The organism is Mesorhizobium sp. CNPSo 4670 (assembly GCF_057784235.1).
The window spans coordinates 113,466-168,600 of record NZ_JBWJFQ010000002.1 but is presented as its reverse complement, the minus strand read 5'-3'; the positions used below and the strand labels follow the sequence as shown (position 1 = coordinate 168,600).

Here is a 55,135-nt window from a genome sequence, read left to right as displayed (position 1 = left end):
GGTCGACAACATAGAGACCGATGAACTGACCGACTACCGAGAGCGCCAGGAGCTGTTCACCGATATGAGCCGGCTGGCGCTCGAAATCGCGGTCGACAGCTAGGCGGCTTGCCGCTTCGGCATTGCCTGCTCATCCATGCCTGGCCGATGCCCGCGCAAATAGAGCGCGCAGGTGGTGCGCAGCATGGAGGCAAAGTTTGGAATGGCGCCATTGATCTCGATGGCTTCGTCGTAGAGCTTGGAGATGAACTTCGGCGTCGTCAGGCCCTGGTTTTCGGCGATTTCATCGAGCAACGCCCAAAATGTCGCCTCAAGCTGGATGCTGGTCGAGTGGCCGTCAATGCGAATCGACCGATTGATCTGGCGATAGCCTTCGGGGTCCTGGCCCGCAAATACCCTACACATCCGACAAACCTCCCATGCTTGTTGGTCTTGGGCGGGCAGGCGTACGGTCTGATACTGTTCGACCTGTCCCCATCCGCATTCTCGGGCATATTTGCCGGAACGGCAATCGGACTTTCGTCCCTGTCCCCTAAAGCGCGTCGCCAGTTCACGGTTTTGGGCGTGGTAACCGGCTGCCACCACCTTTTCCCCGCTCTGCCCATAATTGGCTCCACACAAGGGCGGAGACTGATTTGGCCAAAGCAATTCATTCCATGATCCGGGTTCTCGACGAGGCCCGATCCGTCGATTTCTACAGGAATGCCTTCGGGCTCGATGTCGCCGACAGGTTGGACTTCGAGACGTTCACACTCATTTACCTCAGCAACGCCGAAACCGGGTTCGAGCTCGAACTGACCGTGAACAAGGGCAGGGTCGAGCCTTACGGGCTCGGCGATGGTTACGGCCACCTCGCCGTTTCGATCGCCGACCTCGACAGCGAACATGACCGGCTCGGCGCGCTCGGCCTCAACCCGAAGAAGATCGTCGAGTTCAACCATGACGGTTCGCCGATCGCCCGCTTCTTCTTCATCGAGGATCCGGACGGCTACAAGATCGAGGTTCTGCAACGAGGAGGTCGCTTCCAATAGGAGACAATGCGGCCGCACCGGCGCGTGCCGCGCCAGCAACGGCGCTCTCAAGCATTTCACCCAAAAGTGCGCAGCGGTTTTGGGACAACGAGATGCACAAACAACGTCTTGAAGCACGTCAATTGTGATGCGCTTCAAGGGGCGCAAATAGCAAGCAGGGAGGAATATTATGGTCACGATCTATGACGGGAAGCCTGGACTTTCACGTCGTGAGCTTCTCAAACGCGGTGGTATCGGTGCGTTGCTCGTCATTTCCGGCAGCGCGGTCATCAGCCCCGAACATGCCTGGGGGCTCGAGACATCGGCGCTCAAGCCCGAAACCATGGCGACGCTGATCCAGATGGCGCGCGACATCTATCCGCATGATCAGATTCCCGACAAATATTACGCCATCGCCGTGAAAGGCCATGACGACCAGGCCGGCAAGGATGCCGCCTACAAGACGATGATCGAAGACGGTATCGCCGACCTCGACAAGAAGTCTGGGGACGGAGGCTACCGTGGCCTTGGCTGGGAGGAGCAGCGCGTCGCGGTGCTGAAGCAGATCGAGGCGACGCCGTTCTTCCAGGCCATCCGTGGCGGCCTCGTCGTCAGCCTCTACAACCAGAAAGAGGTCTGGCCGATCTTCGGCTACGAGGGCGAGTCCTTTTCCAAGGGCGGCTACATCGCGCGCGGTTTCAACGACATCGAGTGGCTCTGAGCCCCGTCGTTTTGAACCCGCAAACAGAAATCATGGGAGGAAACCGTGGCAACAGCATTTGACCTGAACAACGACGGCGTGGTCGTCATCATCGGCTCGGGCGCCGGCGGCGGTACGCTCGGCAACGAACTTGCCCAGAAGGGTGTCGACGTCGTCATCCTGGAGGCCGGCGCGCGCCACGAATATGAGGATTTTGTCAACGACGAGTGGGATTCGTTCACCCAACTCGCCTGGAAGGACAAGCGCACCACCTCCGGCGACTGGCGCGTGGCCAAGGATTTTCCGAACCTGCCGGCCTGGATCGTCAAGTCGGTCGGCGGTTCGACGACCCATTGGGCCGGAGCGTCGCTGCGTTTCCAGGAGCACGAGTTCAAGGCGCTGTCGACCTACGGCAAAGTGCAGGGCGCTACCCTGCTCGACTGGCCCATCACTCTGGCCGAGATGGAGCCCTACTATGCCAAGGCCGAAGCCAAGATGGGCGTCACCGGCACCAATGACTGGCCGAGATTGCCGGGCAACAACAATTTCAAGGTGTTGAAGGCCGGCGCCGACAAGCTCGGCTACAAGGAATGCCACACCGGCAACATGGCGATCAATTCGGTCGAGCGCGACGACCGTTTGTCCTGCCAGCAGACCGGCTTCTGCTTCCAGGGCTGCAAATGGGGCGCCAAATGGTCGACGCTCTACACCGAGATCCCCAAGGGCGAAGCAACAGGTCATCTCGAAGTCAGGCCGAACGCCATGGCGATCAAGATCAACCATGACGCCTCGGGCAAAGTGACCGGCGTCGTCTACGCCGACAAGGACGGCAAGCTGCAGGAGCAGAAAGCCCGTATCGTCGCCGTCGCCGGCAACTCAATCGAAAGCCCCCGGCTGCTGCTCAATTCGTCGTCGGGCAAATTCCCCGACGGCCTTGCCAACTCATCCGGGCAGGTGGGCAAGAACTACATGCGCCACACCACGGGCTCGGTCTATGCCATCTTCGACAAACCGGTGCACATGTATCGCGGCACCACCATGGCTGGCATCATCCGCGACGAAGCGCGCCATGATCCGTCACGCGGCTTCGTCGGCGGCTACGAGTTCGAAACGCTGTCGCTCGGCCTACCTTTCATGGCGGCCTTCCTCGATCCAGGGGCCTGGGGCCGCTCGTTCACCACGGCGCTCGACCACTACGACCACATGGCCGGGCTGTGGATCGTCGGCGAGGACATGCCGCGCGGGGAGAACCGCATCACGCTGCATGCCGACATGAAGGACGAGCACGGCATGCCGATCGCCGACGTGCATTTCGACGATCACCCGAACGACACCGCGATGCGCAACCATGCCTACAAGCAGGCCTCGGCGCTTTACGCCGCGGTCGGCGCCACGCGCACCTTCCCGACGCCGCCCTATCCGTCGACCCACAATCTCGGCACCAACCGGATGAGCGAGAAGGCGGACGATGGCGTCGTCAACCAGCATGGCCAGACGCACGACATCAAGAACCTGTTCGTGTCGGACGGCAGTCAGTTCACGACGGGCGCCGCCGAAAACCCGACCTTGACGATCGTGTCGCTGGCGATCCGCCAGGCCGATTACATCGCCGCGCAGATGTCGGCCAAGACGATCTGAGCCGGCAAGACATCGCCCCATAACCGGGGCGGTGCCAACTTCAGTGTCCTCCCGGGCAGCATGCGGAACGCGTAACGCGCGTTCCGCCTTTTTGTGGGACCAGACTGACTAGGCGCCGACCGGCTGCCCGTCCTTGCGGCGGATGGCGACCACGGATGGGCGCGGCAACTGGCCGTCCTTGAAGTCGGGCCACAGTGTCTGCACCTTGTCGAGCGTCTCGGCGTCCTCGGCCGGGTGCTGGACCGACAGGAACAAGGTCGTGCCGTCGGGGGTGAAGCAGGGGCCGGTTGCTTCGGCGCCATGCGGGCACGTGAACAGCAGCTTCGGCAGGCCACGCGCCGGGCCTTCGGTGTCGACGCCGTAGACGCCGTCCGGCAGGTCGAAATCATTGGCACCGTCGGTCGCCACCCAGAGCCGGCCGGCCGGATCGAAGGTGATGTTGTCGGGGCAGACGAACCAGCCATTGTCCGATGTGTCCGGGTGGAAGGTGGCGCCGACCGCGGCGTCCTTCGGGTTGCCGCACAGCACGAACAGATCCCAGGCATATTTGTCGGCGGTATGGTCGGCGTCCACGCCGCGGCCGCCTGGCGGGATCAGTTCGACGATGTGACCCCAGAGGTTTTCCGGACGCGTGTTGGCCGGATTGATCTTCGACTGGTCGCGCTTCTTGTTCTTGGTCATCACCGCATAGACGCGGCCTGTCACCGGATTGGTCTCGATGTCCTCGGGGCGGTCCATTGGCGTGGCACCCAGCGCGTCCGCCGCCAGTCTTGTTTTCAGCAGCACTTCGGCCTGATCGGCAAAGCCGTTTTCAGCCGTAAGCTTGCCCTGACCGTGAACCAGCGGCAGCCAGGTCATGGAGCCGTCGGCGTCGTAGCGCGCGACCGAAAGCACGCCATCGTCCAGCAGGTCGTTGCCGGACGCCGGTTTGGCCGGGTCGTAAGCCTTGCTCGAGACGAAGCGGTACATGTATTCGAAATAATCGTCGTCGCCCATGTAGACGACGACGCGGCCGTCCTTGTTGAGGACGACCGTCGACGCCTCATGCGACATGCGGCCAAGTGCCGTGCGCTTCACTGGCTTGGACTGGGGATCATAGGGATCGATCTCGACCACCCAGTCGAAACGGTTGGCCTCGTTCGGCTCCTTGTCGATGTTGAAGCGGTCGTGGAAGCGGCTACGGCCGTAGATGTCGGAACCGTCGAAGCCATAACGATCGAGGATGTCCGCGGTCGGCGCCTTCTTCGGATCGCCGCCGAACAGGTCGGAAACACCCTCCTCGCAGGTCAGCACGGTGCCCCACGGAGTGAAGCCGCCGCTGCAATTGTAGCTGGTGCCGAGCACTTTCGTGCCTGTGGCATCGGCCGAGGTCTGCATCAAGGCGTGGCCGGCAACCGGGCCGGAGACGGTCATTTCGGTGTTGACGGTGATGCGGCGGTTGAGCGGGCTGTCCTCAACCAGCGACCACTTGCCGTCCTTCAACAGCACTTCGACGATCGAGTGACCCATGGCCGCCATGCCGAGATCGACCTGTTCCTTGGTCATCGTCTTGCCGGCGTCATCCTCGGTCATGCCGGGAAACATGACGTTGGGCGAGATGTATTCGTTGTTGACGCAGAGCAGGCCGTGGTCGGAATTGACCGTGCCTTTCGGCAGCGGCAGGAAGGCGATGTAGTCACAGTTGTAACCAAAGCGCTTTTCCTGCGCGTCGGCGGCGACCTTGTTGCCGTCGAAATCCGGCAGACCCGCGACGAGCGGGTCGCCCCAGCGTGCCACGATCGTGGTTTCATAGCCCTCGGCGGCGGCGTGCGTCTTGTCGTAGACGCGCTTCAACTCGGGAAAGCCAAGTGTGGAAAGCGCCGCCGCGGCATGTGTTTCGCCGGCAAACAAGGAACCGACGAAGCTGCCGCCGGCGATCAAGGCACCCGATGCGAGGCTGCCCTTCAGGAGAGTGCGGCGCGAGACGCGCTCGGCTATGACGTCGCGAATGACAGGGGAGGATGAAGACCGGGAGTTGGCCATTGTGTGTGCCTCTCAAGGTGGATGGTGACGGCGCACCGCTGCCTATCCAGTTTCGGCAACATCCAGATGACATGAGAGACAGGCAGGCCCGCCGAGGCGGCTGCTATTGCCAAGGAATATTTACGGGCCGCTTCCTTTGGTGCACGTCGAGGCGGTGAAGGCGCCGTCGGGCTGCTTCATGATGATGTCGAAGGAGGGCGCACTCTGGCCGTCGAGCGTGGCCTGGGTCAGCGACAGCGAGTTGCCGCCAGCGGTATAGCCACCCAGTGGTCCAAGCCACGAGATCACACCGTTTGCATCCATCTGGTAATTGTAGCCCTGCTGGGCGGTCCCGAAGGTGACCGGGCCGCTGTAGACGTTGCCCTTGATGGTGATATCGCCGAGGTTGAGGAACATTCCAAGCAGGTACACTTCACAGTGGTAGGTGCCGTCGGGCATCTTGCCGTCGCTGAAGTCGGCTCGGGCAGTGCCGGTCGCTGCCGCCAGAACCAATATGCCGATAAAAATGCGTGAAATGCCGGATACCATGACGTCGCTCGTTTGAGGTGCGAGCTTGCCCTATTTCTGCGCCGAGCCGCAACCTGTGTCACTTGCGATCCGCCGGCGAAGTTCAAAAACTAGGCAGTTTGCCAATTTGGGCGAAAATTAGGCAAAGTCCTTGTGCGCTGCGCAAATTTCTCTCAATCAATTTTTAACGGATCCTCTTTGTTTTCATAAAGCTAATATACCAAACATCTGATAATATTGATCTATTGTCTATTGTTCGGCATCTCCCCGGCGATTGGCATGGGGGTTGCATTGCATTGTTGCGGTGCAATCAACCAGCCTGGGAGTGTTAGGCATGAGGGGTAATTTCTCGACAATAACAAAAATGTTTTCGGCGAGCGTCGTTGCTGCCGGCCTGTTGATGTCCGTGCCCGCCAGGGCGGCCGACGACACGATCAAGGTCGGCATTCTCCATTCGCTGTCGGGGACCATGGCAATCTCGGAGACGACGCTGAAGGACGCCATGCTGATGCTCATCGACGAGCAGAACGCCAAGGGTGGCCTGCTTGGCAAGAAGCTCGAGGCCGTGGTCGTCGATCCGGCCTCCAACTGGCCGCTGTTCGCCGAAAAGGCGCGCGAGCTGATCTCCAAGGACAAGGTCGCCGCGGTGTTCGGCTGCTGGACCTCGGTGTCGCGCAAATCGGTGCTGCCGGTGTTCAGCGAACTCGACAACATCCTGTTCTATCCCGTCCAGTATGAGGGCGAGGAAAGCGAGCGCAACGTGTTCTACACGGGTGCGGCGCCGAACCAGCAGGCCATTCCGGCCGTCGACTATCTGATGAGCGAGGACGGCGGTTCGGTGAAGCGCTGGGTGCTCGAAGGTACCGATTACGTTTATCCGCGCACCACCAACAAGATCCTCGAGGCCTATCTGAAGGCCAAGGGCGTCGCGGCGGAAGACATCATGGTCAACTACACGCCGTTCGGCTTCTCCGACTGGCAGACCGAAGTTTCAGCAATCAAGAAGTTTGGTTCGGCCGGCAAGAAGACCGCCGTCGTCTCGACCGTCAACGGCGACGCCAATGTGCCGTTCTACAAGGAACTCGGCAACCAGGGCATCAAGGCCGAGGATATTCCGGTCATGGCCTTCTCGGTCGGTGAGGAAGAGCTTGCCGGTCTCGACACGGCGCCGTTGGTTGGCCATCTCGCCGCCTGGAACTACTTTGAAAGCGTCGATACGCCTGAGAACAAGAAGTTCATCGCCGACTGGCACAAGTTCATCAAGAACGACAAGCGCACCACCAACGATCCGATGGAAGCCCATTACATCGGCTTCAACATGTGGGTGAAGGCGGTCGAGAAGGCCGGCACCACCGATCCGGACAAGGTCATCGACGCCATGATCGGCGTTTCCGTGCCCAACCTGACCGGCGGCTATTCGACGATGATGCCGAACCACCACATCACCAAGCCGGTGCTGATCGGCGAAATCCAGGCCGATGGCCAGTTCGAGACGGTTTCGCGCACGCCGGGCCTTGTGATGGGCGACGAATGGTCCGACTACCTGCCTGACTCCAAGGACCTCATCTCCGATTGGCGAGCGCCTCTGTCCTGCGGCAACTTCAATGTCGCCACCGGCAAATGCGGCGGCAAGGGCACAAACTGATCCTCCCGGGCTGACCAGGTCTGGGCCGCAGGTCCATGACCTCAGACCGCAGCGTCCGGACGGTTTCCTCCGCCGTCCGGACGCCCAATTCAAACCTTCAAGGGTTGCCTGAAGCCGATGAACCTGTTGCGCGCGATTGGCCTGACGCTTTTGTTCCTGCTGGCGACGCTGTCGTCGTCGGGTGCTGGCGAAGCCGATTTGCGTGGCATCATCGCCAAATTCGCGACGGCCAAGGGCTTTTCGGAAACAGGTGCTGTCGTCCACGACCTTGCGGCTACAAGTGATCCGGCTGTCGAACGGCCGCTTGCGGCACTCGCCGACGGCAATCTCTATATCCGCAAGGCGGATTCGCTGGTCTTCGTCGGCAAGGAGGCGGGCGACAGCGTTGAGCTGTTCGATCCGCTGAGCGGCGAGAAGTCGGCGGATGCCGCCAAGGACGACATCACCAAGATCAAGGTCAACAACACGCTGCGACGCGTCATCCGCGATGCGCTGGGCACGCTGACGCTCGGTGCCAAGGATCCGGCCGTGCGCATCGCCGCTGCCGACACCATGTTCAAGACACCCGATGCCGCAAACATCGGGCCGCTCGACACCGCGATCGCCAGCGAGGCCGTGGCGAGCGTCAAGGCCCTGCTCGAACAGGCCCGTGCCGCCTCTGTCTTGGTTTCCGACCGGACGGATGCCGACAAGCTCGCTGCAATCGCGCTGATCGGCGCACGGAGCGACCGCGATGCGGTTTCGCTGCTCACCTCGGTCGAGGCGAACGCCTCGGGTGCGGTCCAGGAGGCGGCGACGGCCGCAATCGCCGATATCAATTCTACGCTGGCATTCTGGGATGCTGGCCAGAACATCTGGTACGGGATATCGCTGGGCTCGGTGCTGCTGCTGGCGGCAATCGGGCTTGCCATCACCTTCGGCGTCATGGGCGTCATCAACATGGCACATGGCGAGATGGTCATGCTTGGCGCCTACACGACCTTCGTCGTCCAGCAGGTGATCCGCACATCCTTTCCCGGCCTGTTCGACTGGTCGCTGGTCATCGCGCTACCGCTCGCCTTCCTCGTCGCGGCGCTTGTCGGCTTGGCCATCGAACGCGGCGTCATCCGCTTTCTCTACGGGCGGCCGCTGGAGACACTGCTGGCGACATGGGGCGTCTCGCTGATCCTGCAGCAGGCCGTGCGCAGCATTTTTGGGCCGACCAACCAGGAAGTCGGCAATCCCTCCTGGATGTCGGGCTCGTTCAATGTCGGCCAGCTCGCGATCACCTGGAACCGCCTCTGGATCCTGGTTTTCGCGCTCACCGTCTTTGCCGTGCTGCTCTATGTGATGAGGCGCACGCCCTGGGGCCTGCAGATGCGCGCCGTCACAGCCAACAGGCGCATGGCCGCCTCGATGGGCATCAAGACGCCATGGGTCGACGCGCTGACCTTTGCGCTCGGTTCCGGCATTGCCGGCATTGCTGGTGTCGCGCTCAGCCAGATCGACAATGTCTCGCCCAATCTCGGCCGTGGCTACATCATCGACAGTTTCATGGTCGTGGTCTTCGGCGGCGTCGGCAATCTGTGGGGCACGCTGGTCGGTGCGTTCTCGCTCGGCATCGTCAACAAGTTCCTCGAGCCCTATGCCGGCGCCGTGCTCGGCAAGATCGTCGTCCTGGTGCTGATCATCCTGTTCATCCAGAAGCGCCCGCGCGGCCTGTTCGCGCTCAAGGGCAGGGCGGTGGAAGCATGATCACCGGACGCTTCTTCGCCGCGGGGGCGGACCGCCGCATCGCCATCACGATTCTCATCCTCTTGGCGGTGGCCGTCATCGTGCCGCTGCTTAACCTGGCGGTGTCGCCGACCAGCGCCTTCTACGTGCCGTCCTATATCGTCGCGCTCACCGGCAAATATCTCTGCTATGCGCTGCTCGCTTTGGCGCTCGACCTTGTCTGGGGCTATTGCGGCATTCTCTCGCTCGGCCACGGCGCCTTCTTCGCGCTCGGCGGCTATGCGATGGGCATGTACCTGATGCGCCAGATTGGCGCGCGGGGCGTCTATGGCAATCCCATCCTGCCGGACTTCATGGTGTTCCTCAACTACAAGGAATTGCCCTGGTTCTGGACTGGTTTCGACCATTTCTGGTTCGCCGGCCTCATGGTGCTGGCGGTGCCCGGCCTGCTCGCTTTCGTCTTCGGCTGGTTCGCCTTCCGCAGCCGTGTCACAGGAGTCTACCTCTCCATCATCACCCAGGCGATGACCTACGCGCTGCTGCTCGCCTTCTTCCGCAACGACATGGGTTTCGGCGGCAACAACGGCCTGACTGATTTCAAGGATATTCTCGGCTTTAACGTGCAGGCCGACGCGACGCGTTCGGCGCTGTTCGCCGCCAGCGCGGTGATGCTGGCGCTCGCCGTCTTCGTCACCTGGGCAATCGTCGGTTCCAAATACGGCAAGCTCCTGATGGCGGTACGCGACGCCGAGAGCCGCACGCGCTTCCTCGGCTGGCGGGCGGAGAATGTGAAGCTGTTCGCCTTCACAGTGTCGGCGGTCATGGCCGGCATCGCCGGCGCCCTCTATGTGCCGCAGGTCGGCATCATCAATCCCGGCGAGTTCGAACCGTCCAATTCGATCGAAGTGGTGGTCTGGGCTGCCGTCGGCGGGCGCGGCACCATCGTCGGGCCGATCATCGGCGCGTTGCTGGTCAATGCCGGCAAATCCTGGTTCACCGGCGTGCTGCCGGAATTCTGGCTGTTTGCGCTCGGCGGCCTGTTCGTCGCCGTCACACTTTTGCTGCCCAAAGGCATCGTCGGCATGTGGGATTCCTGGCGCGGCAACGCCAAGGCGCTGCGGGCAGCATCTCTGGCGGAGGAGGCCGGCAGCGACCCCGTCGCCCCGCCACCGCAGAAGATCGTTCGCAGCGCGGCGACAAAGCCGGGCGACTGGTCGTCGACCAGTCCCGAACCGCAGCCGGCGGAGTGAGCGATCATGAGCAAGTCGCACACGATCCTCTATCTCGACGGCGTCTCGGTGTCCTTTGACGGCTTTCGCGCGATCAACAATTTGTCGCTGGTGCTCGACAAAGGTGAGATGCGCGCCATCATCGGCCCTAACGGGGCCGGCAAGACGACGATGATGGACATCGTCACCGGCAAGACGCGGCCCGACGAAGGCGAGGTGTTTTTCGATGGCCAGATCGACCTGACCAGGCATGATGAAGCCGAGATCGCCATGATGGGCATCGGCCGCAAATTCCAGAAGCCGACGGTCTTCGAAAACCACACGATCAAGGAGAATCTGATGTTGGCGCTGAAGGGGCCGCGCTCGATCTTCCCAGCGCTGTTCCATCGCCGCTCGACCGTCGAAGCGCGGCAGATCGACGACATTCTCGGCATCATCCGGCTCGGCGACAAACGCGACCAGCTGGCGGCAAATTTGAGCCATGGACAAAAGCAGTGGCTGGAGATCGGCATGCTGCTCGCTCAGGACCCGAAGCTGCTGCTGGTCGACGAGCCGGTCGCCGGCATGACCGATGCAGAGACCGAGGAAACCGCGCGGCTGCTCAAGGAGATCGCGCGCGACCATTCGGTCATCGTCGTCGAGCATGACATGCATTTCGTGCGCGAGCTGGGCGTCAAGGTCACCTGCCTGCACGAAGGCTCGGTGCTGTCCGAGGGCACGCTCGATTTCGTGTCTGCCGACGAGCGCGTCGTCGAAGTCTATCTGGGGAGATGAGCATGGTCTGGCGGGTTCAATTCCATCGCTTCGATCTGTCCTTCCTGCGGTTCTGGAGAAGGCGCTGACATGCTCGAAGTTTCTGACGCCACGCTCCACTACGGCGCCGCTCAGGCGCTGCGTGGCGTGTCGCTGAAGGCAGGTGCCGGCAAGATCACCTGCGTGCTCGGCCGCAACGGCGTCGGCAAGACCAGTTTGATGAGATCGATCGTCGGCCACCATCGGCTGACGAGCGGAAGCGTTGCCTTCGAGGGGAAGGCGCTCGACCGGAGCGCGGCGTATGACCGCGCCCGGTCGGGCATCGCATTCGTACCGCAGGGCAGGGAGATCTTTCCGCTGCTCACGGTGCGGGAAAACCTGGAATCGGGCTTCGCGCCGCTGAAGCGTGCCGACCGCAACGTGCCCGCCCATGTCTTCGAGCTGTTCCCGGTGCTGAAGCAGATGCTCGGTCGCCGTGGCGGCGACCTTTCCGGTGGCCAGCAGCAGCAGCTCGCCATCGGCAGGGCGCTGGTGATGCGGCCGAAGCTGCTGGTGCTCGACGAACCGACGGAAGGCATCCAGCCGTCGATCATCAAGGATATCGGCCGCGCCATCCGCTATCTGCGTGACCAGGCGGGCATTGCCGTGCTTTTGGTCGAACAATATCTCGATTTCTGCCGCGAGCTCGCAGACGAGGTCAACATCATGGACCGCGGCCTGATCGTCCACACCGGCCCGGCGGAAGATCTCGACAGGGCGGATGTCCGCAAATTCCTGACCGTCTAAAGCGCGTCGCATCCAGACGGATTCAAACGACGCGCTTTAGATCTGTGGTTTTGTCCATGTCGTTGTCCCAAAACCGCTGCGCACTTTTGGGCGACATGCACTAGAATCAGCATTGGACTTCAGGTGACGGTCCGAAGTCTTTCGCAAGTCCAATATTTCGTCGATCCAGACATCCGTGTCTCTGGCGTAGCAGCGGCTGCGTGCTAGTCTTTTCTTGGCTTTTGTGAGTCGGCCGTTTTCCGTATCAGTCTGGCTTTATCGCAGATCGAGGGGCGCGGCGAAGGCCGGGCAAGTTCCACGCAAGCATGCATTCCTAGCTTCCCTCCTGCGATCTGATTGTCGTTCAACGCGTTTGGGCACACAGGCTAAGGGACAGCCATGGAACGTTACGTCGAGGACTACCAGAAGCGGCGGCTAACCGAGCGCGTCGACATCATGACAGCCATCAACATATTGAGGTCCCAGGGGTACGATCGCGACGAGCTGATCGAGGAAATCACCAAGGTCTTCTATGTCGACCTCGATGCTTTCAACGAAATCGTCATGGCGGCATAGGGCTGCCTTCACTCACGATAGTCTTGCCGAAAAACAGGCAAGACTGTCCCGACAATACGGTCGACATATCAGGATCGCAGTTAACCCACGCGCCGAATTGGCGAGGCCGTGACGCGGTTGCGGCCGCCGCGCTTGGCGGCGTAGAGCGCGTTGTCGGCGGCGCTGAGCACCTTGTCGAAGCTGAGGCCCTCCTTGGTGCCGAAAGCAAATCCGGCACTGACCGTGCATGCCAGGGACCCCGTCTCGGTCTCGATGCGACACGCGGCGAAGGCAGCCCGTATGGCCTCGGCGGTGGCCTCCACCGTTTCGGGCAAGGTCCGCTTCAGCACCAGCGCGAATTCCTCGCCGCCCATGCGCGCGGCAACGTCGGTCGGGCGAAGATTGCCGGCGAGTTCCCTGGCAAACACCCTCAGCACCTGGTCGCCCGCGGCGTGGCCGAATTCGTCGTTGATGGCCTTGAAGCCGTCGAGGTCGAACACAACCACAGCGGTGAAGGCGCCAACCGGGGCATTGCCATGCAGGTCGAACAGTGCGCGCCGGTTGAGCAGGCCCGTCAGCGGGTCGGTCAGGGCGTTGTGGCGGTGATGCCTGGCCAGACGCCCCTGATTGAGCGCCAGTGACAGCGCGCCAATGCCGGTCATGCTGGCGATGACGATGATGAGGCTCAACTCCTCGGCCCAATTGCTTGGTGCATGCCCAAGGATCAGCTTTCCGTCCCAGGCGAGAACCATGGCGCAGAGAGCGAAGGACGCGGCCGTGGCCGAATAGAGTGCGGTGATGCCGATTGTCAGGGCAGGGGCTTCATTGCGACCCTTCCAGTATTCGAACGCCGTTGCGAACAGAAGCAAGGCGGCGAACAGGTTCTCGAACATGAAGCCGAGACCGTCATAGCCGAGAGCCATGGCAGGCAGCGCAACGGCCAGCGAAATGCTGCCAAACACCGTTCGCGGGATCGGCGAGCCGCCGGTTCTGAACTGGTAGGCCGCGCCCAGCATGGCTGAAAAACCAAGCAGGAGGAGGGCAAGGGTCGCAATGCCGAGCAGGCGCCCGGGCATGTCGATATAGGCGTCATAGGCAAAAATGTCGGCGACCACCAACAGCAGGCTGACCGCCCATGTCAGCAGGAATTTCTCCGAGCGGGCAGTCAGCCACATGCCAAACAGTGTCAGGCCCAGACAGGTGGCGGAAAAACCAACAGCCAGCAGAAGTGAAGTGTAGTCGAGCGACATGCCCCTCGTTCCTTGCCGGCGGCGATCCCAGCTCTGCGGCTTGGCCAGGCTGGATTCATGCAGCAAGGAGGTATCGATAAGGTTACGAAGGCGCCGAAATTGCCACGATTGGACGCCTTGCAGCGCCAAAACGCATAGGAGAGGCGCTTGGCGTGAAATCCTTATGCCGATATTCTTAGTCGGCCACCCGCTTCAACAGCGCCATGGCGCCGAACGGCGCGCGCACCTTGCCCTCGGTGATGAAGTAGACGAACACGTCGCGCGGTTTGACCGGCGCTTGGGTCGAGGGATCGGCGCGCGGCAGGTCGGCCGGCACCTTGCCTTCCGCCCAGGTCCTGGCGCGCTCGGCCCATTCATCCAGGCCTTTCGGCGTGTAGCAATCGGGATTGTCGTCGCTGCCGGTCTGCAGCCGGGCATAAATGAAATCGTCAGTGACGTCGGCGATCGCCGGATACTTGGCGTGGTCGGCATAGACGATCGCGACCTTGTATTTGCGCGCGAGCGCCGCGAATTCCGGCACGATGAAACTGTCGTTGCGAACCTCGACCGCGTGGCGCAGCGCAACGCCGTCCTGCTTCTCCGGGAGCAGCTTGAGGAAGGCCTCGAAATCGTCCGGATCGAACTTTTTCGTGGGCGCAAACTGCCACAGGATCGGTCCGAGCTTTTCGCCCAGCGCCGTCACGCCCGAGCCGAGGAAGCGCATCATCGATTCACCGGCCTCGCCGAGCACGCGCCGGTTGGTGACGAAGCGGTTGCCCTTGAGCGAATAGACAAAACCGTCTGGTGCTTCGCTCGCCCATTTGACGAAGGTCGGCTCCTTGAAGCTGGAATAATAGGTGCCGTTGACCTCGATGCTCGACACCTGTCGGCTGGCATATTGCAGTTGCTTGGCCTTGGAGAGCTTTTCAGGATAAAAGGACGTATCCCAGGGTTCGAACGTCCAGCCGCCCATGCCGGAGCGGATTGTTCCCGATTTACTCACTGTCATCCTCCCGAATTCAGAAAAATCAGCCCGTCGTGATCTTGTCGACCGGTTTCGCCATGTCGACGAGCACCCATCCTGGCCGGTATGGATTGGGCCGGCGACCCGTTTCGTGAAAACCATAGGCCAGATAGAGCGCAATGTTCCGCTCCATTTTGGCGTTGGTGTACAGCCGCACCGCAGGCAAGCCCCATAGGCGGGTCTGGTCATCCGCGTGTTTGAGCAGGGCGATGCCAAAGCCCTTGCCCTGAAATCCTGGCGCGACGGCGACGGAGAAGATCATCGCGTGGTCGTCATGACGTTCCAAAGTGAGCAGACCGGCAAGCTCGCCGTCACGCTCCAGAAGCCAGACCTCGCCGCGTTCGATCCTCGGCGCGTAGTCCTCGGTAACAGGGATCGGCGGCGCGCCGAGCAGCGCGGAATAGGGCGCGTAGGCGGCCTCCGTCAGCGAGACGACCGTTTCGAGATCACCAGGAAGCGCTTTTCGGATGGTCATTCAAATGCTCTCCAAGCGCCGACTGGTTCGCCATCACTCCGCCGCTTCGCGCTTGCCTCCGGGGCGCCGCTCCAGCAGCTCCTTGAGGAACTGGCCGGTGTAGCTGCGCTTTTCACGCACGATCGCTTCCGGCGTGCCGGACGCCACCAGTTCGCCGCCTCCGTCGCCCCCCTCGGGGCCGAGGTCGAGCACCCAGTCGGCGGTTTTTATCACCTCGAGATTGTGCTCGATGACCACCACCGTGTTGCCCTGGTCGACCAACTCGTGCAGCACTTCCAGGAGCTTGGCGACGTCATGGAAGTGCAGGCCGGTGGTCGGCTCGTCCAGGATATAGAGCGTCTTGCCGGTCGCCTTGCGCGACAGTTCCTTGGCGAGCTTGATGCGCTGCGCCTCGCCGCCGGACAGCGTTGTCGCCTGCTGGCCGATATGGATGTAGCCAAGACCAACCTGCTTCAGCGTGTCGAGCTTGTCGCGCACGCCGGGCACGGCAGCGAAGAAATCGACGCCTTCCTCGACCGTCATGTCGAGCACGTCGGCGATCGACTTGCCCTTGAACAGGACATCGAGCGTCTCGCGGTTGTAGCGCTTGCCGTGGCAGACGTCGCAGGTGACGTAGACGTCGGGCAAAAAGTGCATCTCGATCTTGATGACGCCATCGCCCTGGCAGGCCTCGCAACGGCCGCCCTTGACGTTGAAGGAGAAGCGGCCGGGTTGGTAGCCGCGCGCCTTGGCTTCCGGCAGCCCGGCGAACCAGTCGCGGATCGGCGTGAAGGCGCCGGTGTAGGTGGCGGGGTTTGAACGCGGTGTGCGCCCGATCGGCGACTGGTCGATGTCGATGACCTTGTCGAGGAATTCGAGGCCCTCGATGCGGTCGTGGTCGGCCGGATGCTCGCGTGAGCCCATGATACGGCGCGACGCCGCCTTGAACAGCGTCTCGATCAGGAAGGTCGACTTGCCGCCGCCAGACACGCCGGTGACGGCGGTGAAGGTGCCGAGCGGGATTTCCGCGGTGACGTTCTTCAGATTGTTGCCGCGCGCGCCAACGATCTTCAGTCGCCGGTTCTTCTTGGCCTCGCGCCGTACGCCGGGCGTCGCCACTTCGAGCGCGCCCGACAGATATTTGCCGGTGATCGAATTGGGATTGGCCATCACCTGCTGCGGTGTGCCCTGGGCAATGATCTCGCCGCCATGGATGCCGGCGGCCGGACCCATGTCGACGACATAATCGGCATGCAGGATGGCGTCCTCGTCATGCTCGACGACGATCACCGTGTTGCCGATGTCGCGCAGGTGCTTCAGCGTGTCGAGCAGGCGCGCATTGTCGCGCTGGTGCAGGCCGATCGACGGCTCGTCAAGCACATAGAGCACGCCGGTGAGGCCGGAGCCGATCTGCGAAGCCAGGCGAATGCGCTGGCTCTCGCCGCCCGACAGCGTGCCGGAATTGCGCGACAGCGTCAGGTAATCGAGCCCGACATCGTTGAGGAAGCGCAGCCGCTCGCGGATCTCCTTCAAGACGCGCACGGCGATCTCGTTCTGCTTGTCGTTCAGCGACGCCGGCAGGTCGGTGAACCACTTGTCGGCGTTGCGGATCGACTGTTCGGTGACTTCGCCGATATGCTTGCCGGCGATCTTCACGGCCAGTGACTCGGGCTTCAGCCGATAGCCTTTGCAGACCGGGCAAGGCGTCGCCGACATGAAGCGCTCGATCTCTTCGCGCATCCAGGCGGATTCAGTTTCTTTCCAGCGGCGCTCGAGATTGGGGATGACGCCTTCAAAAGTCTTGGTGGTCTTGTAGGCGCGCAGGCCGTCATCATACTGGAAGGTGATTTCGCGCTCGCCGGTGCCGCGCAGGATGGCCTCCTGGGCTTCCGCGCTCAAATCCCGGAACTTGTCGCCGAGCTTGAAGCCATAGGCCTTGCCCAGCGCTTCCAGCGTCTGCGCGTAATAGGGCGAGGTCGACTTCGCCCACGGGCTGACGGCGCCGTCGCGCAGCGAGATGTTCTCGTCGGGAACGACCAGATTGGGGTCGATGGCGCGCTGGCTGCCGAGACCGTCGCAAGTCGGGCAGGCCCCAAACGGATTGTTGAAGGAGAAAAGACGTGGCTCGATTTCCGGAATGGTGAAGCCGGAGACCGGACAGGCGAACTTTTCCGAGAACAGGATTCGCTCGTGCGTCTCGTTCTTGGACTTGTTGACCGAATCCTCGCCCGTCTGGCTGGCGTCGAGCGGCTTGTCGGCGAATTCGGCGACCGCCAGCCCATCGGCGAGCCTCAGTGCCGTCTCGATGGAATCTGCTAGCCGGGTGGCGAGATCGCCACGCACGACGATGCGGTCGACGACGACGTCGAGGTCATGCTTGTACTTCTTGTCCAGCGCCGGCACGTCGGCGATTTCATAGAAGACGCCGTCGACCTTGACGCGCTGAAAGCCCTTCTTCTGCAGTTCCAGCAATTCCTTGCGGTACTCGCCTTTGCGGCCGCGCACCATCGGCGCCAGGATGAACAGGCGGGTGCCTTCCTCGACCGCCAGCACACGGTCGACCATTTGGCTGACCGTCTGGCTTTCGATCGGCAGGCCGGTGGCCGGCGAATAGGGGATGCCGACGCGCGCGAAGAGAAGCCGCATGTAGTCGTAGATTTCGGTGACGGTACCGACGGTCGAACGCGGGTTCTTCGAGGTCGTCTTCTGCTCGATCGAAATGGCCGGCGACAGGCCGTCGATCTGGTCGACGTCCGGCTTCTGCATCATTTCGAGGAATTGCCGCGCATAGGCCGACAGGCTCTCGACATAGCGGCGCTGGCCTTCGGCATAGATGGTGTCGAAGGCAAGCGACGATTTGCCGGACCCGGACAGGCCGGTCATGACGATCAGGCTGTCACGCGGCAGGTCGAGATCGACATTCTTCAAATTGTGTTCGCGCGCCCCGCGAATGGAAAGATATTTATGGTCGGCCATGGCCGGTCGCCGCCTCAGAAGCTGGAATTTCCTGGAATGGCGGGTTTTCCCGGCCATCCCCTATGTAGGTAATTTTGCCGCCACGTCGAGAGACGCCACAATTCCCGACAAAAGCGTTTAACCGTCTTTCTCGTGAACCGGCAAGCGGAAAGAACAAAGGCCGAACACGCTCCTGACAAAGCTGTGCAAAAACTGACTTGTACGTAACCTCCCGGTGATCACGTTTTTCGGTAACCGGCTATTGATGGTTGACGTCCCCGACTCAGGGGAGCAGTGTCCAGAAGTCAACTGAAGCCGGCCGTCTTTCGATGGCCTCGCCGCCAGAGGCGGCCTGCGAGACGCCGCAGGCATCTGCGATTTGTGCTTCGGGACGACACGTCGCAACGGACAAGGGAGTGGAGCCATGACGCCACCGGATCGTCCCCTAGGGTTCCAGTTGTCACTGGAGCCGCGGCAGGCATAAGTGCCAGGGTTTAGCGTTTGCGCCACCCGGCAAACCGTGACCTGCCATATCCCACAAAAATCAGAGACTGCTAGTCGGATCGACGGCTGAATGCCGCGAAGCATCCGAAATCAAACGCCGGCAGTACACTCCCGGCAAAAATTGGATTTGAGATCCAAAAAAGGCCCCGTCCGTTTGCGCAAAGCACGGCGGGGCCGTTTTCATGCGCGACGCGCTATACCGGTACGCAATATCAGTGGCGCGGCAGCCCGGTGGCGCCAGCGCCGACATCAACAGTGATGCTGCCGGAAATCCTGACATCCGTGTTGCCGATCTTGAACTGGCCGTTCCCATTGCCAGGGGATGCGTCGTCGGGTTCTGGCTGCGGAGCCGGCTTGGCGATGCGATAGTCGCTGGTCACGCCGGGCAGGGCGCCTTTGGGCGCCGCTGGCGAGCTGTCGTCGGCAAGGGCGGTGCCGCTCATGGAGCCGGCAATAGCGACCACGACAACAGCGATGACGCGATGCAACGTTCTGGACGGATGAGTGTCGGTCATCGCCCAGTTATAGTGGCGTGTCGACGAGGCGACCAGACCGGCGTCGTCAAATCTTCGACAGCCGGCGACGCGCTTCAGCCTCACGCGGCCTGTTTGCGCGTATCGAAAACATGGTCGACAAGACCCCAGGCCTGAGCCTCGCGGGCCGTCATGAAGTGGTCGCGGTCCAGCGTGCGCTCGACCTCTTCATAGGTGCGGCCGCAATGCTGCGCATAGAGTTCGGCCATATGCCGCTTTGTCTGGCCGATGCGCTCGGCATGGCGCTGGATGTCGGAGGCCTGACCCTGGAATCCACCCAGCGGCTGATGCAGCAGGATGGTGGCGTTCGGTAGCGAGATGCGACGCCCGGCCGTGCCTGCCATCAACAGGAACGAGGCCATCGACGCGGCAAAGCCCATGCACACCGTCGACACCGGGCAGCTGATGTATTGCATGGTGTCGTAGATGGCGAAGCCGCTGGTCACCACGCCGCCAGGCGAGTTGATGTAGAGCGATATCTCCTTGTCGGGATTGTCCGATTCCAGCGACAGCAGCTGCGCGCAGACCAAGGCCGAAATGTCGTCGTTGATTTCACCGTTGATGAAGATGATGCGCTCGCGCAGCAGGCGCGAGAAAATGTCGAAGGCGCGTTCGCCGCGGCTCGATTGCTCGATCACCATCGGAACCAGACTGGCAAGGCCGCTCATTGTTTTGTCTCCGTCCGTTTCGTTGTTCAGGCCGCGCGCAGCAACAGCAAAGGCGTGTTCGCTGCGGCCGGCCGTCTTGAATTGCGGAACCCCAACGAAAGCCTGCAGCCGGCGCCGGCCATGGCAACAGCGGGCATTGCCGTTCGGGCAAAACCGTCATGGACGATGCGCAGATGCGTGCCGCCGGAGACGGTGCGGGCGAGTGTGAAGGTGACAATGCTGTCGAGCGGGCTGTCGAGCCGAGCCTGCGGCCCGGCATCGCCTGGCTGCGGCCGCTCGCGCCAGGAATAGCGCAGCAGCCGTTCGGGCTCGGCGTCGATGATCTCGCATTCGATCGCCGCCTCTGGCCCGGCGAAGGCAAAACGGCTGCCGGTCTCAGGGCTGATGTCGTTCGGCATCATCCATGCGGCGAGCAGCTCGGGCACGGTCAGCGCGCGCCACACCTTTTCCGGTGGCTCCGGCAGGTCGCACTCAAACTCGATCGCGTCAGGCGCGGTCTCGGTGTCCGCGTGGTTTTGGTGTGTCATTGATCCCATATTCTTCATTGATCCATGTCCTTCAAAACCGCCTTCAGCCTTTCGATGCGCTCCGGCCAGAAAGTCCGGTAGCGTTCGATCCAGGAGAGCAAGGGGGCAAGCCCTTGCGGATCGGCGCGGTAATATGCGTTGCGGCCCGCGCGCCGCTCGACCACCAGGCCGGCGCCGCGCAACACCGCCAGATGCTGCGACACAGCGGGTTGCGAGACGGTCATGCCGCTGCGCAGTTCCGAGACGCTCATTTCGCCAGCGGCGAGCCGCTCAAAGACGGCGCGGCGCGTCGGGTCGGCAAGGGCGCGGAAAATCTCTGCTTCGATCATGGTGAAAGCATAAGTCGATACTTATTGATTTGGCAAGCGCTGTTTTTACGAGCTGGTCGGAAGCCAGCGCCTCACCACCCCGGCAGGTCCATCAAACGTCGCCTCGAAGATTGGCGACGCAAGCACAGCGTGGATGTGAAGCGTTCCGGTGCCGACGTTCTTGAACCCGTGTTTCCTGTTCGCGGGAACAACGAGAGACTGGCCCGAAGTCAGGACGTTGTGCTCATCGTCGATCCACATCTCGGCCCTGCCGGCGATAACGGTCAGCACTTCCTCGACGGGATGCCAATGCGTTGGGGCACCTACCGTGGGCTCGACCCATTGCTCGAATATGCAAAGTTGCGATGCACCGTTGCTTGCCGACACATGCATACGCGTTCCCACACCTGCTCGCCATTGCTCGCGTGGCTGGTCCTCATGTGTGACGGAGTTCATTGATTGCCCCCGACCCATTCCCGATTTCATGGAAATTTCGGACCGGAACACTACATCTTGCTGACAAACATTGACAGAACGCCACGGGCGTTATAGAACAAAAAGGGAACAAAAACCTTGTGGGAAAAGCCAGCCATAGCAGGCGGCGATGGTCTGCAGCCTGTAAGGTGCTGCGACAAAAATTTGTTTCGGATGAGCGCGGAGAAATATCATGGCGGGTAGCGTCAACAAGGTCATTCTGGTCGGCAACCTCGGTGCAGATCCGGAAATCCGTCGCCTGAACTCGGGCGAGCCGGTCGTCAACATCCGCATTGCGACGTCGGAAAGCTGGCGCGACAAGAATTCCGGCGAGCGCAAGGAAAAGACCGAGTGGCACAACGTCGTCATCTTCAACGATCAGCTTGCCAAGGTGGCCGAGCAGTATCTGAAGAAGGGCATGAAGGTCTATGTCGAGGGCCAGTTGCAGACGCGCAAATGGCAGGACCAGACCGGCAACGACAAGTACACGACGGAAGTCGTGCTGCAGAAATTCCGGGGCGAGCTGCAGATGCTCGACGCACGCGGCCAGGGTGAGGGCGGTCAGGTCGGCGGCTATGCCGGTGGTGGCAGCAGCCGTGGTTCCGATTTCGGGCAGTCCAGTCCGAGCGAAAGCTTCAATCGTGGCGGCGGCGCCAAGAGCGGCGGTGGCCGTGGTTCGTCGCGCGAACTGGACGACGAAATCCCGTTCTGAGGACAATCAGCCACCGGAGAGGCGGCAATGTCGCTGCAACCGCTGCTTGCCGCCCCTTCTCCGGTTCCCTGGCATGCCTTTGCGGCTTTCGCCGCACTGGCGATAGGGGCCACGCAGCTGGCGCTGCCGAAGGGAACGCCGCGCCATCGCATCGCGGGCTATGTCTGGGCCGCGCTGATGCTGGTCATCGCCGTCTCGAGTTTCTGGATTCATCAGATCCGCCTCGTCGGTCCTTTCAGTCCGATCCATCTCCTGTCGATCCTGGTGCTGGTCGCCGTACCGCTGGCGGTGTGGCACGCGCACAATCATCGCGTCGCCAAGCATCGCAAGTCGATGATTGCGCTGTATGTCTTTGCGCTGGTCGGGGCCGGCATCTTCACGCTGTTGCCGGGCAGGGTCATGCACGATGTCGTCTTTGGCGTCGCGCGAGCCGGACCATGATCCTATTTAATCCTTGAGGCGGATGACCCCAAGTGGAAGGAATATCAGGTGAAGGCACGTGTAAAGTGGGTGGAGGAGCGCACCTTCGTCGGCGAATCCGGCAGCGGCCACAAAGTAGTGCTGGGAACCGCGCTCGGACCGGAAGGCAAGACGCCAGGACCTAGCCCGATGGAACTGGTGCTGATCGGCACCGGCGGCTGTTCGGCCTACGATGTCGTGCGTATCCTCGAAAAGGGGCGCGAGGCGATCGAGGATTGCGTGGTCGAGCTCGACGCCGACCGGGCCGAAACCGAGCCCAGGGTGTTTACCCGCATCCACATGCATTTCGTGGTCAAGGGCCGGTCGCTCTCCAGCGACAAAGTCAAACGGGCGATCGATCTTTCGATCGAAAAATATTGTTCCGCCTCCGCGATGCTGGCCAAGACCGCCACGATAACCCACGATTTCGAAGTCATCGATACAACGGCGAAGTAGGGCCGGCTTCGGCGGCGTGTCGCGCGCTATCCCGCCATAAGCGCCTTGATGCCGTCGGCGACGAACTGCACGGCAAGTGCGGCCAGGATGACGCCGAGCAGCCGGGTCAGGATCGAACGCCCGGTCTGGCCGAGGATGCGGTCGATGCGTTCCGACAGCACGAACACCAGATAGGTGATGGCAAGGCAGACGAAGATGATGCCGACCAGCGCCGCCTGCGCGGCGAACCCCTGGAATGAACTGGATAAAAGCACCGTCGCCGAAATGGCGCCGGGGCCGGCGATCAGCGGGATCGCCAGCGGGAAGGCGGCGATGTTGTGGATCATGTCCTTGGTGATGGCGACGTCGCCGATCTTCTCCTTGCGGTCCTGCCGCCGCTCGAACACCATTTCGAAAGCGATGAAGAACAACAGGAAGCCACCGGCGACGCGGAAGGCCGGCAGCGTGATGCCGAAGACCGACAGGATCGAGGCGCCGGCAACCGCAAACAGCGCCATCACCAGAAAACCGATGATCGAGGCGCGGGCGGAAACCTGCTGGCGCTCCTCGCGGTTCATGCCGCGCGTCACGGCAAGGAACAGCGGCGCCAGGCCAGGCGGATCGATGGTCACGAGAATGGTGACGAAGGCGTTGAACAGGCTGTCGAAGCTCGGCATCTCTGACCCCTCCCGCCGGGCCGCGCCCGCACCATGGCATTGGTAGAGCAAAGCCCGGTCGGTGGGAACTGTCAGCGGGACGAAACCGAAGACTTCGACCCTCCTTTCATCTTGACGCAATTCCGGACAGGAATTCTGGAGTTATTTTAGCCGGCAGCGCCGCAATAGGCCTCGATGCGATAACCGTCCGGATCGACGACAAAGGCGGCATAGTAATTTTCGCCACAGTCGGCGCGCAGGCCCGGTGCGCCATTGTCGCTGCCGCCTTCGCGCAAGCCGCCGGCATGGAAGGCGTCGACGCTGCTCCGCGTAGGTGCCGCGAAGCAGAAATGCAGGCCGGATTTTGCGTCCGATGGCACCGGCCGCGCGGCCTCGTTGACCCATAGCACGACGCCTTGCGCGCCATAACCCAACGAGCCCGGCGACTGGCTGAGGCAGCTATAGCCGAGCGGTTTCAGCGCAGCATCGTAGAAGCGCTTGGAAGCGGCGGCGTCGCGAACGCCGATCGAGATATGATCGAACATATTTTTCTCCATTGTTACAATGGCTTGTAGCGTCAGGTTGTTGCCGTTCGGCGCGCCAGGAATTCGACTTCCAGCCGCCATGTCGCGCCATTGTCGTGTGAGCGCTCGCCGAGCCAGCGGAAGGAATTCTCGGTGATGCGCGAAAAGCTCCAGCGCACCGAGGAGCCGGCGCCATCGGCGCCCACTTGCACGATCGTGTCGCCTTCGGCACGGCCGAGCTGCCGGCTGTAGTACTGGTTGCGCGGGTCGCTCCAGAAGATAGCCCAGGCGTCGGCGGCGGGGTCGTAGACGCGCAATGTCGTGCCATAGAACGTCCATTTGCCGAGCGAAGGCGAGGGGCCGGCGTCCCGCGCGGGCAGAATCCAGACATCCTGGATTGCGCGGCCTTCCAGCACCCAGCCGAAATGCACTTCGCCACTTCCGCTCAGCACCGTGCCGTCCTCGAGATGGCGGGAGGCGTCAAAAGTCCAGGCACCGACGAAACGGCCATAAAGTTTCAGTTTTTCAGCAAGTCCGTCGATTGGTCCGCCACAGTGCAAGGCTTCGGCAAAGGAGGATTGGTCGTACATGGTTCCGGTCTCTTCTTGTCAGGAGACCGGGAGGAGTAGGCCGCGATGGGGTTCTGGGCTTGGGAAAAATTGCTATATTTCGGTCATGACAGCGACCACGCGTACTCTCGCATCAGGGGCCGGCTGGCACGTGGCGGATGTGATCTGCACGGCCGGCGCCGGTGAGCGGCCGTTCGAGGAAGCCCATCGGGATTTCTGCGTCGCCGCGGTCTCCAGCGGCACGTTCCGCTATCGCGCGCAACAAGGCACAGCGATGCTGGCGCCCGGCGCGCTCCTGCTCGGCAATCCCGGCACATGCTACGAATGCGGGCATGAACATGGCAGCGGCGACCGTTGCCTCTCGTTCCATTTCGGGCCTGCCTATATGGAACGGATCGTGGCAGGTGTGCCGGGCGCGAAGAAGTTGGCTTTCACGGCGCCACGCCTGCCGCCGTTGCCGGCCCTGGCATCCTTACTCGCCGAAGCGGAAACCGCTCGCGAGATGGCCGACATCGACGCCTTCGAGGAACTCGGGCTGCGCATTGCGGGTGCCGCGGTGGCAGCAGTCGCTGGCACGACGCCTGTCAGGCGCGCGCTAAGCCGCCGCGATCAGAAGCGGGTTGCCGAAGCGGTGCGGCGGATCGAACTCGATGCCGACAGGCCGGTCTCGCTTTCAGCGCTTGCCGACGAGACCGCGACCAGCCCCTATCATTTCCTGCGCATCTTCCGGCAGGTCGCGGGCATGACACCCTACCAGTTCTTGCTCAAGACCCGGCTGCACCGCGCTTCGGTGCGGCTGCGGCTGTCCGACGATGCGGTCTCGGTGATCGCCTTCGACGCAGGCTTCAACGATTTGTCGACGTTCAATCGCCGCTTTCGGCGCGTCATGGGCGAGACGCCAGGCCAGTATCGCGCCCGCCGGACGAGCGACGTTGTCCCGCCTTTGTCCGTCGCTGCGGCCTTGCGGCGTCAGTCGGACGTCGGGCCGCACCAGCCCGGCAGGTAGTCGGCATCCTTGGCCTTGGCCAGGTTCAGGGCCTCCTTCATCGCCTTGTCGAAATTCTTCGCCACCGCATCCCGGTCGATGCGCCGGCGCAAAAAGTCGGCCCACAGGAATTCGCTGAACGGGGTGGTGTCCTTGGCGAAACCACCTTGCCGGCGCAGTTCGCCGGCCATGCTCCTGTAGGGGTCGTCGACGAGTTCGGCCATGGTCTTGGGAATGGCGTCGTAGCCCCGGCGCCTGCCGTTCTCATCGAACGGATGCATCCAGCCGCGATTGTCGAGCACGAAGAAGAAGGCGTCCTTGTCTAGGTCCGACAGGTCGCTGATCACCGTCACCAGAACATCCCCGATGCCTTCCTCGAGCAGGGCGCGGGCGAGATGGTGGTGATCGGTGACATAGTTGCGCTTCTTCGGCCCCAGTACGACGGGGACCATATGGGTACCGAGAAAAGTGCCGGTCTTCCTGGCGCTCTGTAAGCGGAGCATCTGGCGCTTCAAGGCGACTTCCCGCATGCCGACGGTGATCTGCGTCGGCCGTAAATCTCTGACTGCGACGGGGGTCAACAAGGGTTCCCGTGTGGTCGTCATTTGGCTTCGTCCTGTTGTTGCGGCTGGTGATCCGGAGCGAGCGTCCTGATGGCGGCATCGACACTGTGAAAAATCCGCTGCGGGCCGATCAGGTCGGCGATGCCAAATCGTGCCAGCGCCGCCTGGGCGCGCAGCGATTCCATCCGCGCGATGGCAAAGATCGCGCCCGCATTGCGGCAATGGGTGATGGTGTCGATCAGGGCTTGCGCGGCCGTGTAGTCGATCTCGACGATGTTGCTGGCTTCCAGCACGACCAGCTTCACGCTCTCACGCCTGGCATCGACAAGATCGACAAAGCCGCGTTTGAAGCCGTCGGCATTGACGAAGGACAGCGGCGCCTGGAATGCCGCGACGAGCACGCCGGGGAGCTGTTCGCCGGCAACTGGTTCGCTGGGCGGCCACCACACCGAAGTCCCCGGCACCTGTTCCAGTTCGATCAGCTGTGTACGGGTTGCGGTCCAGATTCCATGCAGGAGCGACAGGCCGATGCCGATCGCAACGCCGGTCTCGATGGGCAGCACGACGATGGCTGCCATGGTTATGAGGATCAATGCGAATTCCACCGGCGCCTGCCGGTAGACATTGGCGAACACCTTCCAGCGCAGAATGTGCTGAGCGACGAAAAGCAGAACACCGGCAAGGGCGGCCTGTGGAACATCGGCGAGAAGGCCGCCACCGAAAGCACCCAGCGCCAGCACAACGGCCGCGGCAATGAGGCCCGCGACCTGTGAGCGGCCACCCGACTGGGAGACGATTGCCGTGCGCGGCGGGCTGGCATTGACCGCAAAGGCGCCGAACAGGCCCGATGCGATGCTGCCGGCACCGACGCCGACGAAATCGCGATTGACGTTGGGAGCGTCACCCTGTTGCGGCGCGAAGGAACGGGAGGTGGCCGCTGTCTGCACCATGACGACGATGGCGATCAGCAATGCCAGCGGGACCAGCGCCTGCACATCGCTAAGGCTGGCAAGCGGCAGGCCGGCCCGTGGCAGGCCATTGGGCAAGGCGCCGAGCACCTCGACGCCGCGATCCTCGAGGCCGAAGACGGCAACCGCAGAGGTGGCGAGCACCATGCCGATCAAAGCGCCGGGGATGCGGGCGCTGATGCGTTCGGCGCAGAATACGGTTCCGAAGACGCCGAGGCCGAGTCCGAGGCTCCAGGGATTGGTGAGGTGCAGGCTGCCGGCGATCTCACCGATGCGCCGCAAGGTTTGACCGTTCTCGGCGGGCAGGCCGAGCAGTCCGGGCAATTGCGAAAAGATGATATGGACGGCGATGCCGGCCAGAAAACCCGTCGTGACCGGCACCGACAGGAGGTCGGCGACCCAACCAAGGCGAAAGACACCGCTCAGAATCACGATCAGCCCGACCATCAGCGCCAGCATGGAAGCCAGCGCCAGATAGTGCGGCGACCCGGCTGAGGCGAGCACGGCGAGACTGCCGGCAAAGAGAGGCGTGATCGTCGAATCCGCACCGGCCGACAGGTGCCGGTTGGCACCGAACAGGGCGAACGCCACCGAACCGGCAACAAAAGCGAAGAAGCCGACCTCGGGAGCAAAGCCGCCGAGGCGGGCGGTCGCCATCTGTTCGGGAATGGCGATCGCGGCCAGTGTGAGGCCCGCGACCAGATCGCCGTTCAGATCCCTCGGCGTCCAACCACTCAGGGCTCGCAACGGCAGCCAAGAGGTCCAATTCATCGCGCTCGTGGCTTTCGCTGGGGGAAAACGGTCCATCGCAGGCTTTTGCCTTGGTGGCGGCGAAACCGCCTTGGCCATATCGTCGCAATCAGTGGTATCCTTTTGAAATTACCACCAAAATTGACACTGGAAAAGTGTCGCGGATATTGGAGTTTCGGGCTTGCTTCCTATATAAGCAGCAAGTGATTCCTGATTAGATTGTGATCCGATTTGACCGACCAAAAGACACCGCGCGGCGCCGACGGCGGCCCCACCGGCATCGAGCCGATATCCATCGTCGAGGAGATGCAGCGCTCCTATCTCGATTACGCCATGAGCGTGATCGTCAGCCGTGCGCTGCCGGACGTGCGCGACGGCCTGAAGCCGGTGCATCGCCGCATTCTCTTCGCCTCGCATGAGAGCGGTTACCACTGGAACCGCAAATATGTGAAGTCGGCGCGCCCTGTCGCCGACGTGATGGGTAAATACCATCCGCATGGCGACGCCTCGATCTACGACGCTTTGGTGCGTATGGCGCAGGACTGGTCGTTGCGCGTGCCGCTGATCGACGGACAGGGCAATTTCGGCTCCATTGACGGCGATCCGCCGGCGGCGATGCGCTACACCGAATCGCGGCTGACCAAGGTCGCGCATGAGCTGCTGGAGGATATCGACAAGGACACCGTCGATTTCCAGGATACCTATGATGCGTCCGGCAGCGAGCCCAAGGTTCTGCCGGCACGGTTCCCCAATCTGCTGGTCAACGGCTCCGGCGGCATCGCCGTCGGCATGGCGACCAACATCCCGCCGCACAATCTCAGCGAAGTCTGCAACGGCGCCATCGCCATCATCGACAATCCGGCGATCGACCTGCCGGCGCTGATGGAGATCATCCCGGGCCCGGATTTCCCGACCGGCGGAATCGTGCTTGGCCGTTCCGGCATCTACAGCGCCTATTCGACCGGCCGCGGCTCCATCGTCATGCGCGGCAAGGTCAACATCGAACAACGCGGCAACGACCGCGAGTCGATCATCATCACCGAGGTTCCCTACCAGGTGAACAAGTCGTCGATGATCGAGAAGATGGCCGAACTGGTGCGCGACAAGCGCATCGAGGGCATTTCCGACATCCGCGACGAGAGCGACCGCCAGGGCTACCGCGTCGTCATCGAACTGAAGCGCGACGCCGTCGCCGACGTCATCCTCAACCAGCTTTACCGCTTCACGCCGCTGCAGACCTCCTTCGGCGCCAATATGGTGGCGCTCAACGGCGGCAAGCCGGAGCTGCTGACGCTGACCGACATGCTGAGGGCGTTCGTCGCCTTCCGCGAGGAAGTGATCACCCGGCGCACGAAATTCCTGCTGCGCAAGGCGCGCGACCGCGCCCATGTCCTGGTCGGTCTCGCCATCGCCGTCGCCAACATCGACGAAGTGATCAAGCTCATCCGCACCGCGCCGGATCCGCAGACGGCGCGTGAGCAGTTGATGGAGCGGCGCTGGCCGTCCGGCGATGTCGAATCGCTGATCCTGTTGATCGACGATCCGCGCCATCGCATCAACGAGGACGGCACCTACAATCTGTCCGAGGAGCAGGCGCGCGCCATACTCGAACTGCGCCTGCAGCGCCTGACCGCGCTCGGCCGCGACGAGATCGCCGACGAGTTGAACACGATCGGCGCCGAAATCATTGATTACCTGGACATTTTGTCTTCCCGCGCGCGGGTCCAGCAGATCGTCAAGGATGAGCTTGCCGCCGTGCGCGACGAGTTTGGCACGCCACGCCGCACCGAGCTCACCGATGGTGGCGCGGACATGGAAGACGAGGACCTGATCCAGCGCGAGGACATGGTCGTGACGGTGAGCCATTCCGGCTACATCAAGCGCGTGCCGCTGTCGCTCTACCGGGCGCAGCGCCGCGGCGGCAAGGGCCGCTCCGGCATGTCGACCAAGGAAGAGGATTTCGTCACCCGGCTGTTCGTTGCCAACACGCACACGCCGGTGCTGTTCTTCTCCTCGCGCGGCATCGTCTACAAGGAGAAGGTCTGGCGGCTGCCGATCGGCAACCCGCAATCGCGCGGCAAGGCGCTGATCAACATGCTGCCGCTGGAGCAGGGCGAGCGCATCACCACCATCATGCCGCTGCCCGAGGACGAGACCAGCTGGGGCGAGCTCGATGTGATGTTCGCCACCACGCGTGGCACCGTTCGACGCAACAAACTTTCCGACTTCGTCCAGGTCAACCGCAACGGCAAGATTGCCATGAAGTTGGAGGAGGAGGGCGACGAGATTCTAGGCGTCGAGACCTGCACCGACAATGACGATGTGCTGCTCACCGCCAGCTCCGGCCAGTGCATACGCTTTTCGGTCGGCGACGTGCGCGTGTTCCAGAGCCGCAATTCGGTCGGCGTGCGCGGCATAACCATGGCCGAGACCGACCGCATCATCTCGATGTCGGTGATCGAGAATGTCGATGCGCCGCCGGCCGAACGCGCCGCCTATCTCAAGCGGGCAGCGGCCGAACGGCGGCTTGCCGCCGGCATCGCGGCCGGCGAAGAGGAAGAGATCGCGCTGACCAACGAAGAGGTCGGCGAGGAGACGGAGCTTTCCGACGAGCGCTACGAATTCCTCAAGCAGCACGAGCAGTACGTGCTGACGGTGACCGAATATGGTTACGGCAAGCGCTCGTCGTCCTATGATTTCCGGCTGACCGGACGCGGCGGCAAGGGCATTCGTGCCACCGACGTTTCGAAGGTAGCCGAGATCGGCAGGCTGGTGGCGACCTTCCCGGTCGGCAATGACGACCAGATCATGCTGGTGTCGGACGGCGGTACCGTCATTCGGGTGCCGGTGAACGGCATCCGTTTCGCCAGCCGCGCCACCAAGGGCGTGACCATCTTCAACACTGCTGAAGGCGAAAAGGTGGTTTCGGTCGAGCGGATTTCGGAACCGCAGGCGGACGAGGAAGCCGAGGACGGTATCGAGGGCGGCGCTGAGTCCAATCCGGCTGCGGATACCGGCCCGGATGTCATAGAATAGGTTCTGACATAGCACCGCCGGCCCGTTGGCCGGCGTGGCGGCAAGTTTAAGCGAAACTTAGTAGTGGCGATATGGCTTGCGGGGGCCAAAACCTTCGAAGCGCTTGGCGTTGGCCTTGATGCGGACGCGCTGAGCCTCCTGATGCAAGCCGAAAACGGTGGCGATCAGCATGGCGACGGTCATTGCGGTGGCGAGCATGTAGATCAGCATGTGTGCGTTCTCCTGCGCCTAACAACGAAGATGTGGGATTTTGGTTTCATCCTAATAAGGTGCAACCTAGTGAACGCTGCGTGAAGGCTTCGTGATCAGCGTGTTCATCTGTCGTTCATGCGGCGGAAAAGGTTCACGACCGGCTCGCCAATCGGATTTGCCTTTGCGAGAGAGGCTCGTTAGAAGCACCAGCCATGACTGAACGCATCGCCCTCTATGCCGGCTCCTTCGACCCGTTGACCAACGGCCATCTCGACGTGCTGAAAGCGTCGCTGGCGGTGGCCGACGTCGTCTATGCGGCCATCGGCATCCACCCGGGCAAGCAGCCGCTGTTTTCCTTTGAGGAACGGGTGGCGCTGATCGAGAGTGCGACGAAGACCTTATTTGGCCGCGACGGTGCGCGCATCAAGGTTGTCGCCTTCGACGGGCTGGTCATCGAGGCGGCCAGGAAGCATGGCGCCTCGATCATGATCCGCGGCCTGCGCGACGGCACCGACCTCGACTACGAGATGCAGATGGCTGGCATGAACGAGACCATGGCGCCTGAACTGCAGACGGTTTTTCTGCCTGCCAGCCCGTCCGTGCGCACCATTACCGCCACACTTGTCCGCCAGATTGCCTCGATGGGGGGCGACATCCGCCCCTTCGTGCCGGCGGCGGTTGCCGGTGCGCTCACCGCCAAATTCGCGAAATAAAGACTTCGGAGAAAAATCCATGCAGCTGAAAAAGCTTGCCTCGCTCCTCATTGTGCTTGCCGGTCTTGTGACCGCATCGGTCTCGGCTTTCGCCGCCGATCCCGAAAACACCATGATCATCACGCTGAAGGACGGCGACGTCACCATCGCGCTTCGGCCCGATCTCGCGCCCAAGAACGTCGCGCAGATCAAGAAGCTGGTGCGCCAGGGCGCCTATGACAACGTCGCCTTCCATCGCGTCATCGACGGCTTCATGGCGCAGACCGGCGACGTCAAGTTCGGCAACATGAAGAAGGGTTTTAGCGCCGAGGCCGTCGGCACCGGCGGTTCCGATCAGCCCGACCTGCCGGCCGAATTCTCGAAGACCGAGCACTACAAGCGCGGCGTGGTCGGCATGGCCCGCTCGCAGGATCCCAACTCCGCCAATTCGCAGTTCTTCATCATGTTCGCGCCGGCGCCCCCGCTCGATGGCCAGTACACGATCGTCGGCAACGTCGTCAGCGGCATGGAACTGGTGGACCACATCAAGAAAGGCGACGAAGCGGACAATGGCACGGTCACCGACCCTGACCGGATGCTCAAGGTGCGCATCGCCGCAGACAAGTAAACTTGTCGAATAACTCTGTTTTCTGAAAAGGATATCTGACATGGCCGAGATCAAGGACCGCGAAAACGCGCTCATCATGGAGACGACCAAGGGCAACGTCGTCATCGAACTTTTCCCCGACCTGGCGCCCGGCCATGTCGCCCGTATCAAGGAACTGGCACGCGAAGGCGCCTATGACGGCGTGGTCTTCCACCGCGTCATCGACGGCTTCATGGCGCAGACCGGCGACGTCAAGTTCGGCAATTCCAGCAAGCCCTCTTTTGCTCCGTCGCGTGCCGGCATGGGCGGCTCCGACAAGCCGGACCTCAAGGCTGAATTCTCCAATGCCAACCATGGCCGTGGTACCTGTTCGATGGCTCGTTCGCAGAACCCGAACTCGGCCAATTCGCAGTTCTTCATCTGTTTCGACGATGCCGCCTTCCTCAACCGCCAGTACACGGTCTGGGGCCAGGTCATCGAAGGCATGGACAATGTCGACAAGATCAAGCGCGGCGAGCCGGTGCCGGATCCCGACAAGATCGTGTCGCTGAAGGTCGCGGCCGACATCAAGTAAGGTAAAACGACAATGATGGGCGTCGTCTGGTCGCTTCTCGGCATCCTGTCCGGCGCCTTCATTGCCATTCAGGCGCCGATCAATTCGCAGCTGGCGCGCGGCCTGGGGCTCCCGGTCGCGGCGGCTGCGTTTTCGTTCCTGTCGGGTGCGATCGCGCTCGGCGTCATCTCCGTTACGGCGGTGAAGCTGCAAGGCATCACGCTCGACTGGAAGGCGCCGGTGCCGTGGCTGTTCGTCGCCGGCGGCCTGCTCGGCGGCTTCTATGTCACCTTGTCGACGATCCTGACGCCTCGCATCGGTGCTGCCGCATTGATGGCGTTTCTGGTGGCCGGCCAGTTGCTGGCGGGCATGCTCATCGACCGCTTCGGCTTCCTCGGCGTCGCGGTGCGCGAGATCTCGCTCGGCCGCGTCGCCGGCGCGGTGCTGCTGCTGGCCGGAGCGCTGCTCGTCCGGCTCTACTGATGCGCGTCGATCTCTTTGACTTCGCCCTGCCGGAGGAGCGCATCGCGCTTCGCCCGGCGGAGCCGCGCGACAGCGCCAAGATGCTGGTGGTCAAGCCCGGCGAAGGGCTGGACGACCGGACGATTGGCGACCTGCCGTCCCTGCTCAGGGCCGGCGACGTTCTGGTCTTCAACGACACCAAGGTCATTCCGGCGCAACTGAAAGGCATCCGACGGCGCGGCGAAGCACAGGCGCAAGTCGAAGCCACGCTGCACATGCGCATGGCGCCGGACCGCTGGCTGGCCTTCATGCGGCCGGGCAAGCGCATCGCCGCCGGCGACCGCATCCATTTCGGCTATGACGGCAATTCCTGTTTCCTCGGCCAGCTCGACGCTACCGTGATCGAGAAAGGCGAGGCCGGAGAAGCTCTGCTTGGATTCGACCTGTCGGGGCCCTTCTTGGACGAGGCGCTGCATGCGGTCGGCCATATTCCGCTGCCGCCTTATATCGCCTCGAAGCGCGATGATGACGAGCGCGACCGGGCCGACTACCAGACCATCTATGCCCGGGAAGAAGGCGCCGTTGCCGCGCCCACGGCAGGCCTGCATTTCACGCCGGAGCTTTTTGCGGCACTCGACGCCAAGGGTGTCGAGTGCCGCTTCGTCACCTTGCATGTCGGCGCCGGCACGTTCCTACCGGTGAAGGCGGACGACACCGCCGACCACAAGATGCACGCCGAGACCGGCTCGGTCAGCGAGGCAACCGCCAAAGCGCTCAACGCTGCCAGGGCCAGGGGCGGGCGTATCATCGCGGTCGGCACGACCTCGCTGCGCCTGCTGGAGAGTGCCGCGCGCGGGGATGGGACCCTGGTTGCGTGGTTCGGTCCGACCGATATCTTCATCACGCCCGGCTATCGCTTTCGCACCGCCGACATGCTGCTGACCAATTTCCACCTGCCGCGCTCGACGTTGTTCATGCTGGTATCGGCCTTCAGCGGCCTCGACACGATGCGTGCGGCCTATGCGCATGCCATCGAGAACCGCTACAGATTCTACTCCTATGGAGACGCAAGCCTGCTTTATCGAGCGGAGATGAGCGATGGACGATGATCTCGAGAGCCTGGATCGCGACGCACTGATCGCGGAAGTGAAAAAATTGCGCACCGGCATTCGACAGCATCGCGACGCAACCGGCCATGATCTGTGCTGGCATCATCCGGACCTATGGGATCTTCTGCCGGAGAAGACCGAGCCGTCGATCGCCGTGCCGCCCTGGCCAAAATTCATGCGAGGCTGCATCAAATACCGCCAGTCGCTCGACAAAGAGGCACCTAGTGCCCCGGTTCATGACAAGGAATTCAATGGCTAAGCCGTTCAGCTTCAAAGTTCTGGCGACGGACGGCAGCGCGCGGCGCGGTGTGATCGACATGCCGCGCGGCGAAATCCGCACGCCTGCCTTCATGCCGGTCGGCACCGGCGGCACGGTCAAGACCATGTATATGGACCAGGTGCGCGGCCTTGGCGCCGATATCATCCTGGGCAATACCTACCATTTGATGCTGAGGCCCGGCGCCGAGCGTGTGGCGCGGCTGGGGGGCTTGCACGAATTCGCCCGCTGGCCGCATCCAATCCTGACCGACAGCGGCGGTTTCCAGGTGATGTCGCTGTCCAAGCTGAGGAAGCTGACCGAAAAGGGCGTCACCTTCCGCTCGCACATCGACGGCGCCGCCTACGAGATGTCGCCGGAGCGCTCGATCGAGATCCAGGGTTTGCTCGATTCCGATATCCAGATGCAGCTTGACGAATGCACCGCGCTACCGGCCGAAATCAAGGAGATCGAGCGCGCCATGGAACTGTCGCTGCGCTGGGCAGAGCGCTGCAAGACGGCGTTCGGCGACCAGCCGGGCAAGGCGATGTTCGGCATCGTGCAGGGCGGCGACGACGCGGCACTCCGGGTACGGTCGGCGCAGGCGCTGAGCGCGATGGAGCTGAAGGGCTATGCCGTCGGCGGCCTGGCTGTCGGCGAGCCGCAAGCGGTGATGCTCGATATGCTCGACATCACCTGCCCGGAACTGCCTGAAAACAAGCCGCGCTATCTGATGGGCGTCGGCACCCCTGACGATATTCTGAAATCGGTGGCGCGCGGCATCGACATGTTCGATTGCGTGATGCCGACGCGGGCCGGCCGGCACGGTCTTGCCTACACCAGGCGCGGCAAGGTCAATCTGCGCAACGCCCGCCATGCCGACGATCCGCGCCCTCTCGACGAGGAAAGCGATTGCCCGGCGGCGAGGGATTATTCGCGTGCCTATCTGCACCATCTGGTGCGCTCGCAGGAGGCGCTTGGCGCGATGCTGCTGACCTGGAACAATCTCTCGTATTACCAGAAGCATATGCAGGACATCCGTGCCGCAATCGAGGCTAGTGCGTTCGAAGCACGCGCGGCGGAGATTTCGGAAGGTTGGGCTCGGGGCGATATCCCTGCCATTTAGTCGTGCGTTCTCCAGCGATTGACGGATCGGCTGCCCAAGAGCAGATTTGTAATCGAGGGATTGGCTATGGCCGTGACATACGACTTTGCCGGCAAGACGGCGATCGTAACCGGTGGCTCCAGAGGCATCGGCAGAGCCGTGGCCACACAGTTGGCAGGGTCTGGCGCCGACGTCTGGGTATGGGATGCCGATCCAGTGCCGGGTGCGGGAATCCGTAGCCAGACGGTCGACGCCACCAAGGCTGGCGACATAAGGGAAGCCTTGGCTGACATCGTCGCCCGAGCGGGGCGCATCGACATCCTCGTCAACAACGCTGGCTATCTCGGTCCCTACCTCGGCTTCGAGGCCTTCGAGCCGGTTGAGTGGCAGCGAATTATCGGTGTCAATCTCCTTGGAACGTTTGAGGTCACGCATCAGGTTCTGCCGATTATGCGCAAGGCGGGCACCGGCCGCATCGTCAACATGGGATCGCTTGCAGGCAAGGAGGGCTTGCCGAACCTTGCCGCCTACTCGGCGGCAAGCGCAGGCATTATCGCTTTCACCAAGGCATTGTCGCGGGAGGTTTGCGACACCGGCATCCGCGTGAACTGCGTAGCGCCCGGTCCGATCGATACCGACCTTATCAGGCGCCTTGGCAATGAGGTCGTCAGCGACATGATCGGCGCCAGCCCACTGAAACGGCTCGGCTCCGCCGATGAAGTCGCTGCGTTGGTGCTCTGGCTGTGTTCCGATTCCAGCAGCTTCAACACAGGTGCTGTATTCGACATGTCGGGCGGCAGGGCGCGCTACTGATATCGGCCGTATCAGGTGCTGAGCGAATTCGATGCGCGCAGGCTGCAGCCCGTGATCTGGAAGCTGCCGTCGGGCTGTTGTTGCAGCGTGTAGACAGCCTCGTAATCCTTGCCGTCGGGGCCGACGATCAGCACCTGCTGGACGATCGATGTCGGGCTCGTCTTCTCGACCTTGCCAAAAGAATAGGTCTGTGGGTTGCGCACCGGCGGATAGCCGTTGGTCACCATGTTCATGAAGGTGTCGACGGTCGGGAAGATCTGTTTCACGTTGGGTGCGGCGAAGCTGTAGGCGGCGACGCCGTCATCGGCGATGAACGCTTTCAGCTGGCCGTCGATGGCGGCTTGCGCCGCCTTGACCTCGGCATCGCCGGCAAACGCAGACGACGCCAGGATGAGTGGAACGAACGCGAATGCGAAAAACATGCGGCGCATGGCCGGCCTCCGTTGCCCCTCGAGAAAGCTGCCTCCCAAAACTGTTCCAAGAGGCATCTTAACATACGCTTGGTGACGCTTCACGGTTTCATCGGTGGCGAACATTCGTATCGCCCCCGCGCGCTGCGGGAAGTCGTGGCCCAGGCCCGAGCCGGCTGAGCATTCATCCGGCGCTTGAAAGCCCGCCTCCAGTCTGTCAGAAGGGCCGCTTGGACTTGGACGTTTAGGGACGAAGCCATGAGGGCGTTTTTCGTGCAGATCAAATGCGAACTGGGCAAATCCTATGAGGTTGCCAGCGCGCTTGCCGATGCCGAGATCGCTTCGGAAATCTACTCGACTGCCGGCAACTACGATCTGCTCGCCAAATTCTACGTCGACGATGAGGAAGATGTCGGCCATTTCGTCAACGAGAAGGTGCAGGTTCTCCCCGGTATCAAGGACACTTTCACCGTCGTCACGTTCCGCGCCTTCTAGAGCCGTTCCATCTCGATAGAATCGGGGTGGGGCTCTATCTCAGTGTTTGAACATGATCTCTGGACAAGCGGTTCGCGTTCGTTCGAGAAAATCGGGTTCCATTTTTCGGGTCATGCTTCAGCCGCTGAACGCACCTGCCCGGCCACGAGGCAAAGCCTGACCAAGGTCATATTTCAGCTGCCTCAATTTTGGGCAGCCGCCACATACTGGTCGTCCGTATCGCTCAAATCACCGATTGCGCTTGATTTTCTCCGGCGACGCCAGTGAAATGGCGTCACAGGGGAGTATGCGATTGGCAGCGTTCGATGAAATGCTTCCGGAAGTCTCCGGATTGAGAAGACCGTATTCGGCTTATGATCGTTGGCTGAAGGAGCAGGATCCGGCCAGGCTTACCGAGAAGATGCAGGACGCCGAACGCGTCTTCCGCAAGACCGGCATCACCTTCGCCGTCTACGGCGAGCAGGAAGCTTCCGAGCGGCTGATCCCGTTCGACATCGTTCCCCGCATCATCTCGGGCAATGAGTGGCGGCGCCTGACGCAAGGCATCGAGCAGCGCGTGCAGGCGCTGAACGCTTTCCTCGACGATATCTACCATCGCCAGGAGATCTTGCGGGCAGGGCGCGTTCCCAGGGAATTGATCGCCAAGAACGAGGCGTTTCTGCCGGAAATGATCGGGGTCAGGCCACCTGCCGGCGTCTACACCCATATCATCGGCGTCGATATCGTCCGCATCAGCGAGGACGAATTCTACGTGCTGGAGGACAATGCGCGCACGCCGTCGGGTGTCTCCTACATGCTGGAAAACCGCGAGACGATGATGCAGCTGTTCCCCGAGCTGTTCCAAAAGATCAAGGTGCGGCCGGTGGAAAACTATCCGCAGCTCCTGCGCCAGTCGCTGGCGGCGGTGCGGCCACAAAGCACCAAGGGCACGCCAACCATCGCGGTGCTTACACCCGGCAGCTTCAACTCCGCCTATTTCGAACACGCCTTCCTTGCCGACCAGATGGGCGTACAGCTTGTCGAAGGGCAGGATCTGCGCGTTGTCGACGGCCATGTCGCGATGCGCACCACCGAAGGCTACAAGCAAATCGATGTGCTTTACCGCCGTGTCGATGATTCTTTCCTCGACCCGCTGACCTTCCGGCCGGACTCCGCACTTGGCATACCCGGCATCATGGATGTCTACCGTGCCGGCAACATCACCATCGCCAATGCGCCGGGCACCGGCATTGCCGACGACAAGGCGATCTACTCGTACATGCCCGAGATCGTCGAATTCTACACCGGCCGCAAGGCGATCCTCGGCAACATTCCGACCTGGCGCTGCTCGGAGCCGGACAGCCTGAAATACGTGCTCGAGCACATCGACGAACTGGTGATCAAGGAGGTCCACGGTTCCGGCGGCTACGGCATGCTGGTCGGGCCGGCGGCGACCAAGAAGGAGTGCGAGGATTTTTCCAAGAAACTCGCGGCAAAACCGTCGAACTATATCGCCCAACCGACGCTGGCGCTGTCGACGTGTCCGATCCTGACCGACAAGGGCCTTGCGCCGCGCCACGTCGATCTCAGACCCTATGTGCTGGTTTCCGACCGCATCCAGATCGTGCCCGGCGGGCTGACGCGCGTCGCGCTGAAGGAAGGCTCGCTGGTCGTCAATTCCTCGCAAGGCGGCGGCACCAAGGATACGTGGGTGCTGGATGATTGATTTTCACTTGAAGGGATTTTGATGCTTCTCGGCCGCACCGCCAACGGGCTTTATTGGATGAACCGCTATATCGAGCGGGCGGAAAACATGGCGCGCCTTGTCGATGCCGGGTTGCGCATGGCGCTGACCCGCACCCAGAGTGCTTCGGAAGAATGGAATTCGGTGCTGCTCAGCGCCGGCTCGGACGTCGCCTTCACGCAGAAATACCAGGATTATACCGCCGCCAATGTCGCCGACTTCCTGTTGCGCGACACGACGAACCCGTCGAGCACGATGGCGGCGATCGAGACGGCCCGCAACAATGCCCGCATGGTGCGCACCGCGCTGACGCGCGAGACGTGGGAAAGCATCAACGAAGCCTGGATGTCGCTGAAGCGGATGCTGGCAAGGCCGATTGACGAACGCGACCTGCCGAGCGTGCTCGATGCGATCAAGCGCGAGACGGCGCTGATCCGCGGCTCGTTCTACGGTACCATGCTGCGCAACGAGATCTTCGATTTCTCGCAGCTCGGCACCTATGTCGAGCGCGCCGACAACACGGCGCGCATCCTCGACGTGAAATACTATGTGCTGTTGCCCTCGATCTCCTGGGTCGGCTCGACACTCGACAACTACCAGTGGGAATCGATCCTGCGCTCGGTGTCTGCGCATCGCTCATACCGCTGGGTCTATGACGCAGACTATAAGCCGACCAACATTGCCGACTATCTAATCCTCAATGTCCGCATGCCGCGATCGCTGACCTTCTGCTACCGCTTCCTGGCGGAGCATCTGAAATTCCTCGGTGACGACTACGGCGAACGCCACGCCTGCCACGCAACGGCCGACAAGACGCAGGCCATGCTGAGAGCCGGTTCGATCAAGGACATATTCGACGCCGGCCTGCATGAATTCCTGGCGAATTTCATTCGCGACAATACCAGGCTGGGCGACGAGATCGCGCAGGACTACCGGTTCAATTGAGCATGATCGCGAAAAGTGGGACAAGATCGTGCTCACAAACGGGACATAGCGCATGCGGCTGAAGATCACCCACAGGACCGAATATCGCTACGATGCACCGGTGCACTATCTGTTGCAGCGGCTGCGGCTGCTTCCGGTCAGCGGATCCACGCAGACCGTTCTGTCCTGGGCACTGGCCATCGAAGGCGCGCGCGAAGAGGTTCGTTTTGTCGACCATTTCGGCAACGACACCAGGCTGCTGAGCGTCGAGGGCGAGCGCGACTTCATCACGGTGGAAGCGGCCGGCGAAGTGGTGACGCGCGATACCGCAGGCGTCTCTGGACCACACCAGGGTTTTACGCCGCTCTGGCTGTATAGCCATGAAACGCCGTTGACCGCGATCGGCAGCGGTATTCGCGAACTCGCCGCATCAGTCGGCAAGGGCACCGACATCGAAAGGCTGCATCGTCTGATGGCAATGATAGGCGAGCGCGTCGCCTACACGCCCGGCACCACCAATGCGGCGACGCCGGCAGAGGAAGCCCTGACGTTGAAGACCGGTGTCTGCCAGGATCACACCCATATCTTTGCCGCAGCCGCGCGCGCCATGGGCTTTCCTGCACGCTATGTCAGCGGCTATCTGATGCTGGATGCCGCGGTCGAGCAGGCCGCAAGCCATGCCTGGGCCGAAGCCCATGTCTCGGGTCTCGGCTGGGTCGCTTTCGATGCCGCAAACGGCATCTCTCCAGACGAGCGCTATGTAAAAGTGGCTACCGGCCGCGACTATCGCGACGCCACGCCGGTGTCGGGAATTCGGCTGGGACAGGCGGAAGAACAGCTTGCGGTCACCGTCACGGTAGAGCAGTAATCCGCCAGGATTGCCGCAGGAGCAATTCCAGGAAAAGCGTGAAACGGTTTTCCGGGGAAGAGCGCATAGCGCTTTCCCTTGGGAATTGCGTCAAAACAAGGAGATAGAGCGGTTCTGTGTTTCCGTGAAACGATGAATCGCTCTAGAAGAGATTCCATGACCTATTGCGTCGGCCTGAAGATCGATCGCGGGCTCGTGTTCATGTCGGACACGCGCACCAATGCCGGCATGGATTCGATTTCCACCTTCCGCAAGATGCATGTCTGGGAGCAGCCGGGCGAGCGCGTCATCGTGCTGATGTCGGCCGGTAACCTGGCGACGACGCAGGCGGTGGTCAGCCTGCTCGACGAACGCACGAAGGCAATTGCCGACCGTCACGCCACGCTGCTGGAGACGCCGTCGATGTACCAGACGGTGCGGCTGGTCGGCGATACGGTGAAGGAGGTCATTGCCAGTTCGTCACCCGCGGGCGAGAAGGCAGATTCCTACTTCAATGCCTCCTTCATCCTCGGCGGCCAGATCAAGGGCAGCGAGCCGCGCCTGTTCATGATCTATCCCGAAGGCAATTTCATCGAATCGACTGAGGACACGCCATTCTTCCAGATCGGCGAGACCAAATATGGCAAGCCGATCATCATCCGCGCCTACGAAAAGACGATGAGCCTTGCAGAGACTGTGAAGTTGCTTCTGGTGTCGTTCGATTCGACACTGAAGTCGAACCTGTCGGTCGGCTTGCCGCTCGACCTGCTCTTCCTGGAGAAGGATAGTTTCAAGGTTGGGCTGAAGAAACGGATCGGCCAGGACGACCAGTACTACCGCACGATCTCGGATGGCTGGTCGAATGCGCTGAAGACAGCTTTTGCCAGCCTGCCCGATTTTCCAGGGTAGGCGCGCGGCACCAGATGGCGGTTGCGTATATTTCACATGTTAAATAATATCGAATCCTGAAGAGCCGGCCGTGACGGGGCGGGGGCGAGAAATCTTGTCGGGAGGACACGATGAACAACGATGATTTCCGGCAATGGTCGCGGCGCGCCGCCGACTGGGGCGCCGACTACCGCAACACGCTGCGCGACCGCCCGGTGCGACCGCCGGTCGAGCCGGGCGATATTTTCAGAAGCATAGAAGCTTCGCCGCCCGAAAACGCCGAACCGATGGACAGGATTTTCGCCGACTTCGAAGAGAAGATCCTGCCGGGGATGACGCATTGGCAGCATCCGCGCTTCTTCGCCTATTTCCCGGCCAATGCGGCGCCGGTCTCGGTGGTGGCGGAATATCTGGTCTCGGCGATGGCCGCGCAGTGCATGCTGTGGCAGACTTCGCCGGCGGCGACCGAGCTCGAAACGCGCACCGTCGACTGGATGCGCCAGGCGCTTGGCCTGCCGGAAGGGTTCTCAGGCGTGATCCAGGATTCGGCATCCTCGGCGACACTGGCTGCGGTGCTGACCATGCGCGAGCGCGCGCTCGACTGGCAAGGCAATAAAAAGGGACTGGCGGGGCAGGCGCGGTTGCGCATCTATTCTTCCGATCAGGTGCACACTTCGATCGACCGGGCGATCTGGGTGTCTGGTATCGGTGAGGACAATCTCGTGCGCATTCCCGTCGGCGGCCGCTTTCGCGCCATGGATACGGCAGCGCTCGAGGCGGCAATCATTTCCGACCGGGAAGCCGGCATGCTGCCGGCCGGGATCATCGCCAGCGTTGGTGGCACGAGCATCGGCGGCACCGACGACGTCGTTGCCGTGGCGGCGGTGGCCAAGCGGCATGGACTGTATCTGCATGTCGATGCAGCGTGGGCGGGATCGGCGATGATCTGCCCGGAATACCGACATTTCTGGGCCGGTGCCGAGCAGGCGGACTCCCTTGTCTTCAACCCGCATAAATGGCTCGGCGCACAGTTCGACTGCTCTATCCAGTTCCTGCGTAATCCCGAAAGTCATGTACGCACTCTGGCTATCAAGCCGGAATTCTTGAAGACCCATGGCCATGACGGCATCATCAACTATTCCGAATGGTCGGTGCCGCTCGGTCGTCGGTTCCGGGCGCTGAAATTGTGGTTCCTGCTGCGCGCCCATGGGCTGGAAAGCCTGCGGACGATGATCCGCAACCATGTCGCCTGGAGCGAGGGCCTTGCCGTGCGGTTGGCAAAGGAACCGGATTTCGAGATCGTCAGCGAACCGATGCTGTCGCTGTTTTCGTTCCGGCACAAGGCTGCCACTGGCGCCGACGCGGACGAGCACAATCTGCGGCTGGTCAATGCGATCAACGGCGATGGCCGCATCTACCTGACGCAGACGAGAGTCGACGGACGAGTGGCAATCCGCTTCCAGGTCGGACAGTTCGAGGCGACCGCCGGCGATGTCGATGCCGCCTTCGTCGTCATCACCGAAATCGCGCGCAACATAGGCTGAATCTGCCTTGATGAGGTTGCGTACGGCTTTGGCTTTGCAATCAGGTAATTTCTATTAGCCGGCTTATGCCTTTTCATCGGTTTCGTTTTCGACTATAGACAAGAAAAACGAAAACGGGAGGTTGCCCATGTATCTGTCGCCGCGCCATGCCGAAATCATCCAGATGGCCAAGGATCATGGTCGCGTGCTGGTCGACGATCTGGCCACCCACTTCAATGTGACGCCGCAGACCATACGCAAGGATCTCAACGACCTGTGCGATCAGCGGCTGCTTTCGCGCATCCATGGTGGTGCGTTGTTCCCGTCCGGCATCGAGAACATGGAGTATGAGGCCAGGCGCAAGATCGCCGCCGACGAGAAGGAAGCGATCGGCCGCGCCGCAGCCAGGCTGATCCCCGACAATGCCTCGCTGTTCATCAATATCGGCACGACTACGGAGTCGGTTAGCAAGGCGCTACTCGATCACAATGGGCTGATGGTCATCACCAATAACATCAATGTTGCCAACAGGATGCGCATATATCCCTCGATCGAGGTGGTGATCGCCGGTGGGGTTGTGCGCGGTTCCGATGGCGGCGTGGTCGGCGAAGCCGCGGTCGATTTCATCCGGCAGTTCAAGGTCGATTATGCGGTGATCGGCGCTTCGGCCATCGACCATGACGGCGCCTTGCTCGACTTCGACTTCCGTGAGGTTAAGGTGGCGCAGGCGATCATCGCCAATGCGCGTCATGTCATCCTGGTTTCCGACCGGACCAAATTCGAGCGCACCGCGCCGGTCCGCATCGGCCATCTGTCGCAAGTCAACACCTTCATCACCGACCGTTGCGACATTCCGTCGGTGCGCAAGATTTGCCAGGAGGCCGAGGTTCAACTGATCGAGACGGCGCTCGGCTAAGCGGCATCGGCATATCATCACGCGCCTGTGATATTTCGTTTGACATTCGTTCTTATTTCGAAATAATCCCGATACGGTTTCGTAAAAACCTAAAAATGCTGCAATGCGAAATCGCGGGAGGGCTTTTTGGACGCAATCCGGGACATCTTCGTCATCGGTGGCGGCATCAATGGTTGCGGCATTGCCCGCGATGCCGTCGGGCGTGGCTTTTCCGTCTTTCTCGCCGAGATGAACGACCTCGCCAGCGGGACCTCCTCAGGCTCGACCAAGTTGATCCATGGCGGCCTGCGCTACCTCGAATTCTATGAATTCCGCCTGGTGCGCGAGGCGCTGATGGAGCGCGAGGTCCTGTGGAAGAACGCGCCGCATATCATCTGGCCGATGCGCTTCGTCCTGCCCTATGCCAAGGGCCTGCGTCCGGCCTGGCTGATCAGGCTCGGTCTCTTTCTCTACGATCACATTGGCGGCCGCAAATTGCTGCCGGCGACCAGGACGCTGGACATGACCAGGGATCCGGCCGGCAAGCCTTTGAAGCCGCTGTTCAAAAGGGCCTTTGAATATTCGGATGGCTGGGTCAACGATGCGCGGCTGGTGGCGCTGAACGCGCGTGATGCCGCCGATCGCGGTGCAACCATCCGCACCCGCACGAAAGTGGTCGAAGCGCGCCGCGAAAACGGGCTGTGGACGATCAAGATCGAGAACCTGCAGACCGGCGAGACCGAGGAGATCAAGGCACGGCTGCTGGTCAACGCCGCCGGGCCCTGGGTCGATCACGTGCTGTCCGGCGTCGTCGGCCTCAACGATGTGCACAATGTCCGCCTCGTGCAGGGCAGCCACATCGTCATCGCCAAGAAATTCGACGATCCGCGCGCCTATTTCTTCCAGAACAAGGATGGCCGCATCATCTTCGCCATTCCCTACGAGGAAGAGTTCACCTTGATCGGCACCACCGACCAGGATTATCCCGGCGACCCGCATGACGTGAAAATCAGCGACACCGAGATCGACTACCTCTGTGCCGCGGCAAGCGAATATTTCGCGCAACCGGTCAAGCGCCAGGACATCGTCTGGACCTATTCGGCCGTCCGTCCTCTCTACGATGACGGCGCTTCGAAGGCGCAGGAAGCGACGCGCGACTATGTGATCAAGGCCGATGGCGGCGAGGGCGCTGCGCCGGTCGTCAATGCGTTCGGCGGCAAGATCACCACCTATCGCCGGTTGTCGGAATCGATGCTGGAAAAGATCGAGAGCTTCCTCGGCAAGCGCGGCAAGCCGTGGACGGCAAACGCGCCGCTGCCGGGCGGAGATTTCCCGGCCACCGGCTTCGACGCGCAAGTGACGAGGCTGAAGTCGGCCTATCCCTTCCTCGACGCACGCCTGGCCCGCAGGCTGACGCGGCTTTACGGGACGCGGGCGCAGGTTCTGCTGGGCCTGGCCAAGTCGAATGCCGATCTCGGCCGCAATTTCGGTGTCGATCTCTACGAGGCCGAGATACGCTACCTCGTTGAGAACGAATGGGCTGTCACCGCCGAGGATGTGCTATGGCGCAGGACCAAGCGCGGCCTGCATCTTAGCCGTGAGCAGGTGGCATCGCTCGATGAATTCATGCGCGGCATAAGCCGGCGGCATGTCGCAGCTGCCGAATGAAGAGGGGTTTGAGCTGATGCGGAAAGCCTGGGAGGAGGCGTCATGCTGGAACTGAGAAGCGTCACCAAGACGGTCGGTGCGGCCGAGCATATCCGCGACGTGTCGCTGACGCTTCAGCATGGCTCGCTCAACGTCCTGCTTGGGCCCACGCTTTCGGGCAAGACCAGCCTGATGCGGCTGATGGCGGGCCTCGATGTGCCGACCTCCGGCTCGGTCTGGTTCGACGGCCAGAATGTCACCGGCGTGCCGGTGCAAAAGCGAAAGATCGCCATGGTCTACCAGCAATTCATCAACTATCCGGCGATGACCGTCTATGAGAACATCGCCTCGCCGTTGCGGGTGGCCGGCACCGAGCAGGCCAAGATCGACAAGGAAGTGCGCAATGCCGCGGCCCTGCTCAAGCTGACGCCCTATCTCGACCGCACGCCGCTCAGCCTATCGGGCGGGCAGCAGCAGCGCACCGCTCTGGCGCGCGCCATCGTCAAGAATGCCAGCCTGGTGTTGCTCGACGAGCCGCTCGCCAATCTCGACTACAAATTGCGCGAGGAGTTGCGCGCCGAACTGCCGAAGATCTTCGCCGCCGCCGGCACCATCTTCGTCTATGCCACGACCGAGCCGCATGAGGCGTTGTTGCTCGGCGGTAATACGGCGACCCTTTCCGAAGGACGCATCACCCAGTTCGGCCCGACCATCGAGGTGTTCCGCAAGCCGGCCGACCTGGTGACGGCAAGGACCTTCGCCGATCCGCCGCTCAACACCATCGTGCTCGCCAAGAAGGGCCCGGATTTCCTGCTCGACGGCGGCGTGAAACTGCCGGTGCCGGCCGAGCTCTCGGGCATTGCCGATGCCAACTATACGATTGGCTTCCAGCCGCATCATCTGTCGCTCGAACGGCCCAATACCTTGGCCGTGCCGGTGCGTGCAAAGGTCACGATCACCGAGATCACCGGGTCGGAGAGCTTCATCCATCTCGATTTCGCCGATGTGCGTTGGGTGATGCTGACCCACGGCATCCGCCATTTCGAGCCTGACGAGGTGGTCGAGGTGTTCATCGATCCGCGCCACATCATGGTTTTCGACGAGCACGGCCGCGCCGTCAGCGCGCCGAAGCTGGCGGCATAGGAGGGCGATATGGCGCGCATCGACGTCAATCATGTTAGGCATTCCTATCTGCCGAACCCGCGGACGGATGCCGATTTCGCACTGCGTGAAGTGCATCACACCTTCGAGGATGGCGGCGCCTATGCGCTGCTCGGCCCGTCCGGTTGCGGCAAGACCACGCTGCTCAACATCATTTCAGGCCTGCTTCATCCCTCGCATGGCCAGTTGCTGTTCAATGGCAGGGACGTGACCAACCTGTCGACGCAGGAGCGCAACATCGCGCAGGTGTTCCAGTTCCCGGTCATCTACGACACCATGACGGTCTACGACAATCTGGCCTTCCCGCTGCGCAATCGCGGCGTGCCGGAAGCCGATGTCGACCGCAAGGTGCGCGAGACGCTGGAGATGATCGATCTGGCGTCCTGGGCGAAGAAGAAGGCGAGGGGCCTGACCGCCGACCAGAAGCAGAAGATTTCGCTTGGCCGCGGACTGGTGCGCTCCGACGTCAATGCCATCCTGTTCGACGAGCCGCTGACCGTCATCGACCCGCACATGAAATGGGTGCTGCGCTCGCAGTTGAAGCAGCTGCACCGCCGTTTCGGCTACACCATGGTCTATGTCACCCACGACCAGACCGAGGCGCTGACTTTCGCCGACCAGGTCGTGGTGATGTATGATGGTGGCATCGTGCAGATCGGCACGCCGGCCGAGCTGTTCGAGCGGCCGCGCCACACTTTTGTCGGCTATTTCATTGGCTCGCCCGGCATGAACGTCATGCCGGTGGCAATCGACGGCAAGACGGCGACGCTCGGATCGCAGCGGATCGAACTGCCGGGCGCGCCGAAGGCAGGCAGCGGCGCCATCGAGCTTGGCATTCGTCCCGAATATGTGCGGCTTGGCCGCGACGGCATGGCCGTCTCGATCAGCAAGGTCGAGGATGTCGGCCGTCACAAGGTGGTGCGCGCGAAGCTGGAAGGCCGCGACATCGCGGCTGTCATCGGCGAGGACGAGACCGTGCCCGCCGAACCGAAAGTGCGGTTCGACCCGGCCGGCATCAACATCTATGCCGATTCCTGGCGCGTCGAGATGGGGGCATAGATGGAAAAGACCTGGAACAACAAGGCCTGGTTCCTGGTGCTGCCGGTGCTGGTGCTGGTGGCGTTCTCGGCGGTCATTCCGCTGATGACGGTCGTCAACTATTCGGTGCAGGACACGTTCGGCAACAATGTCTTCTTCTGGGCCGGCACCGAATGGTTCGAGGAACTGCTGTCCTCCAGCCGCTTCTGGGAAGCGATGGTCCGCAACCTGATCTTCTCCTTCATCATCCTGGCCATCGAAGTGCCGCTCGGCATCTTCATCGCGCTCAACATGCCGAAAAAGGGCTGGGGCGTACCGGTCTGCCTGGTGCTGATGGCGCTGCCGCTGCTGATCCCGTGGAACGTCGTCGGTACCATCTGGCAGGTCTTCGGCCGCAACGACATCGGCCTGCTCGGCTACTACATCAACGCGCTCGGCATCGACTACAACTATGTCCAGGATCCGTTCGACGCCTGGGTCACCATCATCATCATGGATGTCTGGCACTGGACGAGCCTGGTGGTGCTGCTCTGCTATGCCGGCCTGGTCTCCATTCCCGATGCCTTCTACCAGGCGGCCAAGATCGACGGCGCTTCGCGCTGGGCGGTGTTCCGCTACATCCAGCTGCCCAAGATGCAGCGTGTGCTTTTGATCGCCGTGCTGCTGCGTTTCATGGATAGTTTCATGATCTACACCGAACCTTTCGTCGTCACCGGCGGCGGCCCAGGCAATTCGACGACGTTCCTGTCGATCGACCTCGTCAAGACCGCGCTAGGCCAGTTCGACCTCGGTCCGGCCGCGGCGATGTCGCTGGTCTACTTCCTCATCATCCTGTTGTTGTCGTGGGTGTTCTACACCGTGATGACCAATTACGACGCGGAGCGCTGAGATGAGTGGCGCCAACGAAAGAGCGGATAGAGTGAGCGAGACGACAGCTTCGGGAGAATTGGCCAGCACGCTGTCGCAGGATGAGGTTGCCCGGCTGATGCGGCGCCGCGGCGAGGAATCGCGCTGGTGGTGGATCGTGCCGACGGTCTACATCATCGTGCTCTTGCTGCCGATCTACTGGCTCATCAACATGAGCTTCAAGACCAATGCCGAGATCGTCTCCTCGCTTACCCTTTATCCGCACGCCCCGACGATCGCCAATTACGTCACCATCTTCACCGATGCATCCTGGTACTCGGGCTACATCAATTCGATCACCTATGTGGTGATGAACATGGTGATTTCGGTGACCGCGGCCTTGCCGGCGGCCTACGCCTTCTCGCGCTACCGCTTCCTCGGCGACAAGCATCTGTTCTTCTGGCTTTTGACCAACCGCATGGCGCCGCCGGCGGTGTTCGCGCTGCCGTTCTTCCAGCTCTACTCGGCCTTCGGGCTGATTGACACCCATATCGCGGTGGCGCTGGCACACTGCCTGTTCAACGTGCCTTTGGCGGTGTGGATCCTCGAAGGCTTCATGTCGGGCGTGCCAAAGGAAATCGACGAGACCGCCTATATCGACGGCTATTCGTTCCCGCGCTTCTTCGTCAAGATATTCATGCCGCTGATCGCCAGCGGCATCGGTGTGGCCTGCTTCTTCTGCTTCATGTTCTCATGGGTGGAACTGCTGATCGCACGCACGCTGACGACCACCTATGCCAAGCCGATCGCCGCCACCATGACCCGCACGGTTTCGGCCGCCGGCATGGATTGGGGTCTGCTCGCCGCAGCCGGCGTGCTGACACTGATCCCCGGCGCGCTCGTCATCTGGTTCGTGCGCAACTATATCGCCAAGGGCTTCGCCCTGGGGAGGGTATGACAATGAACTTCGACCTCTCCTGGATGGCGTGGACGTGGCCGACGGCGGCCTTCTTCGCAACCATTCTTCTGCTGCTGTGCGGCATGGCGGTGTGGGAATACGCTTCGCCGGGTGGCAATCCGCGCGTCGGCATCCTGCGCTTCGAGACGACGCGCGGCGACCGTCTTTTCCTATCGCTGCTTGGCAGCGCCTTTATCCATCTCGCTTGGCTGGGTCTTGTCGGACCCAGCCTCTGGTGGGCTCTCGCTCTCTCCGTGGTCTACGCCATCGGCGTGTTCCGCTACGTATAGAGGGGGAAACTGTTGGAGCGACCGCGTGCCGGCGGCCGCTCCAGATCGCACTTGAAACCTGAAACAGTGGAGGAAACTTATGCGACGGCAATTTTTAACATCAACGACTGCCCTTGTCCTATTGCTCGGCGTGGGCAACGCCTACGCCGGGATGGACGAGGCAAAAGCCTTTCTGGACAAGGAGATAGGTCCGCTGTCGACGCTTTCGCGCGCCGACCAGGAAGCCGAAATGCAGTGGTTTATTGACGCAGCCAAGCCGTTCGCCGGCATGGACATCAAGGTCGTCTCCGAAACCATCGCCACGCACCAGTATGAATCGCAGGTGCTGGCGCCGGCCTTTACCGCCATCACCGGCATCAAGGTCACGCATGACGTCATCCAGGAAGGCGACGTCGTCGAGAAGATTCAGACCCAGATGCAGACCGGCCAGAACCTCTATGACGGCTGGGTCAACGATTCGGATCTGATAGGTACCCACTGGCGCTACCAGCAGGTACGCAACCTGACCGACTGGATGGCGGGCGACGGCAAGGATGTCACCAACCCGAACCTCGACCTGAAGGACTTCATCGGCACCTCGTTCACGACGGCGCCCGACAAGAAGCTCTATCAGCTCCCCGACCAGCAGTTCGCCAACCTCTACTGGTTCCGTTACGACTGGTTCAATGACGAGAGGAACAAGGCCGACTTCAAGGCCAAGTACGGCTACGACCTCGGCGTGCCGGTCAACTGGTCAGCCTATGAGGACATCGCCGAATTCTTCACCGGCCGCGAAATCGACGGCAAGAAGGTCTATGGCCACATGGACTACGGCAAGAAGGACCCGTCGCTCGGCTGGCGGTTCACCGACGCCTGGCTGTCGATGGCCGGCAACGGCGACAAGGGCATTCCGAACGGTCTGCCGGTCGACGAATGGGGCATCAAGGTCGACGAGAATTCGCGGCCTGTCGGCTCCTGCACGGCACGCGGCGGCGACACCAATGGCCCGGCCGCCGTCTACTCGATCCAGAAATATCTCGACTGGCTGAAGGCCTACGCCCCGGCGGAGGCCCAGGGCATGACCTTCTCTGAATCCGGACCGGTTCCGGCGCAGGGCGCGGTTGCCCAGCAGATCTTCTGGTACACCGCCTTCACCGCGTCGATGGTCGACGCCGGCGCCAAGGCCGTGCTGAACGACGACGGCACGCCGAAATGGCGCATGGCACCGTCGCCGCATGGCGTCTACTGGAAGGACGGCATGAAGCTCGGCTATCAGGACGTCGGTTCCTGGACGCTGATGAAGTCGACGCCGACCGACCGCGCCAAGGCCGCCTGGCTCTACGCGCAGTTCGTCACCTCGAAGACCGTGGACGTGAAGAAGAGCCATGTCGGCTTGACCTTCATCCGCGAGAGTTCCATCCACGACAAGAGCTTCACCGAGCGTGCGCCGAAACTCGGCGGCTTGATCGAGTTCTATCGCTCGCCGGCCCGCGTCCAGTGGTCGCCGACCGGTACCAACGTGCCGGACTATCCGAAGCTGGCACAGCTCTGGTGGCAGGCGATCGGCGATGCGTCGTCGGGTGCCAAAACCGCACAGGAAGCGATGGACTCGCTCTGCGGCGAGCAGGAAAAGGTCATGAGCCGCATCGAGAAGTCGGGCGTCCAGGGCGATATCGGCCCGAAGATGGCCGAAGAGCATGACCTCGCCTACTGGAACGCCGACGCGGTCAAGAAAGGCAACCTCGCGCCTCAGCTCAAGATCGAGAACGAGAAGGAAAAGCCGATCACCATCAACTACGACGAACTGGTGAAGAGCTGGCAGAAATAGGACTGTCCTATGCGGGCGTCTGCGCCCGTGTGACATTGGGGGAGGCGGCATGTTGCCGTCTCCCCTGTTTGTATCAAGGCGGAGGACATCTGAATGAGCGGTTTTGTGCTGGCAATCGACCAGGGAACGACATCGACCCGGGCGATCCTGTTCGATGGTCAGATGAAGGTCGTCGGCAGCGGGCAGAAGGAATTCGCCCAGCATTATCCCGCGTCCGGCTGGGTCGAGCACGATCCCGAGGAAATCTGGGCAAGCGTCGTGACGACGGTAAAGGCTGCTCTGAAGAAAGCCGGCCTCGCCGCTTCGGATGTCACGGCCATCGGCATCACCAATCAGCGCGAGAGCGTCGTCATCTGGGACAGGGCGACCGGCAAGCCGATCCACAATGCCATCGTCTGGCAGGACCGGCGCACCGTGCCGCTCTGCCAGAAGCTCAAGAAGCAGGGGCTTGAGAAGAAATTCACCAGAAAGACCGGCCTGCTGCTCGATCCCTATTTCTCAGGCACCAAGATCGCCTGGATGCTCGACAAGGTGAAAGGCGCGAGAAAACGCGCCGAGAAGGGCGAATTGCTGGCCGGCACCATCGACAGCTTCCTGATCTGGCGGCTGACCGGCGGCAAGGTCCATGCCACGGATGCGACCAACGCCTCGCGCACGCTGGTTTACAACATCGAGAAAAACGCCTGGGACGACGAGCTGCTGTCGGTTCTCAACATTCCGGCAAAGATGCTTCCCGAGGTAAAAGACTGTGCCGATGACTATGGAATCACGGAGAAAAATCTCTTCGGTGCCGAGATAAGAATCCTCGGCGTTGCGGGTGACCAGCATGCCGCGACCATCGGCCAGGCCTGCTTCGAGCCGGGCATGATGAAGTCGACCTATGGCACCGGCTGTTTTGCGCTGCTCAACACCGGCAGCGATCTGGTGCGTTCGAAGAACCGGCTGCTGACCACCATTGCCTACCGGCTGAATGGCGAGACGACCTACGCGCTGGAAGGCTCGATCTTCATCGCCGGGGCTGCCGTGCAATGGCTGCGCGATGGCATCAAGGTGATCGGCAAGGCCGAGCACAGCGGCAAACTCGCGGCCGAGGCTGATCCGACCCAAAACGTCTATCTGGTGCCGGCCTTTGTCGGGCTCGGCGCACCGCATTGGGATGCCGACGCTCGAGGCGCCATTTTCGGGCTGACGCGCAATTCTGGTCCGGCGGAGTTTGCACGCGCTGCCCTGGAATCCGTCGCCTACCAGACGCGCGACCTGCTCGATGCCATGCACAAGGACTGGAAGGGTGCGTCGGTCGAGACAGTGCTTCGCGTCGACGGCGGCATGGTGGCGTCGGACTGGACCATGCAGCGCCTGGCCGACATCCTCGATGCGCCGGTCGACCGCCCTACCATTCTGGAGACGACGGCACTCGGTGCCGCATGGCTGGCCGGCTCGAGGGCCGGCGTCTGGCCGGATGCCAGGAAGTTTGCGAAAAGCTGGGCACTCGAACGGCGCTTCCAGCCGGACATGGACACGCCGACGCGGTCCACCAAGCTGGCCGGCTGGCGCGATGCTGTGCGCAGGACACTGAGTGTGCCATAGGCAATCAGCTGGCTGGCTGATGCTACTTCGATACGGCGAATGAAAAGGCCCGCGCCATGGCACGGACCTTTCTACGCGGCACTATCAGTAACTGTACTCAACCCGCGATCAATAGGGCGAACGGCATTCCTGGCGAGGACCGTAGTTCGGCTGGAACGTGTTGTCCGAAGCGCGGTAGCTGCGATAGCGGTCATAGCACCACTGCACATGCGAATTGCCTTCATAGACACGATTGTTCTCGCTGTTGATGATTGCGCCCGTGATCAGGGCGCCGGTGGCGAAGGCAGCCAGCGGGAACCAGTTGTCGCCATGGCGACGATAACCGCGATGGTATTCGCGGTAGCCGCGATGACCATTCCAGTAGACAGCACCGTCGTTGTTGCGAGCAAAGTTACGACGGTTGCCAAAATCGCGGTTGCTGAAGTTGCGGTTGAAATGTCGGTTATGACGCCACTGCGAAGGGCCGTAGCGTGACTCTGCGACATTCAGAATATTCGACGACGACTCCGATGCCTGTGGCACGAACATCTGAGCCGCATTGGCCGGCATGGCGGCCGCGGCAAACGAAACTGACAAAGTGGTCGCCAGTATACCCGATACGATCTTGTTCATTGTTCTTCTCCTTCGAAAGGGTGATTGACGTCCCTTGTGCTGGGAGAACGGGCGAGCTCGGCAATAGTTCCGCGCTAAAATATCAAGTTGCTGATTTATAATGTTTCTTTGGCCTGGCGATGGCACCAAGGGCCGTTCGTTCGGCTGCTCTGGACGACCCTTGATACCCTGCTCGAAGCGGACAGGCAGCCAACATGGCATTGCTGGAAAAGCTTGGCTTGCCTCTGTTCTTTTTCCGGTTGACCGGTCGAAGCACTCTCCCTATGTTCCGCGCAATTTCGAGGGCAGCGTTTCGAGCCCGCGGGAGCGCGTAGCTCAGCCGGTAGAGCAACTGACTTTTAATCAGTAGGTCATGGGTTCGAATCCCATCGCGCTCACCATTGTTTCAGATCAGCGCCGATAGTGGTCGAGGTCCAGCGCCTAGGCGCCGGAAGGCAGAAGCTCGACTTCCCGCGACGCGTGCTCCCGGGCGCTTTCCGACATAAGTTGCTGCGCAACCGGCTGCACATTTTCCTTAAAGGTGATGCACCTGTCGTAGATCTTCTTGGCCACGCGGTCCTTGCCAATGCGCTCCCATTCGGGCGTCCAGGGCGCATCCCAGTCAAAGTGCTGCGAGATGAGAAGTTCTCGGTCAAAGCATTGCGGATCCCGTTCCAAAATTTGGCGGGCTTCATCGGCCAATGGCGTATAGGCTTGGACCGCAGCCGTCTTTCTGGCGCGAGCAGCCGAATCCAGTTGGATTTCCACTTCGACAGCCCCCGGCACGTTGGGAACCGCGGCGGAGCAAAGCTGCTTGCGCCCCGGCTTCGTGCCTTGCAGACGCCT

At 61.8% G+C, this 55,135-nt stretch carries 59 protein-coding genes and 1 tRNA gene (2 of these 60 only partly in view); 39 read left to right on the top strand and 21 right to left on the bottom strand.

The genetic code is table 11. The features are described 5' to 3' along the window. A protein-coding gene (locus AC0ZT5_RS04260; protein WP_488495407.1) for a purine-nucleoside phosphorylase crosses the window boundary here: on the top strand, positions 1-103 show its 3' portion. Its footprint begins 608 nt before the window's first position; 103 of the gene's 711 nt are visible here — the last part of the coding sequence; its start codon lies beyond the left edge, outside the window; its stop codon occupies positions 101-103. Here AC0ZT5_RS04260 and AC0ZT5_RS04255 read toward each other — a convergent pair. Then, positions 100-405 carry a ribbon-helix-helix domain-containing protein gene (locus AC0ZT5_RS04255; RefSeq protein ID WP_457150773.1) on the bottom strand — a complete coding sequence of 102 codons (306 nt, stop codon included), beginning with the start codon at positions 403-405 and terminating at the stop codon, positions 100-102. The genes AC0ZT5_RS04260 and AC0ZT5_RS04255 overlap by 4 nt on opposite strands. Before the next feature lie 230 nt (positions 406-635). Here AC0ZT5_RS04255 and AC0ZT5_RS04250 point away from each other — a divergent pair, with 230 nt between their 5' ends. The 3 genes from AC0ZT5_RS04250 to AC0ZT5_RS04240 all read left to right on the top strand — a co-directional run bounded on the left by AC0ZT5_RS04250 (position 636) and on the right by AC0ZT5_RS04240 (position 3,348). Then, a complete protein-coding gene (locus AC0ZT5_RS04250) occupies positions 636-1,031 on the top strand; it encodes a VOC family protein (protein ID WP_488495406.1) in 396 nt (131 codons plus the stop codon). 169 nt (positions 1,032-1,200) lie between these two features. After that, the gene (locus AC0ZT5_RS04245; RefSeq protein WP_488495405.1) at positions 1,201-1,731 is read left to right on the top strand and encodes a gluconate 2-dehydrogenase subunit 3 family protein; all 531 of its coding nucleotides are present in this window, start codon (positions 1,201-1,203) and stop codon (positions 1,729-1,731) included. A 45-nt stretch (positions 1,732-1,776) separates the two neighbouring features. Beyond that, positions 1,777-3,348: a GMC family oxidoreductase gene (locus AC0ZT5_RS04240; RefSeq protein WP_488495404.1), complete on the top strand. Its 1,572-nt coding sequence runs from the start codon at positions 1,777-1,779 to the stop codon at positions 3,346-3,348. 108 nt (positions 3,349-3,456) lie between these two features. Here the strand turns inward: AC0ZT5_RS04240 and AC0ZT5_RS04235 are convergent, their stop codons facing one another. Then, the gene (locus tag AC0ZT5_RS04235) at positions 3,457-5,370 is read right to left on the bottom strand and encodes a PhoX family protein (RefSeq protein ID WP_488495403.1); all 1,914 of its coding nucleotides are present in this window, start codon (positions 5,368-5,370) and stop codon (positions 3,457-3,459) included. A 120-nt stretch (positions 5,371-5,490) separates the two neighbouring features. After that, positions 5,491-5,898, bottom strand: coding sequence for a hypothetical protein (locus tag AC0ZT5_RS04230; RefSeq protein WP_488495402.1), 408 nt, complete (start codon positions 5,896-5,898; stop codon positions 5,491-5,493). 313 nt (positions 5,899-6,211) lie between these two features. Here AC0ZT5_RS04230 and urtA point away from each other — a divergent pair, with 313 nt between their 5' ends. The 6 genes from urtA to AC0ZT5_RS04200 all read left to right on the top strand — a co-directional run bounded on the left by urtA (position 6,212) and on the right by AC0ZT5_RS04200 (position 12,558). Beyond that, positions 6,212-7,522 carry an urea ABC transporter substrate-binding protein gene (gene urtA / locus AC0ZT5_RS04225; RefSeq protein WP_269905487.1) on the top strand — a complete coding sequence of 437 codons (1,311 nt, stop codon included), beginning with the start codon at positions 6,212-6,214 and terminating at the stop codon, positions 7,520-7,522. A gap of 117 nt (positions 7,523-7,639) precedes the next feature. Beyond that, the gene (gene urtB / locus AC0ZT5_RS04220) at positions 7,640-9,256 is read left to right on the top strand and encodes an urea ABC transporter permease subunit UrtB (RefSeq protein WP_488495401.1); all 1,617 of its coding nucleotides are present in this window, start codon (positions 7,640-7,642) and stop codon (positions 9,254-9,256) included. Then, positions 9,253-10,485 (top strand): urea ABC transporter permease subunit UrtC, encoded by a 1,233-nt coding sequence (gene urtC / locus AC0ZT5_RS04215; protein WP_488495400.1) that lies wholly within the window; start codon positions 9,253-9,255, stop codon positions 10,483-10,485. Before urtB ends, urtC begins: the two co-directional genes overlap by 4 nt. A 6-nt stretch (positions 10,486-10,491) precedes the next feature. Beyond that, a complete protein-coding gene (urtD, locus tag AC0ZT5_RS04210; RefSeq protein WP_488495399.1) occupies positions 10,492-11,238 on the top strand; it encodes an urea ABC transporter ATP-binding protein UrtD in 747 nt (248 codons plus the stop codon). A gap of 69 nt (positions 11,239-11,307) precedes the next feature. After that, on the top strand, positions 11,308-12,003 hold the full coding sequence (gene urtE / locus AC0ZT5_RS04205) for an urea ABC transporter ATP-binding subunit UrtE (RefSeq protein ID WP_477288868.1): 696 nt from the start codon (positions 11,308-11,310) through the stop codon (positions 12,001-12,003). Between the two features lie 378 nt (positions 12,004-12,381). Beyond that, positions 12,382-12,558: a hypothetical protein gene (locus AC0ZT5_RS04200; RefSeq protein ID WP_184874033.1), complete on the top strand. Its 177-nt coding sequence runs from the start codon at positions 12,382-12,384 to the stop codon at positions 12,556-12,558. 80 nt (positions 12,559-12,638) lie between these two features. On the opposite strand, the gene AC0ZT5_RS04195 is transcribed toward AC0ZT5_RS04200, so the two are convergent. From AC0ZT5_RS04195 to AC0ZT5_RS04155, 9 genes are all read right to left on the bottom strand, one after another. Further along, complete coding sequence (locus AC0ZT5_RS04195; RefSeq protein ID WP_488495398.1) at positions 12,639-13,787, bottom strand: GGDEF domain-containing protein; 1,149 nt, start codon at positions 13,785-13,787, stop codon at positions 12,639-12,641. A 175-nt stretch (positions 13,788-13,962) separates the two neighbouring features. Then, positions 13,963-14,769: a DUF72 domain-containing protein gene (locus AC0ZT5_RS04190; RefSeq protein WP_488495397.1), complete on the bottom strand. Its 807-nt coding sequence runs from the start codon at positions 14,767-14,769 to the stop codon at positions 13,963-13,965. Positions 14,770-14,794: 25 nt separating this feature from the next. Next, on the bottom strand, positions 14,795-15,265 hold the full coding sequence (locus tag AC0ZT5_RS04185) for a GNAT family N-acetyltransferase (protein WP_488495396.1): 471 nt from the start codon (positions 15,263-15,265) through the stop codon (positions 14,795-14,797). A 33-nt stretch (positions 15,266-15,298) separates the two neighbouring features. Next, positions 15,299-18,220 carry an excinuclease ABC subunit UvrA gene (uvrA, locus tag AC0ZT5_RS04180; RefSeq protein WP_488495395.1) on the bottom strand — a complete coding sequence of 974 codons (2,922 nt, stop codon included), beginning with the start codon at positions 18,218-18,220 and terminating at the stop codon, positions 15,299-15,301. A 695-nt stretch (positions 18,221-18,915) separates the two neighbouring features. Next, positions 18,916-19,218: a hypothetical protein gene (locus AC0ZT5_RS04175; protein WP_457154747.1), complete on the bottom strand. Its 303-nt coding sequence runs from the start codon at positions 19,216-19,218 to the stop codon at positions 18,916-18,918. A gap of 80 nt (positions 19,219-19,298) precedes the next feature. After that, entirely contained in the window at positions 19,299-19,904 is a 606-nt protein-coding gene (locus tag AC0ZT5_RS04170; protein ID WP_457154744.1) for an ATP-dependent Clp protease proteolytic subunit, read from the bottom strand. A gap of 26 nt (positions 19,905-19,930) precedes the next feature. After that, a complete protein-coding gene (locus AC0ZT5_RS04165) occupies positions 19,931-20,431 on the bottom strand; it encodes an SRPBCC family protein (RefSeq protein ID WP_488495394.1) in 501 nt (166 codons plus the stop codon). A 14-nt stretch (positions 20,432-20,445) separates the two neighbouring features. Further along, entirely contained in the window at positions 20,446-20,760 is a 315-nt protein-coding gene (locus AC0ZT5_RS04160) for an ArsR/SmtB family transcription factor (protein WP_184874045.1), read from the bottom strand. 45 nt (positions 20,761-20,805) lie between these two features. Then, entirely contained in the window at positions 20,806-21,195 is a 390-nt protein-coding gene (locus tag AC0ZT5_RS04155) for a cupin domain-containing protein (protein WP_477395158.1), read from the bottom strand. A 211-nt stretch (positions 21,196-21,406) separates the two neighbouring features. On the opposite strand from AC0ZT5_RS04155, the gene AC0ZT5_RS04150 reads away from it, so the two are divergent. Genes AC0ZT5_RS04150 through AC0ZT5_RS04140 form a run of 3 tightly spaced genes read left to right on the top strand, consistent with a single transcriptional unit; the run spans position 21,407 to position 22,840 of the window. After that, entirely contained in the window at positions 21,407-21,925 is a 519-nt protein-coding gene (locus tag AC0ZT5_RS04150) for a single-stranded DNA-binding protein (RefSeq protein ID WP_488495393.1), read from the top strand. Between the two features lie 27 nt (positions 21,926-21,952). Then, entirely contained in the window at positions 21,953-22,366 is a 414-nt protein-coding gene (locus AC0ZT5_RS04145; protein ID WP_477395156.1) for a DUF2306 domain-containing protein, read from the top strand. Between the two features lie 48 nt (positions 22,367-22,414). Continuing rightward, positions 22,415-22,840 carry an OsmC family protein gene (locus AC0ZT5_RS04140; RefSeq protein ID WP_488495392.1) on the top strand — a complete coding sequence of 142 codons (426 nt, stop codon included), beginning with the start codon at positions 22,415-22,417 and terminating at the stop codon, positions 22,838-22,840. A gap of 26 nt (positions 22,841-22,866) precedes the next feature. On the opposite strand, the gene AC0ZT5_RS04135 is transcribed toward AC0ZT5_RS04140, so the two are convergent. The 3 genes from AC0ZT5_RS04135 to AC0ZT5_RS04125 form a co-directional block, all read right to left on the bottom strand. After that, positions 22,867-23,496, bottom strand: a complete 630-nt coding sequence (locus AC0ZT5_RS04135) for a MarC family protein (RefSeq protein ID WP_488495391.1) — start codon at positions 23,494-23,496, stop codon at positions 22,867-22,869. 146 nt (positions 23,497-23,642) lie between these two features. Beyond that, on the bottom strand, positions 23,643-24,020 hold the full coding sequence (locus AC0ZT5_RS04130; protein WP_488495390.1) for a VOC family protein: 378 nt from the start codon (positions 24,018-24,020) through the stop codon (positions 23,643-23,645). Positions 24,021-24,052: 32 nt separating this feature from the next. Next, positions 24,053-24,589 carry a hypothetical protein gene (locus tag AC0ZT5_RS04125; RefSeq protein ID WP_488495389.1) on the bottom strand — a complete coding sequence of 179 codons (537 nt, stop codon included), beginning with the start codon at positions 24,587-24,589 and terminating at the stop codon, positions 24,053-24,055. Between the two features lie 85 nt (positions 24,590-24,674). On the opposite strand from AC0ZT5_RS04125, the gene AC0ZT5_RS04120 reads away from it, so the two are divergent. Beyond that, positions 24,675-25,574: a helix-turn-helix transcriptional regulator gene (locus tag AC0ZT5_RS04120; protein WP_488495388.1), complete on the top strand. Its 900-nt coding sequence runs from the start codon at positions 24,675-24,677 to the stop codon at positions 25,572-25,574. On the opposite strand, the gene AC0ZT5_RS04115 is transcribed toward AC0ZT5_RS04120, so the two are convergent. Then, positions 25,538-26,158, bottom strand: coding sequence for a ParB-like protein (locus AC0ZT5_RS04115; protein WP_488495387.1), 621 nt, complete (start codon positions 26,156-26,158; stop codon positions 25,538-25,540). The genes AC0ZT5_RS04120 and AC0ZT5_RS04115 overlap by 37 nt on opposite strands. Then, positions 26,155-27,855, bottom strand: coding sequence for a SulP family inorganic anion transporter (locus AC0ZT5_RS04110; protein ID WP_488495386.1), 1,701 nt, complete (start codon positions 27,853-27,855; stop codon positions 26,155-26,157). The genes AC0ZT5_RS04115 and AC0ZT5_RS04110 overlap by 4 nt, the downstream gene beginning before the upstream one ends. Positions 27,856-28,065: 210 nt before the next feature. On the opposite strand from AC0ZT5_RS04110, the gene gyrA reads away from it, so the two are divergent. Next, positions 28,066-30,870 (top strand): DNA gyrase subunit A, encoded by a 2,805-nt coding sequence (gene gyrA, locus AC0ZT5_RS04105; RefSeq protein WP_488495385.1) that lies wholly within the window; start codon positions 28,066-28,068, stop codon positions 30,868-30,870. 57 nt (positions 30,871-30,927) lie between these two features. Here gyrA and AC0ZT5_RS04100 read toward each other — a convergent pair whose 3' ends face one another. Further along, positions 30,928-31,080 (bottom strand): hypothetical protein, encoded by a 153-nt coding sequence (locus tag AC0ZT5_RS04100; RefSeq protein WP_352678740.1) that lies wholly within the window; start codon positions 31,078-31,080, stop codon positions 30,928-30,930. A 194-nt stretch (positions 31,081-31,274) separates the two neighbouring features. Here AC0ZT5_RS04100 and coaD point away from each other — a divergent pair, with 194 nt between their 5' ends. The 8 genes from coaD (at position 31,275) to AC0ZT5_RS04060 (ending at position 36,659) form a co-directional block, all read left to right on the top strand. Then, a complete protein-coding gene (gene coaD / locus AC0ZT5_RS04095) occupies positions 31,275-31,775 on the top strand; it encodes a pantetheine-phosphate adenylyltransferase (RefSeq protein ID WP_488495384.1) in 501 nt (166 codons plus the stop codon). A 19-nt stretch (positions 31,776-31,794) separates the two neighbouring features. After that, entirely contained in the window at positions 31,795-32,382 is a 588-nt protein-coding gene (locus AC0ZT5_RS04090) for a peptidylprolyl isomerase (RefSeq protein WP_488495383.1), read from the top strand. 40 nt (positions 32,383-32,422) lie between these two features. Next, entirely contained in the window at positions 32,423-32,935 is a 513-nt protein-coding gene (locus tag AC0ZT5_RS04085) for a peptidylprolyl isomerase (protein WP_477288829.1), read from the top strand. A 12-nt stretch (positions 32,936-32,947) separates the two neighbouring features. Next, positions 32,948-33,397 (top strand): DMT family transporter, encoded by a 450-nt coding sequence (locus AC0ZT5_RS04080; protein ID WP_477288827.1) that lies wholly within the window; start codon positions 32,948-32,950, stop codon positions 33,395-33,397. Then, a complete protein-coding gene (gene queA, locus AC0ZT5_RS04075) occupies positions 33,397-34,485 on the top strand; it encodes a tRNA preQ1(34) S-adenosylmethionine ribosyltransferase-isomerase QueA (protein ID WP_488495382.1) in 1,089 nt (362 codons plus the stop codon). Before AC0ZT5_RS04080 ends, queA begins: the two co-directional genes overlap by 1 nt. Then, positions 34,475-34,744 carry a hypothetical protein gene (locus AC0ZT5_RS04070; RefSeq protein ID WP_488495381.1) on the top strand — a complete coding sequence of 90 codons (270 nt, stop codon included), beginning with the start codon at positions 34,475-34,477 and terminating at the stop codon, positions 34,742-34,744. Before queA ends, AC0ZT5_RS04070 begins: the two co-directional genes overlap by 11 nt. Continuing rightward, a complete protein-coding gene (tgt, locus tag AC0ZT5_RS04065) occupies positions 34,737-35,867 on the top strand; it encodes a tRNA guanosine(34) transglycosylase Tgt (protein ID WP_488495380.1) in 1,131 nt (376 codons plus the stop codon). The genes AC0ZT5_RS04070 and tgt overlap by 8 nt, the downstream gene beginning before the upstream one ends. Before the next feature lie 66 nt (positions 35,868-35,933). Continuing rightward, positions 35,934-36,659: an SDR family NAD(P)-dependent oxidoreductase gene (locus tag AC0ZT5_RS04060; RefSeq protein WP_488495379.1), complete on the top strand. Its 726-nt coding sequence runs from the start codon at positions 35,934-35,936 to the stop codon at positions 36,657-36,659. Between the two features lie 11 nt (positions 36,660-36,670). Here AC0ZT5_RS04060 and AC0ZT5_RS04055 read toward each other — a convergent pair whose 3' ends face one another. Further along, a complete protein-coding gene (locus tag AC0ZT5_RS04055; RefSeq protein WP_488495378.1) occupies positions 36,671-37,090 on the bottom strand; it encodes a DUF4864 domain-containing protein in 420 nt (139 codons plus the stop codon). Between the two features lie 237 nt (positions 37,091-37,327). Here AC0ZT5_RS04055 and AC0ZT5_RS04050 point away from each other — a divergent pair, with 237 nt between their 5' ends. The 15 genes from AC0ZT5_RS04050 to glpK all read left to right on the top strand — a co-directional run bounded on the left by AC0ZT5_RS04050 (position 37,328) and on the right by glpK (position 53,698). Continuing rightward, positions 37,328-37,564, top strand: coding sequence for an Lrp/AsnC ligand binding domain-containing protein (locus AC0ZT5_RS04050; RefSeq protein WP_184874082.1), 237 nt, complete (start codon positions 37,328-37,330; stop codon positions 37,562-37,564). 292 nt (positions 37,565-37,856) lie between these two features. Further along, a complete protein-coding gene (locus AC0ZT5_RS04045) occupies positions 37,857-39,269 on the top strand; it encodes a circularly permuted type 2 ATP-grasp protein (protein ID WP_167392123.1) in 1,413 nt (470 codons plus the stop codon). 21 nt (positions 39,270-39,290) lie between these two features. Continuing rightward, entirely contained in the window at positions 39,291-40,232 is a 942-nt protein-coding gene (locus tag AC0ZT5_RS04040) for an alpha-E domain-containing protein (protein ID WP_488495377.1), read from the top strand. A gap of 52 nt (positions 40,233-40,284) precedes the next feature. Beyond that, positions 40,285-41,079, top strand: a complete 795-nt coding sequence (locus AC0ZT5_RS04035) for a transglutaminase family protein (protein WP_488495376.1) — start codon at positions 40,285-40,287, stop codon at positions 41,077-41,079. A 156-nt stretch (positions 41,080-41,235) separates the two neighbouring features. Next, the gene (locus tag AC0ZT5_RS04030; protein WP_488495375.1) at positions 41,236-41,967 is read left to right on the top strand and encodes a proteasome-type protease; all 732 of its coding nucleotides are present in this window, start codon (positions 41,236-41,238) and stop codon (positions 41,965-41,967) included. A gap of 110 nt (positions 41,968-42,077) precedes the next feature. Then, entirely contained in the window at positions 42,078-43,490 is a 1,413-nt protein-coding gene (locus tag AC0ZT5_RS04025; RefSeq protein ID WP_488495374.1) for a pyridoxal phosphate-dependent decarboxylase family protein, read from the top strand. A gap of 127 nt (positions 43,491-43,617) precedes the next feature. Beyond that, positions 43,618-44,385 carry a DeoR/GlpR family DNA-binding transcription regulator gene (locus AC0ZT5_RS04020; protein WP_488495373.1) on the top strand — a complete coding sequence of 256 codons (768 nt, stop codon included), beginning with the start codon at positions 43,618-43,620 and terminating at the stop codon, positions 44,383-44,385. A 126-nt stretch (positions 44,386-44,511) separates the two neighbouring features. Further along, complete coding sequence (glpD, locus tag AC0ZT5_RS04015; RefSeq protein WP_488495372.1) at positions 44,512-46,032, top strand: glycerol-3-phosphate dehydrogenase; 1,521 nt, start codon at positions 44,512-44,514, stop codon at positions 46,030-46,032. Between the two features lie 42 nt (positions 46,033-46,074). Next, positions 46,075-47,154 (top strand): ABC transporter ATP-binding protein, encoded by a 1,080-nt coding sequence (locus AC0ZT5_RS04010; RefSeq protein ID WP_488495371.1) that lies wholly within the window; start codon positions 46,075-46,077, stop codon positions 47,152-47,154. Positions 47,155-47,163: 9 nt separating this feature from the next. Next, on the top strand, positions 47,164-48,231 hold the full coding sequence (locus tag AC0ZT5_RS04005; protein ID WP_488495370.1) for an ABC transporter ATP-binding protein: 1,068 nt from the start codon (positions 47,164-47,166) through the stop codon (positions 48,229-48,231). Beyond that, on the top strand, positions 48,232-49,098 hold the full coding sequence (locus AC0ZT5_RS04000; RefSeq protein WP_184874097.1) for a carbohydrate ABC transporter permease: 867 nt from the start codon (positions 48,232-48,234) through the stop codon (positions 49,096-49,098). A gap of 1 nt (position 49,099) precedes the next feature. Continuing rightward, positions 49,100-50,014 (top strand): carbohydrate ABC transporter permease, encoded by a 915-nt coding sequence (locus AC0ZT5_RS03995; protein WP_488495369.1) that lies wholly within the window; start codon positions 49,100-49,102, stop codon positions 50,012-50,014. 2 nt (positions 50,015-50,016) lie between these two features. After that, positions 50,017-50,304, top strand: coding sequence for a DUF2160 domain-containing protein (locus AC0ZT5_RS03990; RefSeq protein ID WP_095085033.1), 288 nt, complete (start codon positions 50,017-50,019; stop codon positions 50,302-50,304). Positions 50,305-50,383: 79 nt separating this feature from the next. Then, the gene (locus AC0ZT5_RS03985) at positions 50,384-52,111 is read left to right on the top strand and encodes an ABC transporter substrate-binding protein (RefSeq protein ID WP_488495368.1); all 1,728 of its coding nucleotides are present in this window, start codon (positions 50,384-50,386) and stop codon (positions 52,109-52,111) included. Positions 52,112-52,204: 93 nt separating this feature from the next. Then, positions 52,205-53,698: a glycerol kinase GlpK gene (gene glpK / locus AC0ZT5_RS03980; RefSeq protein ID WP_488495367.1), complete on the top strand. Its 1,494-nt coding sequence runs from the start codon at positions 52,205-52,207 to the stop codon at positions 53,696-53,698. Between the two features lie 108 nt (positions 53,699-53,806). On the opposite strand, the gene AC0ZT5_RS03975 is transcribed toward glpK, so the two are convergent. After that, the gene (locus tag AC0ZT5_RS03975; protein WP_488495366.1) at positions 53,807-54,310 is read right to left on the bottom strand and encodes a BA14K family protein; all 504 of its coding nucleotides are present in this window, start codon (positions 54,308-54,310) and stop codon (positions 53,807-53,809) included. A gap of 304 nt (positions 54,311-54,614) precedes the next feature. On the opposite strand from AC0ZT5_RS03975, the gene AC0ZT5_RS03970 reads away from it, so the two are divergent. Further along, positions 54,615-54,690, top strand: a tRNA-Lys gene (locus AC0ZT5_RS03970). A gap of 40 nt (positions 54,691-54,730) precedes the next feature. Here AC0ZT5_RS03970 and AC0ZT5_RS03965 read toward each other — a convergent pair. Then, on the bottom strand, positions 54,731-55,135 hold the 3' end of the coding sequence (locus AC0ZT5_RS03965; RefSeq protein WP_488495365.1) for a hypothetical protein. Its footprint extends 411 nt past the window's final position; the window shows 405 of its 816 coding nt (coding positions 412-816); its start codon lies off the right edge, out of view; its stop codon occupies positions 54,731-54,733.

What these genes read in the sequence shown, in the direction of transcription:
- AC0ZT5_RS04255 (WP_457150773.1), bottom strand. Translation starts at nt 405, where the DNA reads ATGTGTAGGGTATTTGCGGGCCAGGACCCCGAAGGCTATCGCCAGATC.
- AC0ZT5_RS04245 (WP_488495405.1), top strand. Translation starts at nt 1,201, where the DNA reads ATGGTCACGATCTATGACGGGAAGCCTGGACTTTCACGTCGTGAGCTT.
- AC0ZT5_RS04235 (WP_488495403.1), bottom strand. Translation starts at nt 5,370, where the DNA reads ATGGCCAACTCCCGGTCTTCATCCTCCCCTGTCATTCGCGACGTCATA.
- AC0ZT5_RS04230 (WP_488495402.1), bottom strand. Translation starts at nt 5,898, where the DNA reads ATGGTATCCGGCATTTCACGCATTTTTATCGGCATATTGGTTCTGGCG.
- urtA (WP_269905487.1), top strand. Translation starts at nt 6,212, where the DNA reads ATGAGGGGTAATTTCTCGACAATAACAAAAATGTTTTCGGCGAGCGTC.
- urtB (WP_488495401.1), top strand. Translation starts at nt 7,640, where the DNA reads ATGAACCTGTTGCGCGCGATTGGCCTGACGCTTTTGTTCCTGCTGGCG.
- urtC (WP_488495400.1), top strand. Translation starts at nt 9,253, where the DNA reads ATGATCACCGGACGCTTCTTCGCCGCGGGGGCGGACCGCCGCATCGCC.
- urtD (WP_488495399.1), top strand. Translation starts at nt 10,492, where the DNA reads ATGAGCAAGTCGCACACGATCCTCTATCTCGACGGCGTCTCGGTGTCC.
- urtE (WP_477288868.1), top strand. Translation starts at nt 11,308, where the DNA reads ATGCTCGAAGTTTCTGACGCCACGCTCCACTACGGCGCCGCTCAGGCG.
- AC0ZT5_RS04200 (WP_184874033.1), top strand. Translation starts at nt 12,382, where the DNA reads ATGGAACGTTACGTCGAGGACTACCAGAAGCGGCGGCTAACCGAGCGC.
- AC0ZT5_RS04195 (WP_488495398.1), bottom strand. Translation starts at nt 13,787, where the DNA reads ATGTCGCTCGACTACACTTCACTTCTGCTGGCTGTTGGTTTTTCCGCC.
- AC0ZT5_RS04185 (WP_488495396.1), bottom strand. Translation starts at nt 15,265, where the DNA reads ATGACCATCCGAAAAGCGCTTCCTGGTGATCTCGAAACGGTCGTCTCG.
- uvrA (WP_488495395.1), bottom strand. Translation starts at nt 18,220, where the DNA reads ATGGCCGACCATAAATATCTTTCCATTCGCGGGGCGCGCGAACACAAT.
- AC0ZT5_RS04175 (WP_457154747.1), bottom strand. Translation starts at nt 19,218, where the DNA reads ATGACCGACACTCATCCGTCCAGAACGTTGCATCGCGTCATCGCTGTT.
- AC0ZT5_RS04170 (WP_457154744.1), bottom strand. Translation starts at nt 19,904, where the DNA reads ATGAGCGGCCTTGCCAGTCTGGTTCCGATGGTGATCGAGCAATCGAGC.
- AC0ZT5_RS04165 (WP_488495394.1), bottom strand. Translation starts at nt 20,431, where the DNA reads ATGACACACCAAAACCACGCGGACACCGAGACCGCGCCTGACGCGATC.
- AC0ZT5_RS04160 (WP_184874045.1), bottom strand. Translation starts at nt 20,760, where the DNA reads ATGATCGAAGCAGAGATTTTCCGCGCCCTTGCCGACCCGACGCGCCGC.
- AC0ZT5_RS04155 (WP_477395158.1), bottom strand. Translation starts at nt 21,195, where the DNA reads ATGAACTCCGTCACACATGAGGACCAGCCACGCGAGCAATGGCGAGCA.
- AC0ZT5_RS04150 (WP_488495393.1), top strand. Translation starts at nt 21,407, where the DNA reads ATGGCGGGTAGCGTCAACAAGGTCATTCTGGTCGGCAACCTCGGTGCA.
- AC0ZT5_RS04145 (WP_477395156.1), top strand. Translation starts at nt 21,953, where the DNA reads ATGTCGCTGCAACCGCTGCTTGCCGCCCCTTCTCCGGTTCCCTGGCAT.
- AC0ZT5_RS04135 (WP_488495391.1), bottom strand. Translation starts at nt 23,496, where the DNA reads ATGCCGAGCTTCGACAGCCTGTTCAACGCCTTCGTCACCATTCTCGTG.
- AC0ZT5_RS04130 (WP_488495390.1), bottom strand. Translation starts at nt 24,020, where the DNA reads ATGTTCGATCATATCTCGATCGGCGTTCGCGACGCCGCCGCTTCCAAG.
- AC0ZT5_RS04125 (WP_488495389.1), bottom strand. Translation starts at nt 24,589, where the DNA reads ATGTACGACCAATCCTCCTTTGCCGAAGCCTTGCACTGTGGCGGACCA.
- AC0ZT5_RS04120 (WP_488495388.1), top strand. Translation starts at nt 24,675, where the DNA reads ATGACAGCGACCACGCGTACTCTCGCATCAGGGGCCGGCTGGCACGTG.
- AC0ZT5_RS04115 (WP_488495387.1), bottom strand. Translation starts at nt 26,158, where the DNA reads ATGACGACCACACGGGAACCCTTGTTGACCCCCGTCGCAGTCAGAGAT.
- AC0ZT5_RS04110 (WP_488495386.1), bottom strand. Translation starts at nt 27,855, where the DNA reads ATGAATTGGACCTCTTGGCTGCCGTTGCGAGCCCTGAGTGGTTGGACG.
- AC0ZT5_RS04100 (WP_352678740.1), bottom strand. Translation starts at nt 31,080, where the DNA reads ATGCTGATCTACATGCTCGCCACCGCAATGACCGTCGCCATGCTGATC.
- coaD (WP_488495384.1), top strand. Translation starts at nt 31,275, where the DNA reads ATGACTGAACGCATCGCCCTCTATGCCGGCTCCTTCGACCCGTTGACC.
- AC0ZT5_RS04090 (WP_488495383.1), top strand. Translation starts at nt 31,795, where the DNA reads ATGCAGCTGAAAAAGCTTGCCTCGCTCCTCATTGTGCTTGCCGGTCTT.
- AC0ZT5_RS04085 (WP_477288829.1), top strand. Translation starts at nt 32,423, where the DNA reads ATGGCCGAGATCAAGGACCGCGAAAACGCGCTCATCATGGAGACGACC.
- AC0ZT5_RS04080 (WP_477288827.1), top strand. Translation starts at nt 32,948, where the DNA reads ATGATGGGCGTCGTCTGGTCGCTTCTCGGCATCCTGTCCGGCGCCTTC.
- queA (WP_488495382.1), top strand. Translation starts at nt 33,397, where the DNA reads ATGCGCGTCGATCTCTTTGACTTCGCCCTGCCGGAGGAGCGCATCGCG.
- AC0ZT5_RS04070 (WP_488495381.1), top strand. Translation starts at nt 34,475, where the DNA reads ATGGACGATGATCTCGAGAGCCTGGATCGCGACGCACTGATCGCGGAA.
- tgt (WP_488495380.1), top strand. Translation starts at nt 34,737, where the DNA reads ATGGCTAAGCCGTTCAGCTTCAAAGTTCTGGCGACGGACGGCAGCGCG.
- AC0ZT5_RS04060 (WP_488495379.1), top strand. Translation starts at nt 35,934, where the DNA reads ATGGCCGTGACATACGACTTTGCCGGCAAGACGGCGATCGTAACCGGT.
- AC0ZT5_RS04055 (WP_488495378.1), bottom strand. Translation starts at nt 37,090, where the DNA reads ATGCGCCGCATGTTTTTCGCATTCGCGTTCGTTCCACTCATCCTGGCG.
- AC0ZT5_RS04050 (WP_184874082.1), top strand. Translation starts at nt 37,328, where the DNA reads ATGAGGGCGTTTTTCGTGCAGATCAAATGCGAACTGGGCAAATCCTAT.
- AC0ZT5_RS04040 (WP_488495377.1), top strand. Translation starts at nt 39,291, where the DNA reads ATGCTTCTCGGCCGCACCGCCAACGGGCTTTATTGGATGAACCGCTAT.
- AC0ZT5_RS04035 (WP_488495376.1), top strand. Translation starts at nt 40,285, where the DNA reads ATGCGGCTGAAGATCACCCACAGGACCGAATATCGCTACGATGCACCG.
- AC0ZT5_RS04030 (WP_488495375.1), top strand. Translation starts at nt 41,236, where the DNA reads ATGACCTATTGCGTCGGCCTGAAGATCGATCGCGGGCTCGTGTTCATG.
- AC0ZT5_RS04025 (WP_488495374.1), top strand. Translation starts at nt 42,078, where the DNA reads ATGAACAACGATGATTTCCGGCAATGGTCGCGGCGCGCCGCCGACTGG.
- AC0ZT5_RS04020 (WP_488495373.1), top strand. Translation starts at nt 43,618, where the DNA reads ATGTATCTGTCGCCGCGCCATGCCGAAATCATCCAGATGGCCAAGGAT.
- AC0ZT5_RS04010 (WP_488495371.1), top strand. Translation starts at nt 46,075, where the DNA reads ATGCTGGAACTGAGAAGCGTCACCAAGACGGTCGGTGCGGCCGAGCAT.
- AC0ZT5_RS04005 (WP_488495370.1), top strand. Translation starts at nt 47,164, where the DNA reads ATGGCGCGCATCGACGTCAATCATGTTAGGCATTCCTATCTGCCGAAC.
- AC0ZT5_RS04000 (WP_184874097.1), top strand. Translation starts at nt 48,232, where the DNA reads ATGGAAAAGACCTGGAACAACAAGGCCTGGTTCCTGGTGCTGCCGGTG.
- AC0ZT5_RS03995 (WP_488495369.1), top strand. Translation starts at nt 49,100, where the DNA reads ATGAGTGGCGCCAACGAAAGAGCGGATAGAGTGAGCGAGACGACAGCT.
- AC0ZT5_RS03990 (WP_095085033.1), top strand. Translation starts at nt 50,017, where the DNA reads ATGAACTTCGACCTCTCCTGGATGGCGTGGACGTGGCCGACGGCGGCC.
- AC0ZT5_RS03985 (WP_488495368.1), top strand. Translation starts at nt 50,384, where the DNA reads ATGCGACGGCAATTTTTAACATCAACGACTGCCCTTGTCCTATTGCTC.
- glpK (WP_488495367.1), top strand. Translation starts at nt 52,205, where the DNA reads ATGAGCGGTTTTGTGCTGGCAATCGACCAGGGAACGACATCGACCCGG.
- AC0ZT5_RS03975 (WP_488495366.1), bottom strand. Translation starts at nt 54,310, where the DNA reads ATGAACAAGATCGTATCGGGTATACTGGCGACCACTTTGTCAGTTTCG.